The 56,885-nt window shown below is 65.7% G+C and carries 50 protein-coding genes and 1 pseudogene (1 of these 51 running past the window's edge); 21 read left to right on the top strand and 30 right to left on the bottom strand.

The window, feature by feature from the left end; all coding sequences use genetic code 11:
* Both CI15_RS14955 and CI15_RS14950 read left to right on the top strand, forming a co-directional pair.
* On the top strand, window positions 1-1,223 hold the 3' portion of the coding sequence (locus CI15_RS14955) for an MFS transporter (protein ID WP_062129068.1). The gene continues 94 nt to the left of window position 1, outside the view; only the last 1,223 of its 1,317 coding nucleotides appear in the window; the start codon falls outside the window, past its left edge; its stop codon occupies window positions 1,221-1,223.
* 107 nt (window positions 1,224-1,330) lie between these two features.
* Entirely contained in the window at window positions 1,331-2,416 is a 1,086-nt protein-coding gene (locus CI15_RS14950; RefSeq protein WP_062129066.1) for a porin, read from the top strand.
* A gap of 24 nt (window positions 2,417-2,440) precedes the next feature.
* Here CI15_RS14950 and CI15_RS14945 read toward each other — a convergent pair whose 3' ends face one another.
* The 4 genes from CI15_RS14945 to argG all read right to left on the bottom strand — a co-directional run bounded on the left by CI15_RS14945 (window position 2,441) and on the right by argG (window position 8,518).
* Window positions 2,441-4,108, bottom strand: a complete 1,668-nt coding sequence (locus CI15_RS14945; RefSeq protein WP_241495843.1) for an FAD-binding oxidoreductase — start codon at window positions 4,106-4,108, stop codon at window positions 2,441-2,443.
* Between the two features lie 189 nt (window positions 4,109-4,297).
* Complete coding sequence (locus CI15_RS14940; RefSeq protein ID WP_062129062.1) at window positions 4,298-5,833, bottom strand: MltF family protein; 1,536 nt, start codon at window positions 5,831-5,833, stop codon at window positions 4,298-4,300.
* 137 nt (window positions 5,834-5,970) lie between these two features.
* A complete protein-coding gene (locus CI15_RS14935; protein WP_241495842.1) occupies window positions 5,971-7,005 on the bottom strand; it encodes a diguanylate cyclase in 1,035 nt (344 codons plus the stop codon).
* A 178-nt stretch (window positions 7,006-7,183) separates the two neighbouring features.
* The gene (gene argG / locus CI15_RS14930; RefSeq protein ID WP_062129058.1) at window positions 7,184-8,518 is read right to left on the bottom strand and encodes an argininosuccinate synthase; all 1,335 of its coding nucleotides are present in this window, start codon (window positions 8,516-8,518) and stop codon (window positions 7,184-7,186) included.
* Window positions 8,519-8,819: 301 nt separating this feature from the next.
* Here argG and CI15_RS14925 point away from each other — a divergent pair, with 301 nt between their 5' ends.
* Complete coding sequence (locus CI15_RS14925; protein WP_062129057.1) at window positions 8,820-10,037, top strand: amidohydrolase family protein; 1,218 nt, start codon at window positions 8,820-8,822, stop codon at window positions 10,035-10,037.
* 130 nt (window positions 10,038-10,167) lie between these two features.
* A complete protein-coding gene (locus tag CI15_RS14920; protein WP_062129354.1) occupies window positions 10,168-11,082 on the top strand; it encodes a LysR family transcriptional regulator in 915 nt (304 codons plus the stop codon).
* A gap of 7 nt (window positions 11,083-11,089) precedes the next feature.
* Here the strand turns inward: CI15_RS14920 and phnX are convergent, their stop codons facing one another.
* The gene (gene phnX / locus CI15_RS14915; RefSeq protein WP_062129054.1) at window positions 11,090-11,893 is read right to left on the bottom strand and encodes a phosphonoacetaldehyde hydrolase; all 804 of its coding nucleotides are present in this window, start codon (window positions 11,891-11,893) and stop codon (window positions 11,090-11,092) included.
* 57 nt (window positions 11,894-11,950) lie between these two features.
* Window positions 11,951-13,204 carry a 2-aminoethylphosphonate--pyruvate transaminase gene (locus CI15_RS14910; RefSeq protein ID WP_062129052.1) on the bottom strand — a complete coding sequence of 418 codons (1,254 nt, stop codon included), beginning with the start codon at window positions 13,202-13,204 and terminating at the stop codon, window positions 11,951-11,953.
* 118 nt (window positions 13,205-13,322) lie between these two features.
* Between CI15_RS14910 and CI15_RS14905 the strand changes: the two genes are divergently transcribed.
* Window positions 13,323-14,222, top strand: a complete 900-nt coding sequence (locus CI15_RS14905; protein ID WP_062129050.1) for a LysR substrate-binding domain-containing protein — start codon at window positions 13,323-13,325, stop codon at window positions 14,220-14,222.
* A gap of 121 nt (window positions 14,223-14,343) precedes the next feature.
* Here CI15_RS14905 and CI15_RS14900 read toward each other — a convergent pair whose 3' ends face one another.
* Both CI15_RS14900 and CI15_RS14895 read right to left on the bottom strand, forming a co-directional pair.
* Complete coding sequence (locus CI15_RS14900) at window positions 14,344-15,090, bottom strand: glucose 1-dehydrogenase (RefSeq protein WP_062129048.1); 747 nt, start codon at window positions 15,088-15,090, stop codon at window positions 14,344-14,346.
* 470 nt (window positions 15,091-15,560) lie between these two features.
* Complete coding sequence (locus CI15_RS14895) at window positions 15,561-16,337, bottom strand: sulfite exporter TauE/SafE family protein (RefSeq protein ID WP_241495841.1); 777 nt, start codon at window positions 16,335-16,337, stop codon at window positions 15,561-15,563.
* Window positions 16,338-16,488: 151 nt separating this feature from the next.
* On the opposite strand from CI15_RS14895, the gene CI15_RS14890 reads away from it, so the two are divergent.
* The gene (locus tag CI15_RS14890) at window positions 16,489-17,373 is read left to right on the top strand and encodes a LysR family transcriptional regulator (protein ID WP_062129044.1); all 885 of its coding nucleotides are present in this window, start codon (window positions 16,489-16,491) and stop codon (window positions 17,371-17,373) included.
* 106 nt (window positions 17,374-17,479) lie between these two features.
* A complete protein-coding gene (locus CI15_RS14885) occupies window positions 17,480-18,367 on the top strand; it encodes a LysR family transcriptional regulator (protein WP_062129043.1) in 888 nt (295 codons plus the stop codon).
* A 111-nt stretch (window positions 18,368-18,478) separates the two neighbouring features.
* Here CI15_RS14885 and CI15_RS14880 read toward each other — a convergent pair whose 3' ends face one another.
* The 3 genes from CI15_RS14880 to CI15_RS14870 all read right to left on the bottom strand — a co-directional run bounded on the left by CI15_RS14880 (window position 18,479) and on the right by CI15_RS14870 (window position 20,388).
* Entirely contained in the window at window positions 18,479-18,850 is a 372-nt protein-coding gene (locus tag CI15_RS14880; protein WP_062129353.1) for a copper resistance CopC family protein, read from the bottom strand.
* An 11-nt stretch (window positions 18,851-18,861) separates the two neighbouring features.
* Complete coding sequence (locus tag CI15_RS14875; RefSeq protein WP_153041112.1) at window positions 18,862-19,794, bottom strand: hypothetical protein; 933 nt, start codon at window positions 19,792-19,794, stop codon at window positions 18,862-18,864.
* Between the two features lie 108 nt (window positions 19,795-19,902).
* Window positions 19,903-20,388, bottom strand: coding sequence for a DUF2946 domain-containing protein (locus CI15_RS14870; protein WP_062129041.1), 486 nt, complete (start codon window positions 20,386-20,388; stop codon window positions 19,903-19,905).
* A 208-nt stretch (window positions 20,389-20,596) separates the two neighbouring features.
* Between CI15_RS14870 and CI15_RS14865 the strand changes: the two genes are divergently transcribed.
* Window positions 20,597-21,946, top strand: a complete 1,350-nt coding sequence (locus CI15_RS14865) for a TAXI family TRAP transporter solute-binding subunit (protein ID WP_062129039.1) — start codon at window positions 20,597-20,599, stop codon at window positions 21,944-21,946.
* Between the two features lie 27 nt (window positions 21,947-21,973).
* Here the strand turns inward: CI15_RS14865 and CI15_RS14860 are convergent, their stop codons facing one another.
* The 3 genes from CI15_RS14860 to CI15_RS14850 form a co-directional block, all read right to left on the bottom strand.
* On the bottom strand, window positions 21,974-22,873 hold the full coding sequence (locus CI15_RS14860) for a ProQ/FinO family protein (RefSeq protein ID WP_062129037.1): 900 nt from the start codon (window positions 22,871-22,873) through the stop codon (window positions 21,974-21,976).
* Window positions 22,874-22,964: 91 nt separating this feature from the next.
* Entirely contained in the window at window positions 22,965-24,329 is a 1,365-nt protein-coding gene (locus tag CI15_RS14855; RefSeq protein ID WP_062129035.1) for an ATP-binding protein, read from the bottom strand.
* Entirely contained in the window at window positions 24,326-24,988 is a 663-nt protein-coding gene (locus CI15_RS14850; protein WP_062129033.1) for a response regulator, read from the bottom strand. Before CI15_RS14850 ends, CI15_RS14855 begins: the two co-directional genes overlap by 4 nt.
* 219 nt (window positions 24,989-25,207) lie before the next feature.
* Between CI15_RS14850 and CI15_RS14845 the strand changes: the two genes are divergently transcribed.
* Genes CI15_RS14845 through CI15_RS14835 form a run of 3 tightly spaced genes read left to right on the top strand, consistent with a single transcriptional unit; the run spans window position 25,208 to window position 30,790 of the window.
* Window positions 25,208-26,620, top strand: coding sequence for a TolC family protein (locus CI15_RS14845; protein WP_062129031.1), 1,413 nt, complete (start codon window positions 25,208-25,210; stop codon window positions 26,618-26,620).
* Window positions 26,610-27,734: an efflux RND transporter periplasmic adaptor subunit gene (locus CI15_RS14840; RefSeq protein WP_062129029.1), complete on the top strand. Its 1,125-nt coding sequence runs from the start codon at window positions 26,610-26,612 to the stop codon at window positions 27,732-27,734. Before CI15_RS14845 ends, CI15_RS14840 begins: the two co-directional genes overlap by 11 nt.
* Complete coding sequence (locus CI15_RS14835; RefSeq protein WP_062129027.1) at window positions 27,731-30,790, top strand: efflux RND transporter permease subunit; 3,060 nt, start codon at window positions 27,731-27,733, stop codon at window positions 30,788-30,790. The genes CI15_RS14840 and CI15_RS14835 overlap by 4 nt, the downstream gene beginning before the upstream one ends.
* 55 nt (window positions 30,791-30,845) lie before the next feature.
* On the opposite strand, the gene hpnK is transcribed toward CI15_RS14835, so the two are convergent.
* From hpnK to CI15_RS14820, 3 genes are read right to left on the bottom strand one after another with little or no spacing between them, the layout of a single operon-like run.
* Entirely contained in the window at window positions 30,846-31,676 is an 831-nt protein-coding gene (gene hpnK, locus CI15_RS14830; protein ID WP_153041123.1) for a hopanoid biosynthesis-associated protein HpnK, read from the bottom strand.
* On the bottom strand, window positions 31,676-32,944 hold the full coding sequence (gene hpnI, locus CI15_RS14825; protein ID WP_062129023.1) for a bacteriohopanetetrol glucosamine biosynthesis glycosyltransferase HpnI: 1,269 nt from the start codon (window positions 32,942-32,944) through the stop codon (window positions 31,676-31,678). Before hpnI (CI15_RS14825) ends, hpnK begins: the two co-directional genes overlap by 1 nt.
* A 19-nt stretch (window positions 32,945-32,963) precedes the next feature.
* Entirely contained in the window at window positions 32,964-33,311 is a 348-nt protein-coding gene (locus tag CI15_RS14820) for a hypothetical protein (protein ID WP_062129021.1), read from the bottom strand.
* Window positions 33,312-33,704: 393 nt separating this feature from the next.
* On the opposite strand from CI15_RS14820, the gene CI15_RS14810 reads away from it, so the two are divergent.
* Together CI15_RS14810 and CI15_RS14805 are read left to right on the top strand one after the other, a co-directional pair.
* Window positions 33,705-34,364, top strand: coding sequence for a response regulator (locus tag CI15_RS14810; RefSeq protein WP_062129017.1), 660 nt, complete (start codon window positions 33,705-33,707; stop codon window positions 34,362-34,364).
* Window positions 34,361-35,770, top strand: a complete 1,410-nt coding sequence (locus tag CI15_RS14805) for an ATP-binding protein (protein ID WP_062129015.1) — start codon at window positions 34,361-34,363, stop codon at window positions 35,768-35,770. Before CI15_RS14810 ends, CI15_RS14805 begins: the two co-directional genes overlap by 4 nt.
* 85 nt (window positions 35,771-35,855) lie before the next feature.
* Here CI15_RS14805 and CI15_RS14800 read toward each other — a convergent pair whose 3' ends face one another.
* The 5 genes from CI15_RS14800 to CI15_RS14780 all read right to left on the bottom strand — a co-directional run bounded on the left by CI15_RS14800 (window position 35,856) and on the right by CI15_RS14780 (window position 40,717).
* On the bottom strand, window positions 35,856-36,917 hold the full coding sequence (locus CI15_RS14800) for a lysylphosphatidylglycerol synthase domain-containing protein (protein ID WP_062129013.1): 1,062 nt from the start codon (window positions 36,915-36,917) through the stop codon (window positions 35,856-35,858).
* 187 nt (window positions 36,918-37,104) lie between these two features.
* Window positions 37,105-38,265, bottom strand: a complete 1,161-nt coding sequence (gene hpnI / locus CI15_RS14795) for a bacteriohopanetetrol glucosamine biosynthesis glycosyltransferase HpnI (protein ID WP_062129011.1) — start codon at window positions 38,263-38,265, stop codon at window positions 37,105-37,107.
* Window positions 38,262-39,683, bottom strand: coding sequence for a hopanoid biosynthesis associated radical SAM protein HpnJ (hpnJ, locus tag CI15_RS14790; RefSeq protein WP_062129009.1), 1,422 nt, complete (start codon window positions 39,681-39,683; stop codon window positions 38,262-38,264). The genes hpnI (CI15_RS14795) and hpnJ overlap by 4 nt, the downstream gene beginning before the upstream one ends.
* Before the next feature lie 380 nt (window positions 39,684-40,063).
* Entirely contained in the window at window positions 40,064-40,474 is a 411-nt protein-coding gene (locus CI15_RS14785) for a hypothetical protein (protein ID WP_062129008.1), read from the bottom strand.
* Window positions 40,475-40,513: 39 nt separating this feature from the next.
* Window positions 40,514-40,717: a cold-shock protein gene (locus CI15_RS14780; RefSeq protein ID WP_007181784.1), complete on the bottom strand. Its 204-nt coding sequence runs from the start codon at window positions 40,715-40,717 to the stop codon at window positions 40,514-40,516.
* A 317-nt stretch (window positions 40,718-41,034) separates the two neighbouring features.
* Between CI15_RS14780 and CI15_RS14775 the strand changes: the two genes are divergently transcribed.
* Window positions 41,035-42,480, top strand: coding sequence for an NAD-dependent succinate-semialdehyde dehydrogenase (locus CI15_RS14775; RefSeq protein ID WP_062129006.1), 1,446 nt, complete (start codon window positions 41,035-41,037; stop codon window positions 42,478-42,480).
* 112 nt (window positions 42,481-42,592) lie between these two features.
* Window positions 42,593-43,213 carry a GNAT family N-acetyltransferase gene (locus CI15_RS14770; protein ID WP_062129004.1) on the top strand — a complete coding sequence of 207 codons (621 nt, stop codon included), beginning with the start codon at window positions 42,593-42,595 and terminating at the stop codon, window positions 43,211-43,213.
* Window positions 43,214-43,244: 31 nt separating this feature from the next.
* Here CI15_RS14770 and kdgT read toward each other — a convergent pair whose 3' ends face one another.
* Window positions 43,245-44,267 carry a 2-keto-3-deoxygluconate transporter gene (gene kdgT, locus CI15_RS14765; protein ID WP_062128999.1) on the bottom strand — a complete coding sequence of 341 codons (1,023 nt, stop codon included), beginning with the start codon at window positions 44,265-44,267 and terminating at the stop codon, window positions 43,245-43,247.
* Window positions 44,268-44,560: 293 nt separating this feature from the next.
* Between kdgT and kduI the strand changes: the two genes are divergently transcribed.
* The 5 genes from kduI (at window position 44,561) to CI15_RS14740 (ending at window position 48,591) form a co-directional block, all read left to right on the top strand.
* On the top strand, window positions 44,561-45,406 hold the full coding sequence (gene kduI / locus CI15_RS14760; protein WP_062128997.1) for a 5-dehydro-4-deoxy-D-glucuronate isomerase: 846 nt from the start codon (window positions 44,561-44,563) through the stop codon (window positions 45,404-45,406).
* Between the two features lie 6 nt (window positions 45,407-45,412).
* Window positions 45,413-46,183, top strand: coding sequence for a 2-dehydro-3-deoxy-D-gluconate 5-dehydrogenase KduD (kduD, locus tag CI15_RS14755; protein ID WP_062128995.1), 771 nt, complete (start codon window positions 45,413-45,415; stop codon window positions 46,181-46,183).
* Between the two features lie 101 nt (window positions 46,184-46,284).
* Window positions 46,285-47,199 (top strand): DNA-binding transcriptional regulator KdgR, encoded by a 915-nt coding sequence (gene kdgR / locus CI15_RS14750; protein WP_082814215.1) that lies wholly within the window; start codon window positions 46,285-46,287, stop codon window positions 47,197-47,199.
* A gap of 684 nt (window positions 47,200-47,883) precedes the next feature.
* Window positions 47,884-48,267: a hypothetical protein gene (locus tag CI15_RS14745; RefSeq protein WP_062128993.1), complete on the top strand. Its 384-nt coding sequence runs from the start codon at window positions 47,884-47,886 to the stop codon at window positions 48,265-48,267.
* A 75-nt stretch (window positions 48,268-48,342) separates the two neighbouring features.
* Entirely contained in the window at window positions 48,343-48,591 is a 249-nt protein-coding gene (locus CI15_RS14740) for a hypothetical protein (protein ID WP_062128991.1), read from the top strand.
* Window positions 48,592-48,654: 63 nt separating this feature from the next.
* On the opposite strand, the gene CI15_RS14735 is transcribed toward CI15_RS14740, so the two are convergent.
* From CI15_RS14735 to CI15_RS14715, 5 genes are all read right to left on the bottom strand, one after another.
* Window positions 48,655-50,037 (bottom strand): MFS transporter, encoded by a 1,383-nt coding sequence (locus CI15_RS14735; RefSeq protein ID WP_062128989.1) that lies wholly within the window; start codon window positions 50,035-50,037, stop codon window positions 48,655-48,657.
* Between the two features lie 77 nt (window positions 50,038-50,114).
* A complete protein-coding gene (locus CI15_RS14730) occupies window positions 50,115-50,894 on the bottom strand; it encodes an SDR family NAD(P)-dependent oxidoreductase (RefSeq protein ID WP_062128987.1) in 780 nt (259 codons plus the stop codon).
* A gap of 25 nt (window positions 50,895-50,919) precedes the next feature.
* The gene (locus CI15_RS14725; protein ID WP_062128985.1) at window positions 50,920-51,258 is read right to left on the bottom strand and encodes an NIPSNAP family protein; all 339 of its coding nucleotides are present in this window, start codon (window positions 51,256-51,258) and stop codon (window positions 50,920-50,922) included.
* Window positions 51,255-53,042: an FAD-dependent oxidoreductase gene (locus CI15_RS14720; RefSeq protein WP_062128982.1), complete on the bottom strand. Its 1,788-nt coding sequence runs from the start codon at window positions 53,040-53,042 to the stop codon at window positions 51,255-51,257. The genes CI15_RS14725 and CI15_RS14720 overlap by 4 nt, the downstream gene beginning before the upstream one ends.
* A gap of 10 nt (window positions 53,043-53,052) precedes the next feature.
* Window positions 53,053-53,925, bottom strand: coding sequence for an SDR family NAD(P)-dependent oxidoreductase (locus tag CI15_RS14715; RefSeq protein ID WP_062128981.1), 873 nt, complete (start codon window positions 53,923-53,925; stop codon window positions 53,053-53,055).
* A gap of 179 nt (window positions 53,926-54,104) precedes the next feature.
* Between CI15_RS14715 and CI15_RS14710 the strand changes: the two genes are divergently transcribed.
* The gene (locus CI15_RS14710; protein WP_062128979.1) at window positions 54,105-54,995 is read left to right on the top strand and encodes a helix-turn-helix domain-containing protein; all 891 of its coding nucleotides are present in this window, start codon (window positions 54,105-54,107) and stop codon (window positions 54,993-54,995) included.
* A 34-nt stretch (window positions 54,996-55,029) separates the two neighbouring features.
* On the opposite strand, the gene CI15_RS14705 is transcribed toward CI15_RS14710, so the two are convergent.
* On the bottom strand, window positions 55,030-56,220 hold the full coding sequence (locus tag CI15_RS14705) for a 4-hydroxybenzoate 3-monooxygenase (protein ID WP_062128977.1): 1,191 nt from the start codon (window positions 56,218-56,220) through the stop codon (window positions 55,030-55,032).
* Window positions 56,221-56,475: 255 nt separating this feature from the next.
* Window positions 56,476-56,847: pseudogene (locus CI15_RS14700) on the bottom strand (threonine ammonia-lyase, biosynthetic); the annotation flags it as partial.
* Window positions 56,848-56,885: the final 38 nt, after the last annotated feature.

The following is a 56,885-nucleotide window of genomic DNA, read 5'->3' as shown; positions in this document are numbered from 1 at the left end:
CCGTCGCCGGCAATGCGCTCGAATTCTATGACTTCGTCATCTACGCTTTTTTCGCCGTGTATATCGGCCGCGCGTTCTTTCCTGCGGGCGGAGAGTTCGGCAGCCTGCTGGCATCGATGGCCACGTTCGGCGTCGGCTTTCTGATGCGTCCGCTGGGCGCTGTCCTGATCGGCCGCTTCGCGGATCGGGCGGGACGCAAGCCCGCGATGATCCTCACGGTCGTGCTGATCACGATCGGCACCCTGGGTCTCGCCGCGACTCCGGCCTACTCGATCATCGGTGCAGCCGCGCCGGTCATCGTCGTGATCTGCCGCCTCGTGCAGGGTTTCGCGCTCGGCGGTGAGGTCGGCCCGTCGACCGCGTTGCTCGTCGAAGCTGCGCCCGCTCATCGCAGGGGTCTCTACACGAGCTGGCAGCTGGCGAGCCAGGGGATCGCCGTGACTGTCGGCGGCACGATCGGCGTCACCGTTTCGCTGCTGCTCACCACGTCACAGCTCGCGAGCTGGGGATGGCGGATTCCGTTCCTGTTCAGCCTGTTGCTCGTTCCTGTGGCGACCTACATTCGCCGCAATATTCCGGAAACGCTCGATGAGACGCGTGAGCCAGAGGCCGAGCGAAACGACGGCAGCCGCCTGTCCGGCAACCTGCGCTATGTCGTGCTCGGCACAGTGGTTCTGCTGGCCGGTGCCGTTTCGTCGCAGGTCGGCAACTACATGACGACCTTCGCGATTCAGGTCTTGAAGTTGCCCCCCACGCTGGCGCAGATGAGCGTGCTGATCGGTGGCGCGCTGACCTTCGTGTTCGGGCTGGTCGGCGGGGTCATTTGCGATGCATGGGGGCGCAAGGTCGCGATGATCGTGCCGCGAGTCGCGCTGGCCGTGCTGATCGTGCCGATGTTCTGGTGGCTCAGCACGGCGCCCAGCGCGGCAAGCCTGCTGGCCGCAACGGCCGTGCTCGCCTCGCTGACCGCGGCGAGTGCCGCCGCGGGGCTGGTCGCCATCCCGGAACTGATGCCCGCGCGCTTCCGCAGTACCGGCATCGCCATCACGTATGGCGTGGGAACAGCGATCTTCGGCGGTACTACCCAGCTTGCCGTCACGTGGATCATCGCCGTGACCCATAGCGCCCTCGCCCCCGCTTATTACGTGGTGGCCACCAGCGTGATCAGCCTCGTCGCCATGAGCCTGCTGCCGGAAACGCGGAACCGCGATATCGACGCCTGACCCGCCGGCCGCACAGACATCCCAACCCCACGAGGAAAACCAGCGGGCCGATCGCCCGCCGGGGGAAGCTGTTTTTTTGAATTCTCGAACGTTGCCAGGAAAATAAAATGAAGAGACACCACATCGCCGCCATGTTGATGCTGCAGTCCATCGGCGTCGGCGCCTACGCCCAATCGTCAGTCACGATCTACGGTAGCGTCGACAACGGCATCAGCTACATCAATAACGTCGGCGGGCACTCGGTGGTCAAGATGCAGGACGGCATCAACAAGGCCAATGCGCTTGGTTTCACCGGCACCGAAGATCTTGGCGGCGGCTGGCGTTCGGTCTTCAAACTCGAGAACGGCTTCTCGCTGAACACGGGCGCCATGAGTCAAGGCCTGATCTTCGGCAAGCAGGCCTACGTCGGCCTCGGCAAGTCGAGCGTCGGCGATGTGTTGCTCGGTCGTCAGTATGACTACACGCTGCAATTGGAACGGTACATGGCACCGTTCCTCAATACCGGCATCATGCTGTTCCAGAACGCGGACCTCGACCGCACCTCGGGTGAGCGCCTGAATAACGCTGTGCAATTCAACAGCGCGAGTTTCGGCGGATTGACGTTCGGCACGATGTATTCGTTTGGTCAGAACGCGGGAACGTCGTCGACCAATATCGGGCGGGCGTATAGCGGCAATGTTCAATATAGCTACGGACCGTTTTCGGGGGCGATCGTGCTGACCGACATCAACAAGGCACCGGTGTACGCAGGCCTCACGGGTGCGCCCGATCTGTTGGGCCAGCGGCTCACGCCCGCGACGGTGCTGGTGGTCGACAATCAGCGCATTCTCGGTGCCGCGGGCATGTACGCGTTCGGCAACTGGCGCGCGTCGGCAATCTATACGAACACCCAGCTGAAGCTGAACGGCCATTCGGCCACCGACCAGGTCGTGCACGTCGGCGGCGACTATCGGCCGATCCCCGATGTCGCGCTTTCCGCCAAGGTGTCTTACGACAAGCTGGAGGATTCGCACTGGTATTCGCTGAACCTGGCTGCCGACCATCTGTTGTCGAAGCGGACCGATGTCTATCTCGAACTCGCTGGACAGAAAGCGGGCGGAGCAACGGGCACGGTCGCATCGATTGCCACGATGGGGCCATCGTCGACCGATAAACAGTTCGTGACCCGGGTTGGGCTGCGGCACTACTTCTGATGTTCTCGAACCGGCGGCGGGACCTCATGGGTTCCGCAAGCCGGCATCGGCCAGGCGGGTGAAGCCGTCGTCGCTCCAGTCTTCCGAGCCGACACCGTGGCGCACGAAGAAAACACCCTGCGGGTCGTAACGCTGTTTGATCGACAGCAAACGCGCATAGTTGGCACCCCAATACGCGGCTTGCCAGTCGTTCTTAAAATAGCTGCTCTCAGCGACGTAGGCACCGTCTGCCGGGGCAATCTTCCTCAGTTCGTTCATCGCCAGACCGATCAGCGTGGCGTCGCGTTTTGCCTTCACAACGTCCGGCTCGTGGCCCCTCAGTCCGTCGAATGCCGGCGGCCCTTCGCTCGCGACAATCGCCAACGCGAAGGACTCCGCCACGACCGGATTGACGGGCGTTTGCAAGCCGGCGGCGATCACTTCGGCAGGGGCGCCGGCGAGCCCTTTCTGGAAATGCAGTTCGACGAGCCAATGGCGGGTCGCGCCCATCAGCGCATCGACGAGTTCGGGTTGGCGCGGCTTCGCCAGCAATGATGCGGGCAACCACAGCGACTCGAAGCCGTGGATGACATGACCGGCCTCGGCAAGATTGGCCGCCCAGAAGAAATTGGCATCGGGCGCACCGGGTCGATCGTCGAACAGGACCGACCCGGGCACGTACCGCGCGAGCGCCCTGCCGTCCCAACGCATCCTCCCCGGACCGGCGATGATCGACGGTGCCGCCGTCAAGATCATGTCGTCCTGCAATGCCACCCAGTCCCAGAACGGCTTCCAGAGCGTTGCGACCGCGTCTCTCGTGAGTCCCTGAAAGCTCATGGCGATGCGCACGCGATTGTCGGGCAGCAGCGTCACGAGTTCACCCCAGTGTCGATTGCATAGGCCTTCAGCGTAAAAGCCGACGAAACGGCCCAGCAACCGCTTGTAGGCGAGCGCCGAGCGCGCTTCGATCGTGGCGAATACAAGGCCAAACACAGCGGGTAGTTCGTGCGTACGCAAAGTCAGACGGCTGACCACGCCGAAGGTGCCTGCGCCCCCGCCTTTCAAGGCCCAGAAAAGATCGGGTTCATTGCGGGCGTTGACAACCCTGATCACGCCGTCCGCCGTGACCACCTCCGCTTCGAGCAGTGAAGCCGATGCAATGCCGAATTGTTTGGAGTGCGTTCCATAACCTCCGCCTTGAATCAGTCCGGCGACGCCGACTGTTCCGCAACCGCCGCCTTGCACATATCGGCCCGCACCTCCGGTAACGGCTTCGTAGGTATGCATCCAGATCGCGCCTGCCCCCACGCTGACTGCGGGTGCGGGTGCAACGACACCCTCGCAGCCGCTCGGAACGAATGCGTCATGATTCGTGATGTCGTTCATGGCGCGCGTCCAGATCATCAGGGAATCCGGTGCGTTCGAGGTGCCGAGATAGGAATGCCCTCCGCCGCGTATGACGAGGCGAAGATTGCGTTCGCGAGCGAAGTTGACGGCCGCGGCGACATGCTCGACCTTTCTCGCGGCAACGACGTAGGCGCTGGGTTCGGCTTTCCAGGCGCCCACCCACTCGCAGGTTTGGGTCAGAACGGGACTGTCGCCGATGAAGTACGGATTCTTGAGCTCACGAAAGAGCGCGAGGCAGCTGGCGTCGTCGGAAGAATCGCGACAGACGGTCAGCGGTGACTCCGGTCTGATCAGATAGCCGTTCACCTCGTCTTGCAGTCGCGCCCAGTCCGAAGGCGACGGCCATCCCGGTTCGCCCGGTCGAACTCGTCGCGGGAGCTCGGCGGCGTGAGCGGCATTGAGTCGAGCCAATGGCCAAAAAGAGGAAAACAGCGGGGCAGCCGTAAGCCACCTCATCAGATCACGGCGCTTCACGATGCAGCTGCCCCCTTTCCCTCACCCGCCACCCTGCTTGCGCATTTGCCCGATAGCGCGATCGCGTGCGGCCTCGGCATCCTGTACGAGCCGGTAGGCGACGTAATACTTGAAGATATTGCGCACATAGGTCGTCGTCTCGATGCCAATTTTCTCGGCGACGACAATCTCGACATTGTTGAACCACTTGTCCGGATCGAGGCCGCGCGCCACCGCTTCCTTGCGCATTTTGGCAATGTTCGCAGGCCCTGCGTTGTAGCTTGCGAACGCGAACAGCGAACGGTCCCTGTCCGAGAAGTGGGCGTCGGTAAAGTAACGGGACATCAGGCGATCGAGATATTTCGCTGCCGCGTGGATGTTCGCATCGGTCACCCGGATGTCGCCAACCGCGAGTTCTTTCCCTGTGGCGGGCATGAGCTGCATGATCCCGATTGCGCCAACGTGACTACGCGCATTCTGGTTGAGTTGCGATTCCTGATATCCCTGAGCCGCCAGCAAAAGTGGATCGAATCGGTACGTCGCGCCGTATTTCTTGAACAGGGCGATCGTCTCATTGAACCGCTTCAGGTCGTTTGCCTCCGTATTGTCGGAGATCTGTTTGATGCGCTTCATTTCCTGCTGGAGACGGACTTCCGCGACGCTCTGCTTCTTCACATAGTTCAGGTAGAAGTCGTCGATCGCGGCCTGGAGCTTCGGGCTCTTCACCCGGATCGCCCAGCCGACGTAACCTGCGTCGCGCACCGCAATGTCGTCGTGCACGACGATTTTGGGCAGTATGGGGGCCCATACTTTCGCCTTCCAGTCGTCTACGACGAGGATCTGTACCAGTCCGGCATTGAGCATCTCCATGGCGTCCTCGTCTTCGAGGGCGTCGGGCAGCAGCACGAGCTTCACCGGGGCTTTGCCTTCCTTGCTGAACCGCGCGTTCAGCGCGTTCAGGCTCTCGTAATAGCTGCTGCTGGGTCGTACGTGAACCGTCTTTCCGCTGAGATCGTCGAGCTTCGCGAGGACTGGCGACTTCGGCCCGGTGACGACCACTTCGCGCACGGGTGTGCGGTCATGCGGCGCAACGAAATCGACCTGCTTCAGGCGGGACTCCGTGGCCGTCAGATTGCCCGCGGCGATGTCGCCCTTGCCTGCTATCAGTCTCGGGAGCAATTGGTCGCGGGTTGTCGGAATAATGACCACGGTGAGCGGACGATTGCCGAGCGTCGATTGATATTTCTTGTTGACGTAGCGCTCGAAGTCCCGCACGAGTCCGGCGGTCAGCCCCCGCTCGTGACCCTGGTCATTCACATAGAGTGTCCGGCTATAGGGAACCAGCACGCGGATCAGGCGCCGGTCGAGCATCGCGTCGAAATCGCCGGTCCACGGTTTATTGGTGAGATCGATATGGCGCGCTGCGGGAGCCGACGCCGGGGCGGATGGGGTTGCCGCAGGGGGCAATGAGGCGACTGGCTGCGCAGCAGGAGCTGGGGCGGCGAGACACGTCGCAGGGCCGACCGTCATGCCTGAGCAGAACGCCGCGATGACCAGCAACGTTTGAATGATGCGCATGGTAAAGAGTCCTGCTGCTGCACCCGGTGAGTGCGTCGACATTCCCTACGCGCTTCGATATTGCCACGATCACAACGGTTGAAAATGGGACGATGGTCCTATAGGCCAAGGCGCAACCAGCGCCGCACCAACGCCCGCTACGCCAGCGTGACGCGATTGCGCCCATTGTGCTTCGAGCGATACAACGCACGGTCCGCGCTCAGGAAACCATCGCGATGCGCGGGCCGCGACAGCTCGCTGATCCGTGTCAGCGACGCGCCGACGCTGACCGTCACCACCCCCAGCGGCGACGCGCGATGCTCGATCGCGAGGTCCGCCACGCCCTGGCGCAGCGTTTCGAGCGTGTCTTCGAGCGTCGAGGCCTGCGCCTCGAGCACCAGCAGCCCGAACTCCTCGCCGCCCATGCGCCCGACCACGATGCGCTCGCTGTCGGCGGCGGCGGTCTGCATCACGGAGGCGACGAGACGCAGACAATGATCGCCGGCCTGATGACCGTAGGTGTCGTTGTACTGCTTGAACCAGTCGACGTCGACGACCACCGAGCCCATCACGTCGCCGTCGCGCGCCTCCTTCCAGCGACGCGCGATGGTTTCGAGCAGAAAGCGCCGGTTGTAGAGCTGCGTGAGCGGATCGATCGCGGTGGCCGTGCGCATCTTCAGATCGTTTTCGATCATCGCGCGCAGGTGGTAGAACACGCCGCGCTGGCCCGCGTCGAGCCGGCCCGGCGCCGGGTCCATCGCACACAGCGCGCCGACGATCTCGCCGTTCGGCGCGCGCAGCGCGATCGCCGCGTAAAAGCGTACGAACGGATGACGCTTGACCAGCATGCATTCGCCGAAGCGGCTGTCGTTATGCGCATCCTCGATCACGAACAGATCGGCGTCGCGCACCGCATAGTCGGCGAGCGAGCGCGCACGCGTGACGAGCGGCATCGCCATGCCGACCTCGGCGCGGTAGTGCTGATGCTCTTCGTCGAGCAGCACGATCGCCGTGATCGCCGCGCCGGTCACGCTCTTCAGAATCTCCGCCGCGTGCGTGAAGCACTCGCGCATCACCTGGTCGTCGTGCAACAGCCACTCGATCACCGACGACTCCACCTCGGGTTCGCCGCTGACGGGCGTGTCGACGGGCATCCGGCTGGCGAGGCGATCGTTACTGTAAGCGAGTTGCACGGCGGGGTTCCAGGATGGGATTAGCTCATGTCAACGGCATAGGCGAGCGAAACTTGAGCGCAAAATGTGGGATCGCGTGACGGTGCCGGAGCGCATCCGGCGGCCCAAAGAAAATGGGCCGGCTCTCGCGAGCCGGCCCATCGATCGATGCGAGGTTTGGGTCGACAGACCCGCAGCCTTACTCCTTATCGCCCTTCAGCTGCGGCAGCGCGGCCGTGTCGTTCGACGACAGCAGACCCACCTGCGAGTAGATGCGCAGCTTGTCGCGCGTGTCGGTGATGTCGAGGTTGCGCATCGTCAGCTGACCGATACGGTCGCGCGGCGAGAACGTCGAGGCGACCTTCTCCATCGACAGACGCTCGGGCTGATACGTGAGGTTCGGCGACTTCGTGCTGAGGATCGAGTAGTCGTTGCCGCGGCGCAGCTCGACGCTCACTTCGCCGGTGATCGCGCGCGCGACCCAGCGCTGCGCGGTTTCACGCAGCATGATGGCCTGCGGATCGAACCAGCGGCCCTGGTACAGCAGACGACCGAGGCGGCGGCCGTTCTCGCGGAACTGCTCGATCGTGTCTTCGTTGTGGATGCCGGTGACGAGACGCTCGTAAGCGATATTGAGCAGCGCGAGGCCCGGGGCTTCGTAGATGCCGCGGCTCTTCGCCTCGATGATGCGGTTCTCGATCTGGTCGCTCATGCCGAGACCGTGACGCCCGCCGATACGGTTCGCTTCGAGCAGCAGCTCGACCGCGTTCGGGAACGTCTTGCCGTTCAGCGCGACCGGCTGGCCTTCCTCGAAGCGGATCGTGACTTCTTCCTTCGCGATTTGCACGTCGTCGCGCCAGAACGCGACGCCCATGATCGGGTTCACGATCCGGATGCCCGACTCCAGGCTTTCGAGATCTTTCGCTTCGTGGGTCGCGCCGAGCAGGTTCGAGTCGGTCGAATACGCCTTTTCAGCCGACATCTTGTAGTCGAAGCCCGACTGGCGCATGAACTCCGACATTTCCGAGCGGCCGCCGAGTTCGTCGATGAACAGCTGGTCGAGCCACGGCTTGTAGATCTTCAGGTCCGGATTGACGAGCAGACCGTAGCGGTAGAAGCGCTCGATGTCGTTGCCCTTGTACGTGCTGCCGTCGCCCCAGATGTTGACGCCGTCTTCCTTCATCGCGGCGACGAGCATCGTGCCCGTCACGGCGCGGCCGATCGGCGTCGTGTTGAAGTAGGTGACGCCCGCCGTCGAGATATGGAACGCACCGCACTGCAGCGCCGCGATGCCTTCGGCGACCAGTTGCGCGCGGCAGTCGATCAGGCGCGCGCCTTCGGCGCCGTATTGCGTGGCGCGACGCGGAATCGAATCGTAATCGTCTTCGTCGGGCTGACCGAGGTTGGCCGTGTAGGCGTACGGCACGGCGCCCTTCTTGCGCATCCAGTGCAGCGCGGCGCTGGTGTCGAGGCCACCGGAAAACGCGATACCGACCTTCTGGCCGATCGGAAGACTTTCAAGAATTGTGCTCATAAGCAGTAGCGTTAAACTCGACGTACGGGGAGATTTGAGGGTAACAGCAGAGTATCGGGCAAGCCTGGCGATTAGGCAAGTTACGCGGGAGTATACCGTGAACCGCCGTCCGGCCTTGGATTTTGCGGGCGGGCGCGGCCTTGCTCCGCGAGTGCCGTGCGTCTGATTCCCGGATTAATTCGCGCGCTATTTGCCGGAACGGGGACGGATTTATTATCGTCTACGCGTAACATCGCGCGTTGCCCGAGTGCCGCGCCGGTGACACAGTTCACCATCCCGTTCACCTCCTCGCCTGCCGCCCATGACCACGACCGCCCCGCTCCGCACTACCCACGCCTCACAGATCACCAACGTGCGCCTGGCCGATGGCACTCGCGTCGACGTATCGATCGCTGACGGTCGGATCGCCGCGCTCGGCGCCAATCTGCCGCGCGAGCCCGGTGTGCCGGTCGAAGACGGCGGCGACGCGCTGCTCTTGCCCGGTTTCGTCGAAGGGCATACGCATCTGGACAAGACGAACTGGGGGCTGCGCTGGTATCGCAACGAGGGGGGGCCGAAGCTGACCGACCGCATCGAAAACGAACGGCGCTGGCGCGCCGAAAGCGGCCACGACGCGGGCGCGCAATCGCTCGCGCTCGCGCGCGCGTTTCTGGCGGCGGGCACGACGCGCTTGCGCACGCACGTCGATATCGACACCGATGCAGGCCTGCGCCATCTCGATGGCGTGCTAGCCACGCGCGAGACGCTGCGCGGCGTGCTGGACCTGCAGATCGTCGCGTTTCCGCAATCGGGGCTGCTCGGCCGGCCGGGCACCGACACGCTGCTCGATCGCGCGCTGGCCGCGGGCGCCGACGTGCTCGGGGCGCTGGATCCCGCGCTGATCGACGGCGATCCGGTGAAGTCGCTCGATCTGACCTTCGCCCTTGCCGAGCGTCACCGCAAGCCGATCGACATCCATCTGCACGAGCCCGGCGAAATCGGTGCGTTCACGCTCGGATTGCTGCTCGATCGCGTCGCGGCGCACGGCATGCAGGGGCAAGTGGTGGTCAGTCACGCTTTCTGTCTCGGCGCACTGCCCGAGCGCGAACGCGATGCGCTGCTCGCGCGTCTCGCGGAGCTGCGCGTCGCGCTGCTGACCACCGCGCCGCCGTCGGTGCCGGTGCCGTCGCTCACCGCGTGTCGCGCGCACGGCGTCACGCTGTTCGGCGGCAACGACGGGATTCGCGACACGTGGACGCCCTACGGCTCGCCCGACATGCTGGAACGCGCAATGCTGATCGCGATGCGCTACGGCCTGCGCCGCGACGACGATCTCGCGCTCGCCTTCGATTGCGTGAGCGGCGTCGCCGCGCGCGCCTGCGGCTTCGACGCCTACGGCTTGCAGCCGGGCGCGCGCGCCGATCTCGTGCTGGTCGACGCCGACACGCTCGCGCAGGCGCTCGTCGCGCGGCCGGCGCGCAAGCTGGTGATCGCGAATGGCCGCGTCGTCGCACGCGACGGTGCGCTGCTCGCGGGGTAGCTCAGGATGCCATCAGGAACGCGTTCAGCCGTGCCGTGGCCAGCGCTCGGGTGAAGCCGGCGCGACGCGACGCGCGCGCAACGTGCGGGGCCACGTCGGACGCAACAACCAAGCTGTTTTTCGCACTCAGATGATCAATCTTTTTCAGGCCATGCAGGCCTTCGTCAAGGTCGCCGATGTCGGCAGCTTCGCGCAGGCCGCCGCGCAATTGAACGTGTCGACCTCGGTCGTCACGCGGCATGTGTCGAGCCTCGAACAGCATCTCGGCATTCGCCTGTTTCAGCGCACCACGCGCAAGGTCGTGCTGACCGAAGCGGGCGCGCAATACGCGGACGGTTGCCGCATGCTGCTCGCCGAGCTGGAGGAAGTGGAGTCGCGCGCGACGACCGCGTCGCGCGAAGTGGCGGGCGATCTGCGCGTCGTCGCGCTCGGCAGTTTTTCGCTGTTTCGGCTGACGCCACTGTTCGCCGAATATCACACGCGCTTTCCGCAGGTGAACCTGCGCGTCACGCTGACGGAAAAACGCGTCGATCTGCTCGAAGGCGGCTTCGATGTCGGCATCGTGACCGAGCATATGATCCGCTCGGAGTCGCTGGTGGTGCGGCGTCTGATCAACTCGCACGCGGTGCCGGTGGCGGCGGCCGCGTATCTCGCGCAGGCGGGTCGTCCGCAAACGCCCGCCGATCTGACGGCGCATCGGCTGATTGCCGCGCCGTTCGATACGACCGGCCCGATGTGGATCTTCCACAAAGGCGACGCCGACAGCGCGAGCGAGGACGGCGCCGAGAGCATCGCGATCGATGCATCGTTCACGGTCAACAGCATGATCATGCAGAAGCAGGCCGCGCTCGGTGCAATGGGCATCGCGCTGCTGCCGCTCGAAATGGTCGAGGACGAATTGCGCGCCGGCACGCTGGTGCGCGTGCTCGACGGCTACTCGGTGCTCAATGGCGACGTAGCGGTATCGCTGGTGTATCCGAGCCGCGAGTTCGTGCCACGCAAGGTGCGCGAGTTCATCGATCTCGCAGTCGGTTTCTTCAAGTGATGCCGCGTCAGGGCCGCTCGCCGCGCGCGAGCCGTGCGTCGATGTCGTAGACGACCGGCATCAGATCCGCGACGCTATCGATCACGTAATGCGCGCCCGCCGCCTTCAGCCTCGCCGTCGCGACCTCGCGACGCGCGGCGAATTCGTCGGCCGGCAACGCTTTCACCTCGGCCTCGCTCAGGCCGAACGCGTTGCCGCTCACCGCGACGCCCACCGTCCACGTGCCACCGTTGATGCCCTCTTCGATGCCGACCTCGGTGTCGTCGACCTTGATCGCGTCTTTCGCGCGCCACACGCCGAGCTGCGGCAGCGTCCGGTAGATCATGTAGGGCGACGGCCGCCCTTCCGGCGTGTCGCCCGTGCACACGATACTGTCGGGCGAAAAGCCCTGTGCGGCCGCGCCCGGCACGATCTGGTCGATGATCTCGCGGGTATAGCCGGTCGTCGTACCGATGCGGATGTCGTCCTGACGTAACGCGCTGGCGACTTCGGCGACGCCCGGGATCACCGCGCTATAGCTCGCCGCGACCGCGATGTTCTTCGGCACGAACACGTCGTACACGGCGTCGATATCGGCGTCGGTCGGCGCGTGGCCATGGCGCTCGGCCCACGCCCGCGCGACGCGCGGCAGCGCCATCAGCGCCGCGATATGCGGACGCTTGGCCATGCCCATCGGGCCACGCGCCTCGTCGATCGTGATCGGCACGCCGAACTGCTCGAAGGTCTCGACGAACGCGCCCATCGGTGCGCGTGAACCGTAGTCGACCACCGTGCCGGCCCAATCGAAAATCACTGCCTTCACGTGTTTCATCTGCTTCAATCCTGTGGAATTCGAATCTGTTGGGTCTGGTGCCGCGGCTCAGGCGGCTCAGGCGGCTTCGGCGAGCGCTTTGCGTTCGTCGAGCGCGGCGGCCGGCGGCGCCGCGTGGGTGACGCCCATCGTGCGCAACGCTTGCTCGCAGGCCTCGACGACGCGGCGCATCACGTGCTCGTCGACCTGACCAATGCAGCCGATGCGGAAACTGTCGACCACCGTCAGCTTGCCCGGATAGATGACGAAGCCCTGCTCCTTCATCAGTTCATAGAAGCGCGCGAACTCGAACGACGGATGCGCCGGCGAGAAAAACGTCACGATGATCGGCGAGCGCCAGTGCGCGCCCAGCAATGGCTCGAAGCCGAGTGCCTGCATGCCGGCCACCAGCACGTCGCGATTGTTCGCATAACGTGCAAGCCGGGCCGGTTGGCCGCCTTCGAGCTTGAACAGGCGCAGCGCCTCGATGAACGCGGCCACCGTATGCGTGGGCGGCGTGAAGCGCCACTGGCCCGTGCGATTCATCACGTCCCATTGATCGTACAGGTCGAGCGCGAGCGAATGGCTGCGGCCCTTCGCTTCGGCGAGCGCGCTCTTGCGCGCGATCACGAAACCGAAACCGGGCACGCCCTCGATGCATTTGTTCGCCGACGACACGAACGCCTCGCACTCGATCTGCCGGACGTCGAGCGGCACTGCGCCGAACGCGCTCATCGAATCGATCAGCAGCTTGCGACCGTGCTTCGCGACCGCGGCGGCGATTTCCTCGAGCGGATTGAGGATGCCCGAGCTCGTTTCGCAATGGATCGCGACCACGTGCGTGATCGACGCATCGGCGGCGAGCAGGCGCTCCACTTCGACGCCGCGCGGCGGCAGGTAGTCGCCCTTGTCGAGCAGCGTGCAGGCGCGGCCGAGGTAGCTGAGCGTCGTCGCGGCACGCTTGCCGTATGCGCCGTTGGCGAGCACGAGCGCGTGGCCGTCGCGCGGAATCAGGCTGCCGAGCATCGCTTCGACGCAGTAGCTGCCGCTGCCCTGCAGCGGCACGCAGTCATACTCGCCGGTGGTGTCGCCGGCGATGTCGAGCAGGCTCGCGCGCATCTCGGCGGTCATCGCGCGGAAGTCGCCGTCCCACGAGCCCCAGTCGCGCAGCATCGCCTGCTTGGTCGACAGGGCCGTGGTCAGCGGGCCAGGTGTCAGCAGATAAGGCTCGCCGCCAGCCGGCGCGGCGCAGGGTGTCGTGCAGCGGGTGTCCGATGTTGCCGCGGCTGTTACGGCCGATGCCGCCGCCGAACCGCCGATCGCGCTTTGCATGTCTGGAACTCCGATATCGCTATGTCGATACCTGACACGTTACAGAAAGGCTGTCTATCGGTAAAATCGATATAATCGATGACCCTATCGGAAAAACTTATTTACCAACGAGGCACACGTGCAATACGCGCAATTGCGGGCGTTTCATGCGGTCGCTGAATATGGCGGCTTTTCGAAAGCGGCGCAGGCGTTGTCGCTGACGCAGCCGGCGGTGTCGGATCATGTACGGCGGCTCGAACAGGACTACGGCGTCAAGCTGTTCGAGCGCGGGCCGCGCGGCGTCGCGACGACCGAGCTCGGCCTGCGCCTGTTCAGCGTGACGCGGCATATGCTCAGCTGCGAGCGCGAGGCGCGTCAGCTGCTCGAATCGGCGGGCGGGCTGGAGTCGGGTTCGCTATCGCTCGCGGCCGATGCGCCCGATCTCGCCGTCGCGCTGATCGGCGCGTTTCGCCAGCGGCATCCAGGCATCGTGGTCACGCTGTCGATCGCCAATGCGGCCGAGTGCATGCAGCGCGTGCTGTCGAGCGCGGTCGACGCGGCCATCACCGCCGCGCCGCAGGTGCATAGCCGCTTGCAGTCGCGCGTGCTGCGGCGGGATCCGCTGGTCGCGATGGTGCCGACCAGCTACCCGGCCGCGAAGAAGCGCCGGCTCAGCTACACGGAGCTCGTCAAGCAGCCGATGATTTTCCGCGAGCCGCAGTCGGTCACCCAACAACTGCTCGAAATCGAGCTCGTGCGCGAGTCGTTGCAGGTCGAGCCGGTCATGTACGTGGATGGCCGCGAGGCGCTCGAGGAAGCGGTCGCGCAAGGGATGGGGGTCGGCGTGATCGCGCGGGCGGAGTTCAAGGAATCGCGGCGCGCGAAGATGGTCCCGCTCGTCGATTGCCGGGTGCAGATGATCGAATCGTTGACGCGGCTCGCCGAGCGGCCGGGTTCGAATCTGCTGGATGCGTTTTTTGCGGTGGAGTTGCCCGGGGCGGAAACCGGGGCGGCGCGCGACGGCGAGCAGCGCGCGTAGCTTCCGCCACGTCGCTGCGCCGTCGGTGTTTGGCGCGGCCGTGGTGCAACCGGCCGCGCCGCCTGCTAGCGCGCTCGCGCTGTTACGCGGGTTGCCGCATGCATTGGCAACCCTGTCGAACTCAACGCGAACCGCCGCTCGCGATCAGGCTTTCGCCCGTCAACCAGCGCGCATCGTCCGAGGCGAGGAACGTGACGACGTCCGCGATATCGTCAGGTTGGCCGATACGGCCGAGCGGCGTCGTGCTGACCGCCCACGTTTCGAAATCCGAGCCGATCACACCGGCGGTGTGAGTGCCCTCGGTCTCGACCATCCCCGGATTCACCGAATTCACGCGGATCTTGCGCGGACCGAGTTCCTTCGCGAGCACGCCGGTGATCGCATCGACCGCGCCTTTGGTCGCCGTGTAGACCGCGGTGGTCGGCGGCGTGATGCGGCTCGCGACCGAGCTGATGTTGACGATGCTGCCACCCTCGCCCAGATGCCTGGCCGCCGCCTGCGTCACGAGCAGCAGCCCGAGCACGTTGACATCGAAGTGCTTATGGAAATGCGCTTCGGTGATCTCGTCGAGCGCCGCGAATTCATAGACACCCGAGTTGTTGACCAGTACGTCCAGCCGGCCATAGGTCTCGATCGCCGTATCGATGATGCCCTTCGCGTCCGCGGCCTTCGAGACGTCGCCGCCGACCGCGACGGCCTTGCCGCCGGCCGCAGTGATATCGGCGACCACCTTGTCGGCGCCGGCACGGCTCGACGCATAGTTCACCACGACCGACGCGCCTTGCGCCGCCAATCCCTTCGCAATCGCCGCACCGATGCCTTTCGATGCGCCCGTTACAACCGCTACCTTGCCTGTGAGCTTGCTCATGATCGTGTCCTTGAAAGAGTTCGCGCCGGCATGCCTCGCGAGAAGTCGCGCGGTCCATGCTGCTGAAGCTGGAACTGCAGTGGCGCTGTCACTGGACGTTAATTTAGGCATCACGAGAGGCCGGATAAAGCGGCTCGAGACGAATTGATACGCCGCTTCCGACGAACAATCGGTTCGCAGCGGATTCGGACGGTCCGTTTACGGGATGCTTACGAGATTGGATTCGGCTTGGGTCCCACCGCCGCTTTTCAGGTCGGGTGGTGTCGATCTGCTTCGGCGCGCGCTTTAACAAATGAAACGCGGGTCTGACCTCAAGGCCCCCCCGCGTTCAACGCTAGCGCCATTCACTGCTTTCGCAGCAGCGCGATCTGCGCGGCCACGCTCGCGAGCACCGCGAGCGCGCCGACCGTGTCGAGAATAATGGGCCACACGATCTCCCTCCTTTGGTCTGCACCGCCATCATGTCTTCGTTAAACGAACGCACGCGCCATTAATTCCAAACCGAGTCCGAGCAGACAGATGAAGAACCAGCGACGAAAACTCGCCGCACTGATACGTCCGCGCACACGCTGACCGAGCCACATGCCGGCGAGCGCGGGCAGCACGGCGGCGAACGACTCGCGCAGACCATCGAGCGCGAACGCATGCGCGCCGGCGAGGCCGATCGCGAGCGCGATCGTCGATACCGTGAACGACAGCCCGAGCGCCTGAACCAGGTCCTCCTTTGTCAACTCGAGCCCCTGCAGATACGGGACTGCCGGCACGACGAACACGCCGGTGACGCCCGTGACGAGGCCGGTCACGGTGCCGATCGCCGGCGACAGCCAGCGCTCGTGCCGCACGGGCACCGGCAGGCGCCACGCGCGCAGCCCGGCCGCCGCATACAGCGTGAGCGCGGCGCCGAGACCCGCGACCGCCCAGACGCCGCCCCCTGCAATGAACGGCGCGGCAACGAGCGTGCCGCCGACGATGCCCGCCAGCATCGGCCACAAGCGCACGACGAGCGCGCGCACACCGGACCCCGCGAATAGCTGCCACACGTTGGTGACGAACGACGGCAACAGCAGCAGCGCGGCCGCCTGCGCGGGCAGCATCAGCGTGCCGAGCACCGCCATCGCGACGGTCGGCAGGCCCATGCCGGTCACGCCCTTGACGAAGCCGGCCACGGCGAACGTGGCGGCCACCACGCCAATGTGCGCAAGCAAGGGCGCCGGAAGCGAAAGCGGCATGGAAAACGAAGAGATCATCGGGACGGCATCCGTTGAAACGATGCCGGCGATTCTGCTGCGCCGCCCCGCGCTTCACAATGCGTAAGATGCGTAGCGTGACTTAGCTTCGGCCTAAGGCACAATGTCCGATCAACGTGCCCTTGGCGATCCGCCCCGCCTGCGAACCCTCATGCGCTTCGACCTCATCGATCTACGCCTCTTTCTGCATATTCTCGACACCGGCAGCATCACGCACGGCGCCGCGCGCGCGAACATGTCGCTACCGTCGGCGAGCGCGCGACTGCGCGGCATGGAGGAAGCGTTGGGCATGCCGCTCCTCGAACGCGGCCGGCGCGGCGTCGAGTCGACCCCGACCGGCGACACGCTCGCGCACCATGCGCGGCTCGTGCTCGGCCAGATCGACAGGATGCAGGACGAACTCGGCGAGCTTCAGCAGGGCCGCAAGGCCTGCATCCGTTTATGGACCAACACCGCGGCGCTCACCGAGTTCCTGCCGACGGCGATCGGCGCGTTTCTGCGCGATCACCCGAACGTGCAGGTGGATCTGAAGGAACGCCAGAGCAGCGAGACGGTCAAGGCGGTGCTCACCGGCGCGGCGGATATCGGCATCGTCTCCGATGCGCTCGACCATGGCGCGTTGCAGACGCTGCCGTTCGCAATCGACAAGCTCGTGCTCGTCACGAGTCGCGACGATGCGCTCGGCGCGCGCCGGCGCGTCGCGCTCGCCGAAGTCACGCAGCGCGAATTCATCGGCCTCGCCGCGGACAGCGCGCTGCAAACCTATCTCGGCGAGCGCGCGCTGCTCGCCGGCCAGCCGCTGAGCTTCCGCGCGAACGTACGTAGCTTCGACGGCATCTGCCGCATGGTCGAACAGGGCGCGGGCATCGGCATCGTGCCGGCCACCGCGGCGAAGCGCTATCGCGGCACGCCGGGCCTGCGCACGGTCGAGCTGAGCGACCCGTGGGCCACGCGGCGCCTGCTCATCTGCATGCGCGAGCTGAATGCGCTACCGCGCGCGGAGAAGGCGCTCGTGCGCCATCTGGCGGCCATTTGACAGCGCTGTTGCTATCATTCGTTGCCCTCGCCGAGCGCCGCAGGGGGAGCACCGTACCGGACCGACGCAACACCGATTGCCGACGCATCACACCTCAGGGGCCTGCATGGAATTTCGCCAACTTCGCTACTTCATCGCGGTCGCCGAGGAGATGAACATCACGCGGGCGGCCAACCGTCTGCACATGACGCAGCCGCCGCTGTCGCGGCAGATCCAGCAGATCGAGGAAAGCGTCGGCCTGCCGCTGTTCGAGCGCGGCTCGCGGCCGTTGCGGCTCACCGAAGCCGGCCGCATTTTCTACACGCAGGCGAAACGTCTGATCGATGAAGCCGACGAGCTCGCGCCGCTCACGCGGCGGCTCGCGCAACTCGCGGAGCGCATCGTGATCGGCTTCGTGCCGTCGACGCTGTATGGCGCGCTGCCCGCCGTGATTCGCGCGTTTCGCGAGGCCGCTCCGCATATCGAGCTCTCGCTGATCGAGATGTTCACGATCGAGCAACTGGCCGCGCTGAAGGGCGGCCGCATCGACGTCGGCTTCGGCAGACTGCGCTTCGACGATGCGCAGCTTGCGCGCGAAGTGCTGGTCGAGGAACGGATGATCGCGGCTTTGCCGCAGGACCATCCGCTCGCGCGGCAAAAGAAGCCGCTCACGCTCGCGGCGCTCGCCGAGGAAACGCTGATCGTCTATCCGAGCACGCCGCGGCCGAGCTATGCGGACCAGCAGATCTCGGCGATGCACGATCAGGCGCTGGAGCCGAAGGCGATCCACGAAGTGCGGGAGTTGCAGACCGCACTGGGTCTGGTCGCCGCGCAGGTCGGCGTCTGTCTCGTGCCGGAGAGCGTCGAAGGCTTGCGCGCGCATGGCGTCGCGTACCGGCCGATTCCGTCGGCCAACGCGGCCTCGCCGATCATCATGAGCCGGCGCTTGCAGGACGAATCGCCCGCGACCACGCTGATGTGCTCGCTCGCACGGCAGTTGTTCAAGCGGGTCTGAGCGGCGTTGGCGTGGCGCTGGCGTGGCGCTGGCGTGGTGTTCCGGCGAGCCTGGCGACACGCCGCGTCACCGATCCGCGCACGAACCGGCGACGCCGCATCTGCCTCTCCCCTACTTCACATCGAAGCCATAATCCCCATGCGTTCGATGCCCGTCCGACGCCACCGCCACCCAATGCACCACGTAATGCCCGGCCGCGAGCGTCGGCAGCGGCACCGTCATCACCGCGGGCTCACGCGCATCGACCGAGGACTTCTGCGTGCTGACCTGCTTGCCGCTCGCATCGCTGACGGTGAGCGAGCTGAACGCCGGTTCGAGCGGCCCGTCGAACGTCACCTTGACCTGCGTGGGCGCGCTCACCGAAGTGCCCGCGCCCGGCTCCTGCTTCTGCGGAAACACATGCGCGAGGGCCGCGCTCGCGAGCGTGAGGCCGGCGAGGAACGCCGCCGCGCGCATCGCGTGAGTTCTGAAGATCGTGTTCATCGTCATGGTCCTTACTGGAACAGCGGCTTGCCGAGCGTGGTGGGCGCGATGTCATCGAAGAACAGATGCGCCTGCACCAGGATGCCGACGTGCGAGCCGCTCGCGCGGTTGATCGGAATCTGCGCCTCGACGCCGAACTGTCCGTAGCGATTCATCCAGATGAAGCCCGGATTGACCGTGCCGGTCGTCTGCCCCTGACTGCGCGACAGCGGAATCTCGACGAGCGGAATCAGGCTCGCGATCGGCTGCGGCAGACCCGCGTCGTGCACGTGCTGCTGCAGATACGGCAGGCTGTACTGCACGGTGAAGCCGTAGTTGAACGCGTTCGGCTGACCCGCGCCGGTGCTGAGCGCGGGGCCCGCTTCCGCCGTGATCGCGATCGGCCGCAGATACGCGAGCGAATCGGGCAGGTCGCCCATGCCCTTGCCGACGAAGACGGTCGGCGAGATCGTCGAGAAGTTGTCGGCGATCGCGCGGCTGCCGGTGCCGCCGAGCTCCGCGTTGACGCCGATCGACGTCATCAGCTCGTGCGGTTCGTTCACGTACAGCAGGTACTTGAGGCCGACGCCGAAGTTGTCGAAGCCGGCCGCGCGCGGGTTGTTCTGCATCACGTACCCGCCGTCGATCGATACCGCGAGGCGCGGCGTGATCAGCTTGTCGTACTCGAAGCTGAAGGTGTTGATGCTCTGGTCGCCGTTGTCGCCGGGCACGCGCTGATGGCCGTACTCGAAGTTGGCTTCGTCGCCGACGCCGGGGTCATCGACGGCGAGCGTCGACGGAAATACGCGGTCGCCCGCGATCGCGTGGGCCTGCGCGATGGACGGCGCGGCGCATAGGCCTGCCAGGCCGCATGCGGCATAGGCGCTGTAGGCGACATAAGTGGCGGCCGCGACGAGCGGCGCCGCGCGCGGGGGACGGCCGCCGCGCGTTGCTGGTGTGTGCATGAGTGCATCCTGTCTGATCGGTCGTGACGAGGCCGGCGCGCGCCGTCGAATGGACACGCGCAGGCATGCGCGATGCGGCTCGGCGCATCGCGTCGCAGGTGATGCGGATCAGGAAGCGAAAGGCGGGGCGCGCGGCTGCGCGAAGGTGAGCGGTTCGACGCGGCGCACGCTGTCGAAACGCGTCGCGGCGACGTGCTGGCGCGCGCGGACCGCGGCGACGAACAGCATGCCGACGCTCGGCATCACCGGCAGATGCGCGAGCAGGCTGCAATAGCCGCAGGCATCGCCGGACATCTGGGCGTGCTTTTCGGCGGCATTGCCGGCGGGGTTGGCGGCGGCGTCGGACGGGGCTGGCGCGTCGGCGGCGGCCTGGGTGGGATCGGGCCCGTCGTCCTGCACCTGCATGTCCTGCATCGGCATGCCCGGCATTGACGCCATGTCGCCCATCGACGCCATCTCGCAATGCTCGCCCATCATCGCATCGGCGTGACGATGGGCGGCGAGCGTCTGCGAGATGCTCGGCGCGAGCGTCGTCATCAGGATCGCGAGCAATCCAAGCCAACTGCCGATCTTCCGATGCCAACGATTGAACATGTGCCCTACGCCACGCAGCGCGATTATTGTCCACAACTGCCAGACTGCGATTTGCGGCAAATTATGCCACGCACTTCGTTTTTTTCGGCTGCGGGCGGCGTGCTTCAATGTCCCGCGGCGCGCCCGGTCAATAGAGCAAACTGCCAACGGCAAAGCCGCCCCGCGCGGGCGACAATGCCTGATCCCGGCTTTTCGGCACGGAGTCTTCATGAAAGCGCAGCGTCCGCGTCCTCCGCACTTTCCCGGCGAACCCACGCGCGCCGAATGGCGCGATCACCTGCTGCCCTACTTCATCACGGCGCTGCTGGTGGCGTTCGCGATCGTGCTGATCGTCTGGATCGCCAATCCGGCGCCACCGCGCACGATCACGATCAGCGCCGGGCCGCCCGACAGCACATTTGCCATCACCGCGAATCAGTACCGCAAGATCCTCGCGCGCAACGGCATCCGCCTGAACGTGCTCGAATCCGATGGCTCCGTGCAGAACCTGCAGCGGCTGCTGGATCCGAAGCAGCACGTCGATATCGCGCTCGTGCAAGGCGGCGTGGGCGAAGGGATGGACACCTCGTCGCTGGTGTCGCTCGGCAGCGTGTCCTATGTGCCGGTCATCGTGTTCTATCGCGGCTCGGGGCTCACGGAATTGGGCCAGCTCGAAGGCAAGCGGATCGCGATCGGTCGCGAAGGCAGCGGCACGCGGCTGCTCGCGCTGCAATTACTCCAGGCCAACGGCATCGAGCCCGGCGGCGCCACCACGCTGATGCCGAGCGACGGCCTGCAGGCCGCCACGCAACTGGTGTCCGGCGAGGTCGACGCGGCGATCCTGAGCGGCGACTCGGCGACGCGCGGCCTGATGCTGCGGCTGTTGCGCGTGCCCGGTATTTCGGTGATGAATTTCGACGAGGCGAGCGCCTATACACGGGTCTTTCCGTTTCTCGACCAGATCGACCTGCCGCCTGGCGTGCTCGATCTGAAGCGCCGCATTCCGCCCGAGACCGTCCACCTGATCAGCCCGATGGTCGAGATCGTCGCGCGCAGTTCGCTGCATCCCGCGATCTCGGATCTGCTGATCGAGGCGGCGCAGGAAGTGCACGGCGCCGCGGGCCTGTTGCAGCGTGCCGGCCAGTTTCCGAGCCCGGTCGAGCACGAGTACCCGATCAGCGAGGACGCGCAGCGCTATTACCGGACCGGCAAAGGCTTTCTGTATCGGACGCTGCCGTTCTGGCTCGCGAGCATCGGCGATCGCACGCTGGTCTTGCTGTTGCCGGTCGCCGTGCTGTTGGTGCCCGCCATGCGGATCATTCCGGCGCTGTACCGGTGGCGGGTGCGCTCGCGCATCTATCGGTATTACGGTTTGCTGATCGCGATCGAACGGCACGCGCTCGCCGGCGCGACCGACGAAGAACGCACCCGGCTGCTAGGGCAGCTCGACGAGATCGAGGCGGCGCTGAACCACCTGCGCATGCCGCTCGCCTACGCGGATGCGTTTTATGTGCTGCGCGAGCATGTGGGATTCGTGCGCAGCCGGCTGACGGCTGCGCGGCCCGTCATGGCCTCGTGATCGAGGCCATGACGGGTGAGGCCTGGGTCAGGCCTGGGAGGGGGTGGAGGCGGGAGTGGTGGCCTGCGCGGGGGCCTGCGCGGGAGCATCCGCGTTTTCAGCATTATTCGCCGCTGCGGATTCCGGTGCGGATTCCGGCGCCACGGCCGCGGCAGCGGTGTCCGCTTGCGGGGCCGCCGGTTCGAGCCCCGCGGATGCTGCTTCCGCTTGCGGCTTGTCAGCGGCCGCGCCCTCGCCTGCATCGGCCGGCGCATTCGCGCCCGCCGTCGCTTCGGCGGCCTTCTGCGCGCCCTTCGCCGCGCGATGCGCGAGCAGGCGCTGCGCGCCCGCGGCTTCCTGCGCGGTGACCTTGCCGGCTTCGACGCCCGCCAGATCGACGCGCGCCGCGCCTTCGACGAGGCTCTTCCAGTAGCGCCCGCCGCGGCACCAGGTCTTGATCGCGTCGCGCAACTCGGCTTCGGTGAGCGACAGCTCCTTCGCATGCACGACGAGGTCTTCGAAAATGCCGATCTTCAGCGGCAGCTTCGGCGCCGGATTCTTCGGGAAAGCGACCGGGAAATGCTTTTGCAGACGGCCGATCGAGCGCACCACCGGGTCGACCGGCTTCGCGTCCACCGCCGGCTTCGCGCTCGCCGCACCAGCGGGCGCCGCGTGACGCGGGGGCTGCGGGCGGCCCGGCCGCTTGCCCGGCTTGCCGTCCGGGCGAGCACCGGCCTTCGCGGCCGGGTTCGCAGCGGGCCGGCCACCGGGCCTCGTGCCCGGGTTGGCGCCGCGTTCGGGGTGCGAGCCTGGATGTGAAGCGGGCTTGCCAGCGGACTTCGAAGCAGGCCGTGCGGCCGATTTGCGATCGGGCTTGCCGGCGGACTCGGCGGCGGCGCGCGCCGCGGCCAGTTGCTTCTTCAGTTCAGCGAGTTGTTCGAAACCCATAGTGCACAACCAATCGGTCGATCTTGAAAAGTGAGATTGTAGCAGCGTGCGCCCACGTGCTTGTGACAACCCGAGCGGGGAGTGACGAATGTCAATGCGCGGCCGCGACGGGCGTGTCAGCATCGTGTGCGCGCAGCCCCGTGACCGATACCCGCAAACCGGGCCCGCCGACGTTATTGCGCAGCGACAGGCCAAGCTGATGCCGCTCGGCGATGCGCGCGACGATCGCGAGTCCGAGCCCGCTGCCCTCGCCCCTCGAGTCCTCGCCGCGGTAGAAGCGGTCGAACACGCGTTCGAGTTCCGCCTCCGGAATCCCCGAGCCGCTATCGACGACCTCGAAGCCGACCCGCTCGCCCGTGCGTCGCAGCACCACATCGACGCGGCCACCCGGCGGCGTATGACGAATCGCATTGTTGATCAGGTTTCCTAATAGCACGCTGATGCTGTGCGGCTCGGCGAGCACCGTATAGGTGTCGTTCGGCGTACGCGCGTGTTCGCACTCGAGGCCGAGATCGATCTCGTGCAGCTCCGCGAGCAGGGAACAATCGCTGACCGCCTGCTCGCCGATACGGCGCAGGCTGACCGGCACCGTCGAGGTAACCGGCTGCGCGTCTTCGCGCGCGAGCGTCAGCAGTTGCTGCACGAGGTGGATGATCCGGTTCACGCGATGCTCGACGCGCTCGAGCGTCTGCCCGTCGCCCTTGAGCGAGCCATCGCGCGAGGCCGCCTGCAGTTGCAGCTTCAGCGCCGCGAGCGGCGAGCGCAGCTCGTGCGCGGCATCGGCGATAAACGTGCGCTGCGCCTGCGACGCCGTATGCAGCCGTTGCAGCAGATCGTTCAGCGCTTCGACGAGTGGCCGGATCTCGACGGGCACGTTGCCGTCGAGCCGCAGCGGTTCGAGCGAATCGATCGAACGCGTCGCGAGCGCGCGCGACAAGCCGCCGATCGGCGCGAGCCCGCGCGCGACCACCAGCAGCACGAGCCCGATCGTCACCGGCAGCAGTACGCCGAGCGGCCACAGCGTGTGCAGCGCGAGCTGCAACGCGAGGTCTTCGCGCACCGAAACCGGCTGGGCGACCTGCACGTAGCGGTCTTTCTGCGCGATGCCGAAGGTGCGCCAGTGATTGTCGCCGCGCGGCACCGTGTTGAAGCCCGGCAGCAGACGCTCGAACACCGGCGCCTGCGCCGAGTGATAGACGAGCACCCCGCTGCTGTTCCAGATCTCGATCACGATGCGGTCGTCGGCGAGCGCACCGAGGTCGGGGTCATGCCGCTCGCCGCTGCTTGTGCCGCTCAGCGTCGACGGCAATGACAGCGCGACCGCACGCAACTCGTAGTCGAACAGCTCACTCGCCTCGCGTCGCGCGGTATGAAAGATCGCGAATCCCGCAACCCCCGACGCCGCCAGCATGCCGAAGATCAGCCAGCCGAGCAGCCAGCGGCGAATCGACGTCATCCGCACCTCTTCAGCCGATAGCCGACGCCGCGCACGGTCACGACCTGGTCCGCGCCGATCTTGCGGCGCAGACTGTGCACATGCACTTCGATCGTGTTGCTGCCCACTTCCTCGCCCCAGCCGTACAGCTTTTCTTCGAGCTCGGCCTTCGTGAACACGCGCGTCGGCTCCTCGATCAGCGCCTGCAGCAACGCGAATTCGCGCGGCACCAGCGGCAGCGGCTCGCCGTCCTTGGTGACTTCGTGCGCGGCGGGGTCGAGCGTCAGTTCGCCGTGGCTGTAGACCGGCTGCTTCTGGCCGGTGCGCCGGCGCAGCAGCGCGCGAATCCGCGCCGCCAGCTCGTCGAGATCGAACGGCTTGATCAGGTAGTCGTCGGCGCCGGCGTCGAGACCGCGGATGCGTTCGTCGACCGCGTCGCGCGCGGTCAGGATGATCACCGGCGCCGCGCCGCCGTTGCGGCGATACGCGTTCAGTACGTCGATGCCGTCCTTTTTCGGCAGGCCGAGGTCGAGCAGCACGAGGTCGTACACGCCGTTATCGAGCGACAGTTCCGCCGCGCGGCCGTCCTCGGCCCAGTCGATCGCGTAGCCGGCGCGGCGCATCGCGCCCAACACCGATTCCGCGATCATGTCGTCGTCTTCGACCAGTAGCAGGCGCATGGCCTCTGCCCTCCTTCTTGCGGTTTGGCCGCCGCATTATCGGCCTCGGCGGCTTAACGAATCCTTACGGGTGACGGATCACGTGCCGATTTCGCTTAGCAGGTGCCGCGAGGTTGCACGTTAAGCCTGTCTTAAGCGGGCACTTCGCAAAATCGGCTCCCGTTGCGAGACCTCGTTCGCGAGGCACGCGTCCCTTCATCCGATTCGCAGGAGCCGGATTTGCCTGTTTTCAATGCCGCTGCGGCGCTGCGTCGGCGCGCCCTCGTGCCGTTGTGCGCGCTCCTCTTCGGCGGCTGCGCGGCTTACCACCGCGAGCCGCTCGCCCCGCAGGACACCTCGACGTCCGCGCGTTCGCTCGAACGCATCCGCATCGATCCCGCCAGCATGCCGCTGCCCGAGTTGGTCGCGCATCGCTTCGATCCCGCCGACGGGCTCGACATCGATGAAGTCGCCATGCTCGCGGTCGCCAACAATCCCGATCTCAGGCTGGCCCGCGACGATCTCGGCATCGCCCGCGCGCAGGCTTATTCGGCGGGTCTGTTGCCCGATCCGCAGCTGAGCGTGTCGAGCGATTATCCGGGCGCGGCCGGCACCACCCGCGCGTTCAATTATGGCCTGAGCATCGACGTGATGGCGATCGTGCTGCGCAGCGCGAACCAGAAGTCCGCCGATGCGACGGTCGCGAAGACCGATCTCGGGCTGCTGTGGCAGGAATGGCAGGTCGTCGCGCAAGCGCGGCAACTGTTCGTGAAGACCGGCTTCCAACAGCGCACGCTGCCGCTGCTGCAGCAACAACGCGAGCTCGCGCGCACGCGCTACGAGCGCATGGCCGCGGCGCGCGCCAACGGCAATCTGACCGACGACACGCTCGCCGCCGCGCTCCTCGCCTATAGCGACGCGCGCAAGCAATACGCCGACGCCGAGCGCGCGGCCGCGCAAACGCATCACGATCTGAATGCCTTGCTAGGCCTCGCACCCGAGGTGCAATTGCGATTGCAGGCGGGCAGCGACGATGACCTCGTGCCGCTCTCCGACACCACGCTCGACGCGGCGCTCGCCGATCTCGCCCGCCGCCGCCCCGACCTGATCGCGCTACAGGCCGGTTACGAAGCGCAGGAGCAGAAATATCGCGCGGCGATTCTGAGCCAGTTCCCGAGCCTTTCGGTCGGTTTCGTGCGCGCGCGCGACACCTCGAACATCTACACGAGCGGCTTTCAGATCAACCTGAGCCTGCCGATCTTCAACCGCAACCAGGGCAATGTCGCAATCGAAAAAGCGACCCGTCAGCGGCTGCGCGACGAATACCAGACGCGCCTGAACGCGGCGTATGCGGAAGTTGCGCGACTACGCGAGGACAGCGCGATTCTCGCGCGCCAGTTGCAGCAGACCGAAGCGGCGCTGCCGGAGGTCGAACGGGGCGCGCGCGAAGCCGCGGCGGCCTACGCCGACCACAACCTCGTGCTTGGCGCATACACCGACGCGCAAAGCGCTGCACTCGCGAAACGCATCGACGTCGCGACGCTGCGCGAAGCGCTCGACGAACAACGTGTCGGCTTGCAGGCGCTGCTCGGCAGCGCGATCCCCGACGCTTTCCCTTCCGCCCAGACTTTCATCGACTCTCATGCGAAATAGCCTGTTTTCATCGCGACCCGCGTGGCCGCGTGTTGTGGCCGTCGCCGCGCCGCTGGTTGGCGCGGTCCTGTTGTATGCATCGGTCCAGCCGGTCCACGCGGACGATCATGCCGCCTCCGAAGCGCAACCCTCGGTCGCGGTGCAGACCGTGCGCGTGCAGCGCGCCGCGATCGCGCAGCCGGTGCGCGGCTTCGGGATCGTCGCGGCCACCGCGTCGAACCTGACGACGATCAATCTGCCCTATGTCGCGCGTATCGTGCAGCTGCGCGTGCAGGCGGGCCAGACGGTCAAACGCGGCACGCCGCTGCTGGTCGTGCAGGCCGATCCCGCTGCCGTGCTTGCCGCCGCGCAAGCGAGAAGCGCGCTGACGCTCGCGCAAGGCGAACTCGCGCGGACCCGCTCGCTGTACGACCAGGGACTCGCGACGCAATCGCAGCTGGCCAGCGCGAGCAAGGCCGTCGACGATGCGCGCGACGCGCTCGCCGCGCAGAATCAGACCGGCATCGCGAGCGGCAACAAGGTCGTGACCGCGCCCTTCGATGGCGTGGTGCTGCAGATATCGGCGGCGCAAGGCGACCAGTTGCAGGCCGGCGCGGCGATCCTGCAACTCGCGAGCGGCGCGAGCACCGACGCGCGCTCCAACGTGACGCTCGGCGTCGAGCCCACCGACGCCGCGGCGATTCATCCCGGCGATGCGCTGACCCTGCACGGCCTGTCCGCGGCACTCGCGAAGACGGCGGTCGAAGGCCGCGTGGTGCTGGTCGGCGCCGCCATCGATCAGCAATCCCAACTCGTCAACATCGGCGCGACGGTCCCGCTCGCGCAAACGCCGTTCATCCCCGGCACGCGCGTCGCCGCCGACATCGCGACGCGCACCGGCACGCACTGGATCGTGCCGCGCGCGGCCGTGCTGCGGGATGGCCAGAGCGCGTACGTGTTCCAGATCACGCCGCAAAACAGGGCGCGCCGCGTCGCCGTCACGATCGCGGTCGAGAACGGCGAGCGCTACGGCGTCGACGGTCCGCTCGATCCCGCGCTCGGCGTCGTGACGAGCGGCAACTACGAGCTGAAAGACGGCATGGCGGTACGCGCCGCAGGAGATCGCGCGCGATGAATTTCGGTCAATGGATGCAGACGCATCGTCGCTCGCTGCTGTTCGTGATCGCCTTGCTCGCGATCGCCGGCGCGCTGAGCGCGTTCCGTCTGCCGATCTCGCTGTTTCCGAACGTCGCGTTTCCGCGCGCGGTCGTCTCGCTCGACGCGGGCGACCGCCCCGCCGAACAGATGACGACGCTCGTCACGATGCCGGTCGAAGAAGCACTGCGCCGCGTGCCGAACGTACGCGAAGTCGAATCGACGACGAGCCGCGGCGCCGCGGAGATCTCGCTGAACTTCGACTGGGGCACCGACATGGCCCAGGCGACGTTGCAGGCGCAATCGGCGATCAGCGAAATTCTCGCGACGCTGCCTGCCGGCACGACGATGCAGGTGCGGCGCATGGACCCGACCGTGTTTCCGGTGCTCGCGTATAGCCTCACGTCGACGCGGCAGTCGCTCTCCGCGCTGCGCGATCTCGCGCAGTTCCAGATGCGGCCGCTACTGTCGTCGGTGGAAGGCGTGGCGCGCGTCGAGGTGACCGGCGGCGCGCAGGACGAGTTCGAAGTCGCGGTCGACCCGGTTCGCCTCGCCGCCTACAAGCTATCGCTTTCGGACATCTCGAAGGCAATCGGCGCGAGCAACGTGCTGATGGCGAACGGCCGCATCGAGGATCACGACAAGCTGTACCTCGTCGTCACCAACTCGACGATCACCGAGCTCGACGAACTGCGCAACGTGGTCGTGTCCGCCAACGGCAACGCGAACGGCGCGCAGATCCGCCTCGGCGACGTCGCGACGGTGAGCCAGGGCGTCGTGCCGCAGTGGATGCGTGTCACCGCCGATGGTCAGGATGCCGTCCTGCTGAACGTGTACCAGCAGCCCGGCGCGAACAGCGTCGCGATGGCGCGCGCGATCCGCGCGAGGCTCGCCGCGTTCGAGCCGCAGATGCCCGCGGGCGTGCATCTGTCGAACTGGTACGACCAGAGCGAACTGGTGATCGCGTCGGCCACCAGCGTGCGCGACGCGATCATGATCGGCGTGGTGCTCGCGGCCTTGACGTTGTTCGTGTTCCTGCGCAACCGGAAGATCACCGCGATCGCCGTCGCGCTGGTGCCAGTCGTGATGGCCGCGACGATCCTGCTGCTCGACGTGTTCGGCATGGGCTTCAACATCATGACGCTGGGCGGCATGGCCGCCGCGGTCGGCCTCGTCATCGACGACGCGATCGTCATGATCGAGCACATCGTGCGACGCATGCGCGAGGCCGGCGCACGCGCGTTCCACGGCCGCGTGATGGCGGCGGCTCTCGAATTCACGCGGCCGCTCGCAGGGTCCTCGGCGGCGACGCTGATCATCTTCGTGCCGCTCGCGTTTCTGTCGGGCGTGACGGGGGCCTTTTTCAAGGCGCTGTCGCTGACGATGGCGAGTGCGCTGTTCATCTCGTTCCTCGTGACGTGGCTCGCGGTGCCGATCCTGTGCGACCACTGGTTGAAACCCAAGGACGCCGACGAGCACGAGGAAACGCGCTTCGCGGCCTGGCTGAACCGGCGCTATGCGGGCACGGTCGGCCGGGTGATCGCGCGGCCGCCGCTCGTGCTGCTGGGGGTCGTGCCGTTGATCGTGGTCGGGGCGTTCGCGTTCACGCGCGTCGGCAGCGGCTTCATGCCGAGCATGGACGAAGGTGGCTTCGTGCTCGACTATCACACGCAGCCCGGCACCTCGATCACCGAAACGGACCGGCTCATGAAGCAGATCGAGCAGATCGTGCGCGCGAATCCGAATGTTGCCACCTACTCGCGCCGCACCGGCGCGGGACTCGGCGGCGATCTGAACGAACCCAACAAGGGCGACTTCTTCGTGCGGCTGAAGTCCGGCAAGCGCGAGCCGATCGACACCGTGATGGAAGAGATCCGCTCGCAGATCGACGCGCAGGTGCCGGGCGTCAGCATCGAACTCGCGCAGCTGATGGAAGACCTGATCGGCGATCTGACCGCGGTGCCGCAGCCCGTCCAGATCAAGATCTTCTCCGACGATCCGGCCACGCTCGACACGACCGCGCGCAAGGTCGCGGCGCGCATCGGCCAGATCCAGGGCATCGTCGACGTGAACGACGGCATCAACCCGGCCGGCGACGCCATCGAGCTGCACATCCTGCCCGCCGCTGCCGCGGCCGAAGGCATGGACCCGCAAGCGATCGCGCAGGCCGTCACCGACCTGCTCGAAGGCAATGTCGCGACGCAGTTCCAGAGCGGCCCGAAAACGGTTGGTGTCCGCGTGCGCGTGAACGGCGCGCGCCAGCTCACCGATACGCAACTTGGGCAGTTACAGATACGCGCGCCGGACGGACATCTGTTCGCGCTGAAGCGTGTCGCCGATCGCGTGAGCGTGACCGGTCAGCCCGAGATCAGCCGTTCGAACCTGAAGCGGATGGTTGCGGTCACCGCGCGCATCGACGGGCGCGATCTCGGCTCGACGATCGCCGACGTGCAGAAGGCCCTGGGCGACGCGAACCTGCTGCCCTCGGGCGTCTATTACGAGCTCGGCGGTCTGTACCAGCAACAGCAGATCGCCTTCAAGGGTCTGCTGACCGTATTCGGCGCCGCGATCGCGCTCGTGTTCGGCCTGCTGCTGTTTCTCTACGAACGCCTGCGCGTCGCGCTCGCGGTGCTGGCGATGCCGCTGCTTGCGGCCGGCGCGGTGTTCATCGGGCTGTGGATCACCGGCATCGAGCTGAACATCTCCGCGATGATGGGCATGACGATGATCGTCGGTATCGTGACCGAGGTGGCGATCTTCTATGTGTCGGAATTGCAGGCGCTGGTGCGCGACGACGAGATGCCGTTCGACGACGCGTTACAGGCTGCCGGCCGCAACCGCCTGCGGCCGATCGCGATGACGACGATCGCCGCGATCCTCGCGCTGTTGCCGCTCGCGTTCGCGCTGGGGCAAGGCTCGGCGATGCAGCAACCGCTCGCGATCGCGATCATCTCGGGCCTGATCGTGCAGTTGCCGCTCGTGCTGTTGCTGTTGCCGGCGTTGCTGAAGCTGTTGATGAAAAAGCAGCCCGTGTGAGCGTGCCCTTCGCATCGCAACTTTCGCGAATCACCGCTCGCGGGGCACGCTTGCGCTACGCCAGCACATCCGCGAACCCGCCGACCCGCGCGCCGAGCGCGCGGATCGCGGCGGCCACCCTGGGCGACAGCAGCGCCTGCAACTCGTCGGCATGCCGGTAGTCGTGCATGCCGTCGCTCAAGGCGTCGCCGGCCAGCGCCGGATGACAATAGATTTCGCCGACGCCGTGCGGCAGATCCGCGAGCGCGGCGAGCCACGTCGCCTCGTCCATGCGCCCGCTCGCCGCGATGCCGACCACATAGTCGTTGTGCGCGATGCCCGCGCGCTCGAGCCGCGTCTTCACGTGCGCGATCCACGGCCGCAACCACAGCGGCGCGTTGGCTTCGAACGGCAGCCGCATCGCCTTCATGCCGTAATCGCGGCCGATCTCGAGGATCAGGCCGAGCACGGTCGGATGCAGATGAAAATGCTTGTGGGTGTTCACGTGGTCGAGCGTGAGGCCCGTCGCGGCGAACGCTTCGAACTGCGCGCGAATTTCGTGGGCGAGTTGCCGGCGCACGTGCGGCAGAAAGAAGAAGCGCACGCCGTCGCGCACCATGTTGCTGCCGAAGCGGCCATTCTCGTCGAGAAGCGCGGCGATCTGTTCACGCGGCGCGAGCGCGGCGCCATCGGCCAGCACCAGATGCAGCCCCACGCGCAGTTCCGGCAGCGCACGCGCGCGCGCGACGGCGTCTTTCGCGGCCGGCGCGCCGACCATCAGACTCGCGGCGCGCAGCACGCCGCTGCGATGCGCGCGCTCGACCGCGAAATTGACGCGCTGATGCAGGCCGAAATCGTCGGCGGTGATGATCAGCCCGCGTGAGTGGGCAAGCTTAGCGTTCTGCATCACGTCAGGCTGTCCAGTTGCCCGCTGCGCTCGGCCGCCGGCCGGCCGACCTGCATGCGCGCGCCGCGCCATACGACGTGCGAACCGAATGCGCTGACGAGCCACTGAAGCGCGAGCAACGTATCGCGCAGCGGCACGAGCGGCAGATCGCGCCAGAAGGTGCGCGAGCGCCGCGCGGCGCGCAGATGCAGCAGCAGGCGCGCGCCAACGCATAGCGCGGTGGCCGACGCGCCCGCGATCACCGCCGCGAGCGGTGCGTGAGCGCTGCGCGTCGCGAGCGACACGGTCAGCCAGCCGCTCGTCAACAGCCACGGCGTCGGGAAAGTGATCAGCAGCGACACGAAACCCGGCGGATTGACCGAACGGATCGTTCGCAGCCAGCGCGTTTCGCGCTGCCACAGCGCGGCGAAAGTCGGCTCGATCACGTCGGTGGCGACCATCACGCGCGAGAGCACCGTTTGCAGACCAAGTTCGCGCACGTGTTCGGCGAGCCAGTAGTCGTCGGCGAGGCAGTTCTTCAGCGCGTCGAAGCCGCCGATGCGCTCGAGCGTCTCGCGCCGCAACGCGAGCGTCGCGCCGAAGCCGAAGCGGCGCGAGCCCATCGCGTGCGCAACCCGCACCGAGGGTGCGAACCATTCGTTGATGAACAGCGCACCGACGCGCGGCCAGAAACCGCCGACACCGCGCGCGACGTACAGGCACGTGACCACGCCGACGCCCGGGTCCGCGAGCGGCGCGGCGACGCTGTCGAGATAATCGGCGTCGACCGCGATGTCGCTGTCGGCGATCACGATCACCTCGTGACGCGCGCGCGCGGCCATGTTGATCAGGTTGCTGACTTTCAGATTGCTGCCGTGCACCCGCGTGTCGATCGCGAGCTCGATGTCGCGCGTCGGATAGGCGGCCTGCAACCGGCGTACCACCGCAATGGCGGGATCGTGCGGCGACGAGACGCCCAGTACCAGCTGAAAATGCTGATGGCGCTGCTCGCAGAAGGTACGCAGATTTTCGTAGAGGCGCGGCTCGGCGCCGCACAGCGGCTTCAGCACGCTGACACCGACCTGCGCGAACGGATCGGCCGAAGCATCGAGCGCCCCCCAAAGCGACCGGCGATGCGGGTGATTGACGGTCCTGCCGCCATGATGATTCGATTTGTGCCGCGCGGTGAAAAACGGCATGGCGAGCGCGGCGGCTACCGTGTAGATCGAAGCGCTAATGCAGCCGGCTAACAGAAGCCATTGGCAGACAATCAACGCGTGCGCCGTCATTGTGTGCCGTCCGTGTCCGTCAGTGCTCGGCGAGCACGAACGGTTGCCCCGTCAGCCGGAGATGGAGCACGACGAGCCAGCGGCGCGGACAATTCGACGCGATCGCGGCTGGCCAATCACTCGCGCCGCGAATCGCATAGTCGCGCCGCACCGCCACCTCGTAGGCGACCTCGGCAAATTCGCGCGCGATCACCACCCCGCCGACGATCACCGCAAGCGCGAATAGCCTGAACGATGTCGAAGCGAAAAAAGCGTCGGAAAACGGCAGCACCGGCAGCGCAATACAGAGCAACACTTCGGCCCCCGCGGCCGTCAGAGACGCGACCAGCAAATGGGCTCGCAGCATGTCGATGGTGACTGGCTTCATAACGTGCCTCGTGCATGGCCTTGCGGCCTGACCGGATGCTTGGCGAACGGCGGGACTCGTCGACGCCGTTGATCGACGTCATCGACGTCATCGACGAGCATAAAGAATGCCTCGCGCATCACTCCATCGAAGTCCTTACGATCAGGTTGCGATGGTCTGACAGCGGCATGGTCTCGCGCATGCATCACGATCTGCGACGACCATTTTATAGCGCGTCGATGGTATCGATTCAAGCTGAAGGAAACCTTAAGCACGCACATGGCATGGAGCGGCTAACGAACGGCGTGGTTACACTTCGGAACGCGCCAGATTGTTCGTGCTTTTACACCAATGTCGCTTGCATAAAAACGCCGGACGTTATGCAATAACACCCCACCATAGAATATTTTCCACATGCGTTTACTCCTCGTAGAAGACGACGAGCTCATCGGCTGCGGTGTCGAAGCGGGCCTGCGCCAGGCCGGCTTCACCGTCGACTGGGCACGCGACGGCCACAAGGCCGAACTTGCGCTCGACACGACTCAATATGCATTGGTGGTACTCGACCTCGGGCTGCCGCGCGTGAGCGGCATGGAGTTGCTCAAACGCCTGCGCGACGCCGGTAATGACGTGCCGGTGCTGGTGCTGACCGCGAAAGGCACGGTCGTGGATCGCGTCGGCGGTCTCGCGGCGGGCGCCGACGATTACCTCGGCAAGCCGTTCGATCTGACCGAGCTCGTCGCGCGGTGCCACGCGCTGCTGCGCCGCGCACAAGGTCGCAGTATCGATCTGATTCGTTACCAGAATCTGACAGTGAATCCGGCCGCGCAAACGGTGCAGGTCGACACGACGCGCGTGCCGCTCACGTCGCGCGAATGGGCGATTCTGCTGCAACTGCTGACCAATCTCGGCATTCCGCAGTCGCGCTCGCGGCTCGAAGAGAGCCTGTACGGCTGGCAGGAAGAAATCGAAAGCAATGCGATCGAGGTGCACGTGTCGAACCTGCGCAAGAAGCTCGGCGCAAGCCTGATCAAGACCGTGCGCAACATCGGCTACGTGATGGAGAAGGAATGATCGGGCCGTCGATTCGACGACGCCTCGTGCTGCTCGTGCTCGCGAGCATCGTGATCGTCTGGGGCATCGCGCTCGTGACGAGCTACCGGCAGGCGACGCGCGAAGTCGCCGAGTGGGAAGAAGCGCGCCTCGCCGAACTCGCGCAGATTCTCGCGCTGCTCGATCCGGTCAACCTCACCACGCTCGCGAACGCGCGCATCGACGTGCGCGAAGAAGAGAGAGGCGGCGAGCCCGGTGCGAGCGACCTCGACGACGACGACACGCTGCCGCGCGACGCGCTGTTTCAGGTACGCGGGATCGACGGCGAAATTCTGGCGGGCAGCCCCGAATTGCGGGCGCTCGCTGCATGGGATCTACCGTTTCCGCCTGCGAGCGGTGCGCACGACGTCACGCTCGGCGGTCAGCTCTATCACTCGTTCACGTTACGCGAAACCCTGCTCGGCCACAGCGTGCGGGTGTTCGAGCTCGCCAACACGCGCAGCGACCTCGTGAGCGGTGTCGCGAGCCGCATCGCGCGGCCCACGCTGATCGGGCTGCCGGTGCTCGCGCTGCTCGTGTGGTTCAGCATCGGCTGGAGTCTCGCGCCGCTCAGGGAGTTGTCGGCGGTGCTCCGTTCGCGCGACATCAACCGCATGGAGCCGGTCGGCATCGGTCGCACGCCGCTCGAGGTGCGCCCGCTCGTCGATGCGATCAACCAGGTGCTCGCGCGTCTGCACCATGCGCTCGAACTCGAGCGCGCCTTCACCGCCGACGCCGCGCACGAACTGAAGACGCCGCTCGCCGCGATCAAGGTGCAGGCGCAGGTCGCGCTCGCCGAGCCAGACATCGCGTTGCAGCGGCTCGCGATGGAGCGCGTCGTGCAAGGCGTCGATCGCAGCGCGCGGCTCGCCGAGCAGTTGCTGCTGCTCGCGCGGCTCGACGTGCAGGAGAAGCTGCCGACCGAACCGCTGAAGCCGGCGGTGATCGCCAAAGACACGCTGCTCGCGAACCGACGCAATGCGCAGCAGAAGCACATCAACGTGATGCTGGTTGGCGACATGCTCGCCGAGATCGAAGCGGAGCCGGTGCTGATCGGCATCCTGCTCGACAATCTGCTCGATAACGCGATCAAGTACGGACGCATGGGCGGTCTCGTCGAAGTCGCGGTGCGTCAGGACGACGAGCATGTACAGGTGAGCGTGCGCGACGACGGCCCCGGTGTCGCGCCCGACGATCTCGAGCGGCTCACCCACCGCTTTTTCCGCGCGACCGGCAATCAGGCGACCGGTAGCGGGCTGGGTCTGTCGATCGTTGCGCGGATCGCCGAGCATTTCGGCGCGAGCCTGCAGTTGGGCGCCGGGATCGGCGAGCGTGGGCTGGCGGTCCGGGTATCGTTTCCGGCCAATCGCGCGGCCGCGACACGCTGAATGCGTTTAGGGCGCGCCTCGATTACGTGGCGCGCATAAGTCATTCAGTGGCAAGGGGCAAGCGGAAAACCGGCGCGCCGACCACTCAGCGCTGCTCGCGGCGCTGGTGCGCCTCACCGAGGCTCGAACGCTGCCCAGCCAGTCCGGCGCGCGCGCCGTGCGGCGCGGCCTGCGAACGGGTGCCGCCGGAGGCCTCGAAGAACTGCCACGCGATCAGACCCGGCACGAACACCAGCACATCGCGAATGCGCCGCGAGGCCGCAAGCGCGAGACTGGTGGCAGGGTCGAGCCCCAGTGCGCCGCCGATCAACACGAAAGCCCCCTCCTGCACGCCGAGGCCGCCCGGCACGAAGAACGCGGCGCTGCTGATCGCCTGGATCAGCGATTCGATCACCACCGCTTCGACCAGCGTCACGCGCGCGCCGAGGAAATAGAGCGCGAGCCAGATCTGGAGCGAAGTCGCGAGGCACTGCAGCGGCTGCCAGAAGAACAGATAGCGCAGCACGACCGCGCGGCGGCGCCAGATCAGCTTGATCGATTGATCGATCTGCGCGGACTGGCCGACCAGCGTGGTGAGCTTGCCGCTCGTCATATGATTGAGCGCGCTCGTGATGCGCTGGAACGGATTCGCGTGCTGCACGAGGCCGAACAACAGCAGCACCGGCGTCAACGCGAGCACGCCCCACGCGAGCTGTCCGGCGAGCCGCAGCGCGCCCGATTGCGCATTGGCGAACAGAAAACCGATGCCGACCATCGTGAACATGAGCTGGCTGATCAAGGTCAGCTGCATGTCGACGATCGTGCTGGCGACTGCTGTCGATGACCTGACGCCCCAGCGCCTGAACATGCGGAACGATACGAGTTCGCCGCCGATCCGCGCGACCGGCAGCATGCTGTTGACCGATTCGCGCACCCACACGAGGTGCATCATCCTCGCGAAGCTCGGGCGGTTCGCGCCGCGAATCAGCGAGCGCCAGTCGCAGGCGTTGGCGATTATGGTCAGCACGTGCGCCAGCGCGGCCACCACGAGACCGCCGCCAGCCACGCGCAACGCGCTGAGCACGGCGCGCGGATCCTCGCGCCAGACGAGCCACAGAGAAACGAGCAAACCCGCGAGCGCAGCCGCGCGGCCCAGATGCTTCATCATGCCGGCACCTCGCACGCGAACTCGATACACATGCGGTGCCGCACGGCGCGTGCCACCGGCTGTGTCAGCGTGCGCGTCGCTGCCCGTTGCGCCTCGGCGTTCGCATTCGCTTTCGCCTGCGGGGCGCTCCTGGTTCGCCCACTCAACACTTCTTCGATCATTGCCTACCCAATCTGCCGTTCGTTCGTCATTCGTCCTGCGCCGCCGACAACAGCCCGTCGCCGTCGACCTTGAAGCTGAAGCCCCGCCAGATCACCCGCGACGAGCGGAAGCTCGCGACGAAAATCGCAAACGATACGATATCCCATAACGGCAGCAGCCACAGATCGCGGCACCGCTGGCGCAGCGCCCGATCCGCGCGCCACTTCAACCCAAGACGCGCGACGATCGCCACCGCCGCGAGCAGCCATGCCCACAGCGCGCCGCCCGAGCACGCCAGCGCGAGCAGCGCGAACGCGAACGGATGCACGAGCGCCGTGCCGAGGTGCCCAAGCGGATCGATGCGGCGAATCGTGCGGCTCCAGCGCAGCTCGTGCGTCACGAGTTGCGTCGCGCTCGCTTCGACACACGCATGCGCAATCGCGAACGGCGGAATCACGACCTGCTCCCCCGCCGCGCGCACCGCCGCGCCGATCTCGTAGTCCTCGGCCAGATGCCGCACGAACGGCTTGAAGCCGCCGATCCGCTCATAGGTGTCGCGGCGCATCGCGATGGTCTGGCCGAAGCACGGCCGCGCGAGCCCGAGCGCGAGTCCGGTGACGACGCCTGGCAGGAACTGATAGTTGGTGGCGATCGCCGACAGCCGCGGCCAGAAACCCGGATCGGGCTGACCGCGATACGCGCAGGTGACGAGCCCGACGCCCGGCTTCTCCAGTTCGCCGACCACGTTGCGCAGATAGTCGGGGCCGACACACACGTCGCTGTCGGCGAACACGAGCACGTCGTGGCGCGCCTGCGGCAGCATGTTGAGGATATTGCTGATCTTGCGGTTCGGGCCGTACAGACGCGCGTCGGCGACCACGGTGATGTCCGCCTGCGGATGCAGACGCCGCAATTCGTCGACGGTTTGCAGCGCGGTGTCGGCCGAGTCATGCACGCCGAACAGGAATTGCACGGGCCCGGGATAGTCCTGGGCGCAGAAGCTCGACAGATTGTCGAGCAACGCCCACTCGTTGCCATGCAGTGGTTTGATAACCGTAATGGGTGGAAAGCTGGAGGGAACGGCCACCGTCCCCGCGAAGAAACGCCCGATCAGCGCGCTCGCGAGCACGGTATAGCCGATGCCGACAACGGTCGCCGCCGCGCACGCATACGCGAGCGTGACGGCGACGAGGTGTACGGCGCTCACGCCTCGTGCGCGCGCAGGAAGCGGAAAAACTCGACGCCTTCGCGCAGGCGCCGTTTCATCATGTCCCAGCTCGTCAGCATTTCGCGCAGGATCTCCCAGATCTTCGACGGCCGGAAATAAAAGCGTTTATAGAAGTTTTCGAGCTGGTGATACATCTCGTCGCGCGACAGATGTGGGTAGTCGATCGTCGCCAGCTGCACGCCTGACTTGCTCACGAGATTGATGACCTTGTTCTCCTCGAGCCAGCCGTTCTCGACCGCCTGGTTGTAGAGCCTCGTACCCGGATACGGCGCGGCGAGCGACACCTGGATCGTCAGCGGGTTGATTTCCTTCGCGTACTCGATGGTCTTCTGGATCGTTTCCGGCGTTTCGCCCGGCAAGCCGATAATGAACGTGCCGTGCACCTTGATACCGAGTGTGCGGCAGTCCTGCGCAAAGCGCCTCGCGATGTCCGTACGCAGGCCTTTCTTGACGTTCAGCAGGATCTGGTCGTCGCCGGATTCGTAGCCGACCAGCAGCAGGCGCAGGCCGTTTTCCTTCATGATCTTCAGCGTCGAGTAAGGCACGTTCGCCTTCGCGTTGCAGGACCACGTGACACCCAGCTTGCCCATGCCTCGCGCGATTTCTTCCGCGCGCGGCTTGAAGTCGGTGAACGTGTCGTCGTCGAACATGATCTCCTTGACTTCAGGCATGTTGTCGCGAATCCACTTGACTTCCTCGAGGACGTTCTCGACCGAACGCACCCGATAGCGATGGCCGCCGACGGTATGCGGCCACAGGCAGAACGTGCACTTCGAGCGGCAGCCGCGGCCCGTGTAGAGCGAGATGTACGGATGCTTCAGGTAGCCGTTGAAGTAGTTCTTGATCGTCAGATCGCGCTTGTAGACCGGCGCGACGAACGGCAACTCGTCCATGTTCTCGAGGATCGGGCGCGCTTCGTTGTGCTCGATCGAGCCGTCGGGGGCGCGATAGCTCAAACCAAGGATCTGCGCGAGCGGCTTACCCTCGGCAATTTCCTTGCAGGTGTAATCGAATTCCTCGCGGCACACGAAGTCGATGGCCTCGGTGGCGATCAGCGAGTTATGCGGATCGACCGCGACCTTCGCGCCGACCATGCCGACCAGCACCGAGGGCTTGCGCTCCTTGAGCATCTCGGCGAAATGGGCGTCGGTCGGAAAAGACGGCGTGCTGGTGTGAATCACCACCAGCTCGTATTGCGTGGCGATGTCGAGTGCGGCTTCGACTGACACGCCATCTGCGGTGGCGTCGAGCACGCGGCTGTCGGGCACGAGTGCGGCGGGTTGCGCGAGCCACGTCGGATACCAGAACGAGCGGACTTCACGCTTGGCCTGATAGCGCGAACCCGCGCCACCATCGAAGCCGTCGAACGACGGCGCCTGCAAGAACAGGGTTTTCATGGATGCTCCAGCAAGCCTTTATAGGCGCTTTCGGTTTTCAGTAGGGAAGCTATCTGATCCATTGCCCGAATGCAGGTCGAGAAAGCCTGCGCTCGACTTGCACGTAGCGGTGGCCGCGGTCCGGAAAGGCCACGGGCAGTGGCGCAAATAGTACGGAGCAAAGCTGAAGGAAACCTGAAGAATAATACTGCGTTCAGAGCGCGCGCGGCATGCTCTGATGGCACGATTTGTTGCGGTCGACCCGATCGCGAAGCCGTGACGCATCGATGTCGTATTGGTGTGGTATCGGATAAGCCGTGGCGTGGCGTGCTGGCGAGCCCAATTCAGGACGCCCATTCAGGCCCGATCCGCGCGCACGCACGCGCAGTCTTACGGGATCCTTATCGCGCGATATGCCTCGCCCACTCGAGCCAGCCGAGATTGAGGGCCGCGTTTACCACTACGCCAAGCGCCGACGCGAGCGCGGCGATCATGGTCCAGAAGGCCGAGCGGCGGGCCGAGCGCGCCGACGTATGGGCGGCCGTCGCTGCATCGCGCGACGCGCTCGCCGCCGCCTGCGCGATGTGCGACGACGCCTCCATGCGCGCCAACGACCGCAGCGCAAAGCCGCGCTCGTCGTCGTGCGTGGCCGCCGCCGCGTCGTGCTCCGTTTCGGCGCGCTGCGTCGCTTCGAACAGATAGCGATGACAGAACGGTGTCAGCGGATCGTCGGGAAAGCGCCCGGCGAACTGTTTCGCATAGGGGGCGCCGCCATTGCGCTCGATCTCCGCGTAGGCGGCGTCCTTATCCATCGGAAACCTCGCACGCGGTTGCGCGCCGCGCCGGGGGCCTCACACCGGTTTGATGTCGGCCGCCTGTTTGCCTTTCGGCCCCTGCTTGATTTCGAAGCTGACTTTCTGGTTTTCCTGCAACGACTTGAAGCCCTCGGATCGAATCTCCGAAAAATGGGCGAACAGGTCTTCGCCGCCGTCATCGGGGGTGATGAAGCCGAAGCCCTTAGCGTCGTTGAACCATTTCACTGTTCCGGTAGGCATGTCGATGTCCTCGTGATGCGCTGAAGTAGCGGTGACTGAATAATGCGCCTGATCGTGCAGGTTTGTCGCGTGGCACAAACCCGGCACCCTGGGCCGACCCGCGGCGTCGGCCCAATGCCAAACGCTCAGCAAACGGCGTGCCGTGGCCGCGCGGGTGCGGCCCGCGGCCGGCGCCCCGGCGCCCCGGCGCCCGGTGCGATTGCGCGCAATCAGATAAGATAATTGGTATCGGCAATTCATTCATGGCCGCGCAGGTCTGTCGCCTCGTGCCGCACGACCGCGCGGCCAGTTGTTTTTCCCTCTCACAGGAACCCAGCATGGCCATCTCGAGCTATACCGATACCCGTCTTCTAATCAACGGCGAATGGTGCGACGCCGCCAGCGGCAAGACCCTCGACGTGATCAACCCCGCCACCGGCCAGGCCATCGGCAAGGTTGCGCATGCCGGCATCGCCGATCTGGACCGCGCGCTCGAAGCCGCCCAGCGCGGCTTCGAAGCCTGGCGCAAGCTGCCCGCCAACGAGCGCGCGACCATCATGCGCAAAGCCGCTGCCCTCGTGCGCGAGCGCGCCTCTGACATCGGCCGCCTGATGACCCAGGAACAAGGCAAGCCGTTCGCCGAAGCGCGCGTCGAAGTGCTGGCGGCCGCGGACATCATCGAATGGTTCGCGGACGAAGGCCGCCGTGTGTACGGCCGGATCGTGCCGTCGCGCAACCTCGCCCAGCAGTCGCAGGTGCTGAAGGAGCCGATCGGCCCGGTCGCGGCGTTCACGCCGTGGAACTTCCCGGTCAACCAGGTCGTGCGCAAGCTGTCGGCCGCGCTCGCCTGCGGCTGCTCGTTCCTCGTGAAGGCGCCGGAAGAAACCCCGGCATCGCCGGCGGCCCTGCTGCAGGCGTTCGTCGAAGCCGGCGTGCCCGCCGGCACGGTCGGCCTCGTGTTCGGCGATCCGGCTGAAATTTCGAGCTACCTGATCCCGCATCCGGTGATCCGCAAGGTCACGTTCACCGGCTCGACGCCGGTCGGCAAGCAGCTCGCCGCCCTCGCCGGCTCGCACATGAAGCGCGCCACGATGGAACTGGGCGGCCACGCGCCGGTGATCGTCGCGGAAGACGCCGACGTCGCGCTCGCCGTCAAGGCAGCCGGTGCCGCGAAGTTCCGCAACGCGGGCCAGGTCTGCATCTCGCCGACGCGTTTCCTCGTGCACAACAGCATCCGCGAAGAGTTCGCCGCGGCGCTCGTCAAGCACGCCGAAAGCCTGAAGCTCGGCGATGGTCTCGCCGAAGGCACGACGCTCGGGCCGCTCGCCAACGCGCGTCGTCTGAGCGCGATGGCCAAGGTCGTCGAAGACGCCCGCAAGACCGGCGCGAAGGTCGCGACGGGCGGCGAGCGCGTCGGCTCGGAAGGCAACTTCTTCGCCGCAACCGTGCTGACCGACGTGCCGCTCGAAGCCGACGTGTTCAACAACGAGCCGTTCGGCCCGATCGCCGCGATCCGCGGCTTCGACAAGCTCGAAGAAGCGATCACCGAAGCGAACCGTCTGCCGTTCGGCCTCGCCGGCTACGCTTATACGAAGTCGTTCGCCAACGTGCATCTGCTGTCGCAGCGCATGGAAGTCGGCATGCTGTGGATCAACCAGCCGGCCACGCCGACGCCGGAAATGCCGTTCGGCGGCGTGAAGGATTCCGGCTACGGTTCGGAAGGCGGCCCGGAGGCAATGGAAGCCTACCTCGTCACCAAGGCAGTCACGGTGATGGCGGTTTAATCAGGCGCTTCAGGAACGGCGTGGCGGCTTGGCCGCTCGCGTCGTTCCGCTCCACGGATCGAACGATCTGCCAGGTCCACGAGTTTGCCGCTCGCGGACCTTTTTTATTGCCATGAACGATATCTCTTCCGAATCGATGCAACCCACCTTGAGCGGCTCGATCGTCGAGTTGCGGCCGCTGCGCGAGGACCACGCGCAGGCGCTCGTCGAGGCCGCCGCCGACGGGCAGTTGTGGGACATGAAGCTGACCGTCGTGCCGGGCGCGGCGACGATCGACGCCTATATTGCCAGGGCGCTCGCCGGTCGCGCGGCCGGCACCGTGATGCCATTCGTGATCGTGCGGCGCGCCGCGGACGACAAGGATGCCGGCGCTGGCCGGATCGTCGGCAGCACGCGGTTCTGGAAGATCGATCGCGCGAATCGCAAGCTCGAAATCGGCCACACGTGGTTGAGCGCCTCGGCGCAGCGCTCGGCCGTGAACACCGAGGCGAAGTATCTGCTGCTGTGCCACGCGTTCGACGTCATGCACTGCGTGCGCGTGCAGTTCACGACCGACGAACTCAACGAGAAATCGCGCGCGGCGATCCTGCGCATCGGCGCGAAACAGGAAGGCATCGTGCGGCACGAGCGGATCATGCCGGACGGACGCAAGCGCAACTCGGTGCGCTTTAGCATCATCGACGACGAATGGCCGGCGATGAAGGCGATGCTCGAAGCGAAGCTGGCGCGCTGAGCGGCGCGCCAACGCCCTACTGCTTTCTCATTCAGACGTGCGCGTCGCGCTGCTCATTGAGCGGCGCCCCCTGCGTCGCCGTCGCGAACTCGCCGCGCAGCGCGTCGCGAGCATGATGCCGGCGCACCCACACGGCGGTCAGAATCGGCACCAGAATCGCGGTCACGAGGCAGGCGGTGGCAACCATCGCGGTCGCCGCCGGCACCAGCGGCTTGAAGCTCGGAATCATGTCGGCGATGATCGCCGGATTCGCGACCGCCGCCCCCGCCGTCGACGACGCCGCGAGCCCCGCCGCGCCATTGCCGCCGGCGATCCAGCGGTCCGCGAGGATCAGCGGAACACCGGTCACGACGATCACGCCCAGCCCCAGCACGATACCCGGCAAGCCGCTCGTGACGATCACGTTCAGATCGATGCCGTTGCCGAGCGCAAAACCGAAAAACGGAATCAGCGGATGCACGCAGCGGCCGAACAGCTCGCGCAACTCGCTATCGAAATTGCCGAGCGCGAAGCCGATCAGGAACGGCAGCACCGCGCCGACGAACAGGCGCGGCTCGAAGAACGCGACGCCCGTCGCGCCGAGAATGAGCATGCTGATCAGCGGCCCCGATTCGACCGACATCAGCACGAACGCGCCGGCCTCTTCCTTGGTGCCGTACTGTTGCATCACGGCCGCGTAGAGACCGCCGTTGGTCATGTCCATCGACGTCGTGATCGCGAGGACCGACAGCCCCGCGAAGAGCCCGGTCTTGATGCCGTCGATCGGAATGAAGCGTGCCGCGATCAGCGTGACGATCCACGCGACCAGCATCTTGGTGGCGAGCAGTGTGCCGGACTTGCGCAGCACGGTGCCGGTCGCGCGCAGATCGATCGTCGCGCCCATGCAGAAGAACCACACCGCGAGGATCGGCACGGTGCCGGTAATCAGGCCGTTGGTGAACGAGCCGAAGTATTTGCCCGCGCCCGGCGCGAACGTATGCACACAGGCGCCAAGCAATAGCGGCACCAGCATCAGACCGCCAGGAATGCGGTCGATGGCCTTCTTGATTTTCATGCCTCCTCCATGGACGGTGACGTCCCGTTGACGGGCGCTTGACCCGCGGTGATGTCCCGTTCTGCGCCGGGCTCTCCCTGTCCGGCGCAATATAGCACTCTGAAAGGAACGCTGTTCCGTCTTATGCTGCGAAACCTGACTATCGTTTACCCGGCCGTTCGCGCTACGCGTTGCAGCCGTGGGTCGAACGTCGCAACATTTTCGGACCAGTGTTCCGAAATTGCGATTCTGCGTTACAGTTTCGGGCACAAGGCGCGCCAGCGCCCGCCCGTATGCCGACAGGAGAGCGATCAATGGACGTGAGACAGGCCATCAACAGCGAATACGCGAAGACGCTCGACACCACCGGATTGCGCCGGGAGTTTCTGGTCGAGCACATCTTCGAGCGCGATGCGCTCAAGCTCACGTACAGCCATATCGACCGGATCATCGTCGGCGGGGTGTGGCCGGTCGAGCGCGCCGTCGAAGTGCCGGGCTCGCTCGGCCAGGCGATCGGCGTCGACTATCTGCTCGAGCGGCGCGAGCTCGGCGCGATCAACATCGGCGGCGACGGCTGGGTCGACGTCGACGGCACGGGTTACACGGTGCGCCGCGACGAGGCGATCTATATCGGCAAGGGCGCGCGCTCGGTCACGTTCGGCAGTGCCGACGCCACCAACGTCGCTCACGCGGCGAAGTTCTATCTGAACTGCGCGCCCGCGCACACGACCTACCCGACCCGCACGATCTCGCTCGCGCAGGCCTCGCCCGAAACGCTCGGTGATCCGGCCACGAGCAACCGTCGCACCATCTACAAGTTCATCGTGCCCGACGTGCTGCCGACCTGCCAGTTGTCGATGGGCATGACGAAGCTCGAACCGGGCAGCCTGTGGAACACGATGCCGTGCCACACGCACGAGCGCCGCATGGAGGTGTATTTCTACTTCAACGTCGCCGACGATGCCGCGGTCTTCCACATGATGGGCGAGCCGCACGAAACGCGGCATATCGTCGTGCGCAACGAGCAGGCGGTGATCTCACCGAGCTGGTCGATCCATTCGGGCGTCGGCACGCGCGCGTACACGTTCATCTGGGGCATGGTCGGCGAGAACCAGGTGTTCGGCGATATGGATCATCTCGCGGTCCGGGAGCTGCGCTGAGCGAACATGAGTGCGAACCCAGTGAACACTTTCGATCTGACCGGTAAGGTCGCCATCGTGACCGGCAGCAACACCGGCCTCGGCGCCGGCATGGCGGTCGCGCTTGCCGCGGCCGGGTGCGATATCGTCGGCGTGAGTCGAGCGGACGCGGGCACGACCGCCGCGCGTGTCGAAGCGCTCGGGCGCCGCTTCGCGGATGTGCGCGCGGATCTCGCATCGATCGCGCCGGTCGAGGACATCGTGCGCGCCGCGCTCGAACCGTTCGGCCGCCTCGACGTACTCGTCAACAACGCGGGCATCATCCGCCGCGAAGACGCGCTCGAGTTCGGCGAGGACGCCTGGGACGCCGTGATGGACGTGAACCTGAAGAGCCTGTTCTTTCTGTCGCAGGCGGCGGCGCGCCAGTTCGTGCGGCAGCAAAGCGGCGGCAAGATCATCAACGTCGCGTCGATGCTGTCGTTCCAGGGCGGCATTCGCGTCGCCTCGTACACGGCCTCGAAAAGCGGCGTGCTCGGTCTCACCCGGCTGCTCGCGAATGAATGGGCCGCGCACCGCATCAACGTGAACGCGATCGCGCCCGGCTATATGGCAACCGCGAACACCGCCGCATTGCGCGACGACGCGCAGCGCAATGTTGAGATTCTCGGCCGCATTCCAGCCGGCCGCTGGGGCGTGCCCGACGATCTCGCCGGGCCGGTGGTTTTTCTCGCGTCGTCGGCCTCGGACTACGTGCATGGGCATACACTGGCGGTGGATGGCGGCTGGCTTGCGCGCTAGGTTCGGTAGAAGCTGGGCATCGCCGCGCGCAACGCGCTAAGCTCTCGCGCCGGCGCGCATCGGCTGGATGCAGCGGCGGCACGGGTTCGCACAGACAGGGAATGACGGACATGGCGGCAACGGGAACACTTAAGAACATGGCGCACGATGACGCGCGAGGCAAGGCACCAGGCAAGACGCGCAAGGAGTCCGCCGACACGACCTCGCCCGATGCGGACGGCGCTGAGCGCGGCGAATCGGCGTCGTCGATCGGCCGCGTGTTCGCGATTCTCGGCGCGATCGGCGATACCGGACAGATCGGCATCAGCGAGCTGTCGCAGCGGCTCGGCATGTCGAAGACGACCGTGCATCGCGTCATTCAAACACTGAAGGCGCTCGGCTACGTCACGCAGGAAGTCGAAACCGAACGCTACCGCCTCACGATCCGCCTGTTCGAACTCGGCGCGAAAGCGCTCGAAAGTGTCGACCTCGTACGCGAAGCCGACGTCGACATGCGCCGCATCGGCCAGATGACGCGCGAAGCGGTTCACCTCGGCGCGTTCGACGACGACGCGATCATCTATATCCACAAGATCGACGCTGACTACGGGCTGCGCATGCAGTCGCGAATCGGCCGTCGCAATCCGCTCCATAGCACCGCGATCGGCAAGGTACTACTCGCGTGGATGGAGCCGGCCGACGCGCGTGACGTGCTCTCGCACATCGAATTCCGTCGCTCGACGCAAAAAACCTTGACCTGCAAGGAAGCGGTGCTGAGCATCCTGCCGCGCGTGCGCGAGCAGGGTTACGGCGAGGACAACGAGGAGCAGGAAGAAGGCCTGCAATGCATCGCGGTGCCGGTGTTCGATCGCTTCGGCCGCGTGATCGCCGGTCTGTCGATTTCGTTTCCGACGATGCGCTGCGGCGCCGACACGAAGCAGCATTACGTCGCGCTGCTCAAAGAGGCGGGGCTCGCGATTTCGACCCGGCTTGGCTACCGCGAAGCAACCGCGCCGGAGCCCGCGCCCGCGCAGTAAGTGGTGCGCGCGCAATGCGCTTTACCTACCTGATCGAAGCTTAAGAGAAGCTGATGACGCTACTGCTGTAGCGTCTTTCCATCATGCTCGCGCGAGCGCATCACGTGCCTCATCGCTCAGTCTGCAACCGAATGTATCTGTGCGGCATACCCAAGGCGAAATTCGATTCGCTGCTTTTTTGAGCAATCGATGCGCCGAACCTACGCTTTGCATCGACGCATCGCTCGCCTTTGAAGGTGTTTTTTTTCATAGCGCGTTCAAGGGTTTGCCCTCGCACACGACACTCGCCCGGCATTTCGACTCGCAACACCCGGCGCCCCTCCTCTTCCTCCGACGCGCTCGCATCCATGTATCGACGCGAGTTCCAATCGACACGTCCTGTTACACACAAACACACCGGTAATCGCGCTGGTCAGTAGAGTTCGGTTCAAACGAAAGCGGTTCACATGAACGCTTCGCACGACAGGCACTCGCATCAGAGATTCCAGGGAGCAACACCATGAAAAAAATTCTCGCACTAGTCATTCTTGCCGCCACGCTCGGCGGCGCGTTGAGCGGTTGCATCGTCGTCCCGGACGATCATCCGCATCACGACCATTACTACGAACGTTATTGAACGGGTCATAGCGAGCGATAAGCGCACGGCTCTTCATTCCACTACAGACATCCACACAGAGAACAATCATGAGTCATTCACGCAACCGCTGGCTATCGTCGACGCTGATCGCGGGTCTCGCGATCGGCGCATCATCGGCCGCTTTCGCGCACGTCGATGTCGGCGTGAACATCGGCCTGCCGGGCATTGCGGTCGCGCCCGCCGTGGTCGAGGCTCCGCCGCCCGTCTACGTGCAGCCCGCACCCGTGTATGCGCCGCCGCCCGCGGTCGTGGTCGCGCCGGGCTGGTACGGCGAGCGCTACTACGATGGTCACCGCTATTGGGAACGTCGCGAGTGGGAACGTCATCACGACGATTGGCGCGAGGCGCGTGAAGGGCGCGGCCCGCACGGCGACTGGCACGACAATGGCTGGCACGGTCATGGGCATGACGATCACGGGCATGACCATTGATCGACCCCAGGTGGCGTCGTCGACGCCACCGTGTCGCGCAGGCAATCGCGCCACCCCTTCGACAGGAGCGACGACGTGCTACGCAATGATCCGAGACGAGTAACGGCGCAAGTCGACGGCGCGCAGATCTGCGCCGAATACAGCGAGCTGACCGGCCAGTTGTGCCTGCGCCAGGACGGCACGCTGCTGCGTGAATGGTTTCCCCCGCATTCGTGGATGGCGATCGCGTCGGTGGCCGGCGCGCGCCATTGGGGCACCCGGCCATCCGACGACGAATTGCTCGCGCTGCTGCACAACGAAATGACGTTGCTTCGGACGTCGTGAGTCGTCGTGAGTCGTCGCGCGTTTTCACCGCGCGCCGGCGCATCCGGATGTAGCGTTGAGCGCTCATTCGATCGCGACGGCGCCGACCTTTTCATCGGCTGATGTTTGCTCGAGCGGTGCGCGCCGCATCGTCAGCACCACGCCGCCCGCCGCGATCACAGCTGGCACCGCGAGCAGGCTGAACACCGCGCCGAACTGCCAGCCGAGCCCCATCAACGCGGCGCCGACGAGCGCGCCCGCCACGCCGCCGATGCGGCCGATCCCCAGCATCCACGCAACGCCTGTCGCGCGCGCCCGGGTCGGGTAGAAGCTCGCCGCGAGCGGCGACATCGAGGTGACCGCGCTGGTCGCAACCGTGCCGGTGAGGAAAATCAGCGTGCCGAGCCAGACCTGATGGCCGACGCCCTGCCCCACGAGCAACACGAGCGCGCCGACCGCCATGTACGTGAACGCGATTACGCGATGTCCGGCGAAGCGATCCATCACCCAGCCGACGCACAGATTCCCGAGGATGCCGCCGAGCGGAAACAGCGAGGTCATCAACGCGGCTTTTTCGCCCGAGAAACCGGTGTCCTTGAACAGCGTTGGCAACCAGTTGGTCAACAGGTAATAAATCAGCAGTCCCATGAAATAGGCGAGCCACAGCATCAGCGTGCCGAAGCGGTAACGCGCCGACAGCACGATCGCAAGCGCCGACTGCGCGCGGCTGTCACCCGTATCGCGGCGCACGTCGACCGCGAAAAAGCGGCAGCCCTCGAAGCGCTCGGCGGGCGCGATGCGTTGCAGAATCCGCGCGATCCGTTGATCGGCCCGCTTGCGCACCGCGAGAAATTGCGCCGATTCCGGCAGCAGAAGGATCAGCAGCGCGGTCAACACGAGCGGACCGGCACCGCCCGCCACCAGCACGCTCGGCCAGCCGAAATGCGGAATCAGCCACGCGGACGCGAGGCCGCCGATCGCGAGACCGCCTGAGAAGCCGCAGAACATCGCATTGACCGCGACCGCGCGAATTCGGGCGGGCGCGTACTCGGACATCAACGTGACCGCGTTGGGCATCGCCGCGCCGAGACCGAGGCCGGTGAAAAAGCGCAGCAAGGTCAGCGATTCGATCGAGGTGGCACGCGCTGCCGCGAGGCTCCACAGTCCGAAAAAGAACACCGACAGCACCAGCACCGTCTTGCGGCCGAGCCGGTCCGCGCACGGTCCCGCGGCGAGCGCGCCGATGCCGAGTCCCACCAGCGCCGCGCTCATGACCGGGCCGAGCGCGCTGCGCGCGATCCCCCACTGCTGCACGAGCGACGGCGCGATGAAGCCGACCGCGGCGGTGTCGAAACCATCGGCCGCGACGACGAGGAAGCACAGCACGAGAATCGTCCATTGAAAGGGCGAAAAGCGCTGCCCGTCGATAAAGGCCTGCACATCGATATTGCGTTCGGAGCGGCTCATGGGCGGGCTCCTTTCAGCTGGTTCATTGCGATGTCTCCTTGAAGTGACGAGGGGTTTTTTCTTCTTGTTCGAATTGCTCAGTCCATGCGTGCCTGGTCGTCGGCCGCGCCATAGGCGTGCCAGCCGCCATCGACGCTCAGCACCGTGCCGGTGATATAGCTCGCCGCGTCGGAGGCGAGAAAGCCGATCGCGTTGGCGATTTCTTCGGGACGCGCGAGGCGTCCCATCGGCGTGCGCTTCTCGATCGACCGCACGTTCATCTGGCCATTGCGTTTGAGCGTTTCGACGAGTTCGGTCGCCACATAGCCGGGCGCGACTGCGTTCACGCGAATGCCGTCGCGTGCCCATTCGCAGGCGAGTGAACGCGTCATCGCGGCGATCCCGGCCTTGGCCGCGCCGTACGCATTGCGCGCCGGAATACCGGCAAGTCCCGCGATCGATCCGAGGTTGACGATCGCGCCACTGCGCTGCACGAGCATCACGCGGCCCGCTTCGCGACACGCGACGAAGGTCCCGCGCAGATGTATGCCGAGCAGCCGGTCGAAAGCGTCGACGTTCTGCTCGACGGTCGGGTGCGGCTGATCGCTATTGCCCGCGTTGTTGACGAGCACGTCCACTCGCCCATAGCGCTCGACGCATGCGTCGATCAACGCGCGAACGTCGGCTTCGACGGCGACGTCCGCGCCCACGCCAAGATGCGCCGGGCCCAACTCGTGGGCGCGCTCGCACGAGCGCTGAGCGTTCAGATCGGCGATGACCACGCAGTAGCCGTCGCGCGCGAAACGCTGCGCGCAAGCCCAGCCGATGCCGTTCGCGCCACCCGTGACGATGGCCACGCGTGCTGCCGGTTCGTTCATCTCTGTCTCCCCCTCGAAGCCGCGGCTAGCGCAGCCTCGCCAGCGTGCTGAACTCGACGCGCCTGATGATGCGGCTCTCCTGTGCGACGATCAGATGCGCGGACGCCTGCAGATAGGCGGGCCACTCCGGATCGGCATCGCGCGCGGTGCGGCGCTGATCGTAATCGGCGATGCTCTCGTAGCCCCACAGATGCACGACCTGGTTCAGCGCGCCGATATCGCTCATATAGAAGCCGACGGGCGCGCCCAGGTATTTGAGCTGAATCGGCATCGCGAGCCGGTCGAAGACGTCGATGAATTCCGCCATGCCGCGCGGACGGATCGTGTAGATGCGATGATCGACGAAAGGTTTGCCCTGACTCATGTTCCCGTCCTCAATACGGTTGCGGATGCGCGGGTGTCCGCGTCGTTCGGGTTGGTTGCGCTCTGTGTGCTCTTCACGTCGACGCCCGCGAGATGGCGCCCGGTGATATAGCCGAACGTCATGATCGGCCCGAGCGTGATACCCGCGCCCGGATAGTTGCCGCCCATCACGCTCGCGCGATCGTTGCCGACCGCGTACAGGCCCGCGATCGGCGCGCCTTTCGCATCGAGCACTTCGCCGCTGACGTTCGTCGTGATGCCGTCGAAGGTGCCGAGATCGCCCATCACCACCTTGAGCGCGTAGTACGGACCGTCGCCGATCGGCGCGACGCACGGATTCGGCTTGTGCTCCGGGTCCGCGAGATAGCGGTTGAACGACGTCGTGCCGCGGCCGAACTCGCGATCTTCGCCGCGCAGCGCGTCCGCGTTGTAGCGCTCGACGGTCGCTTCGAGCGCCGCGCCGTCGAGACCCGCGTTGCGCGCGAGTTCCGCGAGCGTGCGGCCCGTGCTCAGATAGCCGTTGCGCAGCAGCGGACCGAGCGGCACGGGCGCCGGCTTCGCATAACCGAGCCCGTATTTGCGGATCGTCGCGTGATCGCAGATCAGCCACATCGCGGTTTCGCGTTCGCTCGCGCAGGCCTCGATCATCGCGGCGCCCACGTCGTGATACGAGTTCGCTTCGTTGGTGAAGCGCTTGCCCGCGCGCGTCACGCCGAGCACGCCAGGCTTGTAGCGATCCACCAGATGCGGAAACACGCCGACGCTGCCGTCGCGCATCGGCACGCGCGACACCGGCATCCATGCGGCCGGCTGCGGATAGCGGATCGCCACCTGCGCGCCGAGACGTTCGGCCATGCCGACGCCGTCGCCGGTATTGCCGCGCGGCACCGGCGACACGTGTTCGCCGCCACGTCGCAGATGCGGATACGCGCGAGCGATCCGCGCGACGTCATGCGAGAAGCCGCCGCACGCGAGCACCACGCCACGTCGCGCGACGATGCGCATTTCGCCTTGCGGTCCCGCGACGAGTGCGCCGCTCACGCTGCCGTTCGCCACGGTCAGCTCGCGAGCGGCCGTGTTCGTATGGATCGGAATGCCCAGATTGAGCGCGGACTTCGCGAGCCGCGCGGCGAGCGCGTTGCCGCTCGTGATCTGCACGCCGCGCCGGTACAGCGCGAGATCCTTCAGATGGCTCGCGAGCCGTCTGGCGACATATAGCGCGGACGTGAGCGAGCGCGTCGCATTGAAGAAGTGCTTGAGGTCCGCGTTCGACGAGTTGAACATCATGCCGATGAACGTGATCGTCTTCAGCGGCGCACGCAATCGCGTCATGTCCTTGCCGAGCGCGCGCGCATCGAACGGCGCGGCCACCACCGAGCGGCCAACGTCGACGCCACCGCCGACGTCCGGGTGATAGTCCGGATACAAGGTCGGCACGAATTTGACGGTGGTCTCGCGTTCGAAGAAGTCGAGCATTTCCGGGCCCGTGTCGAGGAACGCGTCGACGGCGGCGGCATCGAAGAACGCGCCGGTTTCGTTGCGCATATAGGTCAGCGCCGCTTCGCGCGTATCGCTGACGCCATGGCTCTTCGCGTGGCGGTTGCCCGGAATCCACAGCACACCGCCCGAAAACGCAGTCGTGCCGCCGAAAAACGCTTCCTTCTCGATGACGACGACATCGAGGCCGTGCTTGCGCGCGGTGATCGCAGTCGACAGACCGCCCGCGCCCGAACCGATGACGAGCACGTCACACGTGAGTGTCGTGCCGCGTGTTGCATGAGTCATGATGGCCTCCTTAAGTGCGGTCCTGGCGGCTCGCTTGCGCAGCCTGGTTGGCTTCGAAGCCGGGACGCGGCACGAGGTCCATCAGCATGCTTTCGAGACCGCCGTCGACCACGACTTCCGCGCCGTTAACATACGCGGCACGTTCGCTCGCGAGAAACGCGACGACGTCGGCGATATCGTTTGGCTCGCCGATCCGGCGGCTAGCCGTCATCGCACTGCGCCGACGTTCGATATCACCGTGCTCGTAGAACGCCGCGGACAGCGGCGTGCGGATCATGCCGGGACAAACGGTATTGCTGCGAATGCCGCGCGCACCCCACTCCGCCGCGATCTGCTTCGACAGCATCGTCACGCCGGCCTTGCCCGCGCTATAGGCGCCGCTATAGGTTTGCGGATGATGCGCGGCCACCGAAGCGACATGCACGATCGACCCCGCGCCGCGCTTTAACATGCCCTGACCGAATTGCTGCGAGCACAGCATGTAGCCGGTCAGATTCACGCGCAGCATCGCGTTCCATGCATCGAGCCCAATCTCCTCGATGCCGCCCGGGCGCAACAGGCCCGCGTTGTTGACCAGCACATCGGCGACACCCAGGCGCGCTTCGACCTCACCCACCGCGCCGCGCACGCTATCGATGTCACCGATATCGCAGGCGAGCGCCAGCGCCTCGATACCGCTCGCATTCAGCGTTTGAGCGACGTCACGGCACTTGCCCTCATCGCGATCGAGTAACGCGACGCGTGCGCCGGTGGCGCCTAACACCTGAGCGATCGCACTGCCGATGCCGCCCGCCGCGCCGCTCACCACGCAGACGCGGCCTTCGAGTCCGAGCCAGTGTTGCGTGTGGCCGCGTGCGTCGCGTCGATCTCGTTGCTGATTCATTTGCTTAGTCCTCCGAATCCCGATGTTCACAATCGCGGCGAATTCCGTTTAGCTGGCTTCATCCAGTTGTGTTATTCGACCGCGTCTTCGATGGAAAAAAGTATAGCCACGCGGTTCGATTGGAAATTGGACAAAGGCAGCGCATCGCAGGACAATTCGAACATAGGAGACAAAACCGCATGAGGAATATCCCTAACTACGATTTGTATGGAGAGTCCGCGCGGCCGCCGTGGTACGACGCGTTCAATTTCGAATGGATCGTCGAGCGCAGCCGTCCGAACCACTGGCAGATCGCCGCCCACCGGCACGATGCGTTGTTGCAGATTCTCTATATCCGCAGCGGTTCGGGCCACGTGCTGATCGAAAGCGAAAAGCTCACGATCGAAGCGCCATGCCTGATCCTGTTGCCAGCGCAAACGGTGCACGGTTTCGTGTTTTCGCCGGAGATCGACGGGCTCGTGATTACCGCGGCGCAGCGCGCGCTGGAGTCGATTTCGAAAGCGGTGTCGCCGGGCCTCGTGCCGGTGCTGCAAAGGCCCGCGCTGATTCCCGTGAGGCCCGCCATCGGCGAGCGCACGTTGATGCCGTTGTTCGGTTTGCTGGAGCAGGAATTTCGCGGCAGCGCGCGCGGCCATATCGCTGCGGGCATGTCGCTAATGATTGCACTTTTTGTGCAAGTCGCGCGTTTGACCGATGCCGCATCGAGCGCGAGCGCGACCGTCAATGACCGGCGCGCCGCGCAGATCAAACGGCTACGCGAGTTGATCGCCGCGCACGTGCGTGAGCATCAGCCGATCGATTATTACGCGGAAAAGCTTGGGGTAACCGCGGCGCAATTGGGCCGCATCTGTCGTGAGGAGCTCGGCCATTCACCGCTGTCGCTCGTCAACGACCAGTTGATACGCGAGGCGCAGCGCGATCTCGTGTACTCGGGCTCGAGCATCAAACAGATCGCGCATGCGCTCGGTTTTGAAGATGCGGCCTATTTCAGCCGCTATTTCCGCAAGCAGACCGGCGTCACACCCAAGGAATTTCAGGCGGCCGCGCATCGGGACCTGTCGATCAATTAGCGATCCTGATCCTGTCGCGCGGCTACCGTCTCAACTACAGATGCGCCTGCATCTGCGCGCCGGCGATGCCGACGTAGTTCTCCGCCAGCACCGTCGCGGCCGTGCGCGACGTCGTCACGTACTCGAGCTCGGCCACCTGCAGTTGCTGCTCGAACGCCGAAGCGCCCTCGACGCGATGCATCATGCTGGTCATCCAGTACGAGAAGTGCTCCGCGCGCCAGATGCGCTTGAGCGCGGTTTCGCTGTAACGGTCGAGCAGATCGGTGCGGTTTTCCTTGTAGAACGCATCGAGCGCCTTGCTCAGCACGTTCACGTCGGCAACTGCGAGGTTCATGCCCTTCGCGCCGGTCGGCGGCACGATATGCGCGGCGTCGCCAGCGAGGAAGAGCCGGCCGTGCTGCATCGTCGTCGACACGAAGCTGCGCATACCGACGATGTTCTTCTGGAAGATCTTGCCGTCGATGATCTTGTGACCTTCGTCCGAATCCGCGCGTGCATGCAGCTCGGCCCAGATGCGATCGTCGGACCAGTTCTCGACCGAGTCCTTCGGATCGCACTGGAAATACATGCGCTGCACGTTCGGCGAGCGCGTGCTGATCAGCGCGAAGCCGCGCTCGTGGCGCGCATAGATCAACTCGTCCGACGAGGGCGGGCCTTCGCACAGAATGCCGAACCAGCCAAACGGATAGACGCGCTCGAAATCCTTGCGCAGCGCCTGCGGAATCGCCTGACGCGACACGCCTTGTGAGCCGTCGCAGCCGATCACGAAGTCGCATTGCAACTCGTGCTCCGCGCCTTCGTGGCGATAGCGGATCGAGGGCTTGTCGGTATCGATGCCGTGCACCGACGTGTCCGACACGCCGAAGCGCAGCTCGGCGCTGGCGGCGACGCGCGCCGCGACGAGATCCTTGATCACTTCGTGCTGGGCATAAACCGTGATTGCGTGACCGGTGAGGGCCGTCAGATCGATACGACGGCGCTTGCCTTCGAACGCGAGTTCGAAACCATGATGCAACGCGCCTTCGGCTTTCATGCGTTCGCCGACACCGGTTTGGGTCAGCAGGTCCATCGTGCCCTGCTCGAGCACGCCGGCGCGAATCGTCGATTCGATCTGATCGCGCGTGCGCGTTTCGAGCACGACCGAGTCGATACCGCGCAGATGAAGCAGATGGGAAAGAAGCAGGCCGGCGGGCCCGGCACCAATGATGCCGACTTGAGTGCGCATAGATGTCTCCTGAATGCGGCGATGAAATTTGCGCCCAGTGTGACGATCGCTGCACCTATCCCGCAACGCGATATGGCGCATAGGCCGTATCGCGCTACGCGATAGAGGGTCCGAGGCGAGAACAAATGCTCAGTGGCTTTGCTGGCCGAGAACGCTTGGCTGACGGGGCTCTCCGAGGATTAGGACGATCGAGCCCATTGCTAGACCGATGTGGCGCGTCCTCAGGTAAACCCCAATCCGCTGAACGAGGTTCAACTAGCCAAGGAACAACTGGTAGACAGGATTCTTCGTTTCTTCCCAGCACGGATAGCCGAGCGTTTCGATAAAGCGCTCGAAGGCCGCATGGTCGCTCTCCGGCACCTGAATGCCGACCAGGATCGAACTGTAGTCCGCGCCCTGGTTGCGATAGTGGAACAGACTGATGTTCCAGTTCGGCGCCATCGACGACAGGAATTTCATCAGCGCGCCCGGGCGCTCCGGAAACTCGAAGCGGAACAGACGCTCATCGTGCGCGAGCGGCGAGCGGCCGCCGACCATGTAGCGGATGTGCTGCTTCGAGAGTTCGTCGAAGGTCAGATCGACCATGCGTAAACCGTGCACTTCGTAAGCGCCCGCGATCTGCACCGAATCCTCGGCACTGCGGATTTGCCTCTCCTACCAACTTT

Origin of the sequence: Paraburkholderia monticola, from assembly GCF_001580545.1 — a bacterium.
GTDB lineage: Bacteria > Pseudomonadota > Gammaproteobacteria > Burkholderiales > Burkholderiaceae > Paraburkholderia > Paraburkholderia monticola.
Note: the sequence above shows the minus strand (reverse complement) of the source record. Positions and strands in the feature narration are given on the sequence as shown.

What these genes read in the sequence shown, in the direction of transcription:
- CI15_RS14950 (WP_062129066.1), top strand. Translation starts at nt 1,331, where the DNA reads ATGAAGAGACACCACATCGCCGCCATGTTGATGCTGCAGTCCATCGGC.
- CI15_RS14940 (WP_062129062.1), bottom strand. Translation starts at nt 5,833, where the DNA reads ATGCGCATCATTCAAACGTTGCTGGTCATCGCGGCGTTCTGCTCAGGC.
- argG (WP_062129058.1), bottom strand. Translation starts at nt 8,518, where the DNA reads ATGAGCACAATTCTTGAAAGTCTTCCGATCGGCCAGAAGGTCGGTATC.
- CI15_RS14925 (WP_062129057.1), top strand. Translation starts at nt 8,820, where the DNA reads ATGACCACGACCGCCCCGCTCCGCACTACCCACGCCTCACAGATCACC.
- CI15_RS14920 (WP_062129354.1), top strand. Translation starts at nt 10,168, where the DNA reads ATGATCAATCTTTTTCAGGCCATGCAGGCCTTCGTCAAGGTCGCCGAT.
- phnX (WP_062129054.1), bottom strand. Translation starts at nt 11,893, where the DNA reads ATGAAACACGTGAAGGCAGTGATTTTCGATTGGGCCGGCACGGTGGTC.
- CI15_RS14910 (WP_062129052.1), bottom strand. Translation starts at nt 13,204, where the DNA reads ATGCAAAGCGCGATCGGCGGTTCGGCGGCGGCATCGGCCGTAACAGCC.
- CI15_RS14900 (WP_062129048.1), bottom strand. Translation starts at nt 15,090, where the DNA reads ATGAGCAAGCTCACAGGCAAGGTAGCGGTTGTAACGGGCGCATCGAAA.
- CI15_RS14895 (WP_241495841.1), bottom strand. Translation starts at nt 16,337, where the DNA reads ATGATCTCTTCGTTTTCCATGCCGCTTTCGCTTCCGGCGCCCTTGCTT.
- CI15_RS14890 (WP_062129044.1), top strand. Translation starts at nt 16,489, where the DNA reads ATGCGCTTCGACCTCATCGATCTACGCCTCTTTCTGCATATTCTCGAC.
- CI15_RS14885 (WP_062129043.1), top strand. Translation starts at nt 17,480, where the DNA reads ATGGAATTTCGCCAACTTCGCTACTTCATCGCGGTCGCCGAGGAGATG.
- CI15_RS14880 (WP_062129353.1), bottom strand. Translation starts at nt 18,850, where the DNA reads ATGAACACGATCTTCAGAACTCACGCGATGCGCGCGGCGGCGTTCCTC.
- CI15_RS14875 (WP_153041112.1), bottom strand. Translation starts at nt 19,794, where the DNA reads ATGCACACACCAGCAACGCGCGGCGGCCGTCCCCCGCGCGCGGCGCCG.
- CI15_RS14870 (WP_062129041.1), bottom strand. Translation starts at nt 20,388, where the DNA reads ATGTTCAATCGTTGGCATCGGAAGATCGGCAGTTGGCTTGGATTGCTC.
- CI15_RS14865 (WP_062129039.1), top strand. Translation starts at nt 20,597, where the DNA reads ATGAAAGCGCAGCGTCCGCGTCCTCCGCACTTTCCCGGCGAACCCACG.
- CI15_RS14860 (WP_062129037.1), bottom strand. Translation starts at nt 22,873, where the DNA reads ATGGGTTTCGAACAACTCGCTGAACTGAAGAAGCAACTGGCCGCGGCG.
- CI15_RS14855 (WP_062129035.1), bottom strand. Translation starts at nt 24,329, where the DNA reads ATGACGTCGATTCGCCGCTGGCTGCTCGGCTGGCTGATCTTCGGCATG.
- CI15_RS14850 (WP_062129033.1), bottom strand. Translation starts at nt 24,988, where the DNA reads ATGCGCCTGCTACTGGTCGAAGACGACGACATGATCGCGGAATCGGTG.
- CI15_RS14840 (WP_062129029.1), top strand. Translation starts at nt 26,610, where the DNA reads ATGCGAAATAGCCTGTTTTCATCGCGACCCGCGTGGCCGCGTGTTGTG.
- CI15_RS14835 (WP_062129027.1), top strand. Translation starts at nt 27,731, where the DNA reads ATGAATTTCGGTCAATGGATGCAGACGCATCGTCGCTCGCTGCTGTTC.
- hpnK (WP_153041123.1), bottom strand. Translation starts at nt 31,676, where the DNA reads ATGCAGAACGCTAAGCTTGCCCACTCACGCGGGCTGATCATCACCGCC.
- hpnI (WP_062129023.1), bottom strand. Translation starts at nt 32,944, where the DNA reads ATGACGGCGCACGCGTTGATTGTCTGCCAATGGCTTCTGTTAGCCGGC.
- CI15_RS14820 (WP_062129021.1), bottom strand. Translation starts at nt 33,311, where the DNA reads ATGAAGCCAGTCACCATCGACATGCTGCGAGCCCATTTGCTGGTCGCG.
- CI15_RS14810 (WP_062129017.1), top strand. Translation starts at nt 33,705, where the DNA reads ATGCGTTTACTCCTCGTAGAAGACGACGAGCTCATCGGCTGCGGTGTC.
- CI15_RS14805 (WP_062129015.1), top strand. Translation starts at nt 34,361, where the DNA reads ATGATCGGGCCGTCGATTCGACGACGCCTCGTGCTGCTCGTGCTCGCG.
- CI15_RS14800 (WP_062129013.1), bottom strand. Translation starts at nt 36,917, where the DNA reads ATGATGAAGCATCTGGGCCGCGCGGCTGCGCTCGCGGGTTTGCTCGTT.
- hpnJ (WP_062129009.1), bottom strand. Translation starts at nt 39,683, where the DNA reads ATGAAAACCCTGTTCTTGCAGGCGCCGTCGTTCGACGGCTTCGATGGT.
- CI15_RS14785 (WP_062129008.1), bottom strand. Translation starts at nt 40,474, where the DNA reads ATGGATAAGGACGCCGCCTACGCGGAGATCGAGCGCAATGGCGGCGCC.
- CI15_RS14780 (WP_007181784.1), bottom strand. Translation starts at nt 40,717, where the DNA reads ATGCCTACCGGAACAGTGAAATGGTTCAACGACGCTAAGGGCTTCGGC.
- CI15_RS14775 (WP_062129006.1), top strand. Translation starts at nt 41,035, where the DNA reads ATGGCCATCTCGAGCTATACCGATACCCGTCTTCTAATCAACGGCGAA.
- CI15_RS14770 (WP_062129004.1), top strand. Translation starts at nt 42,593, where the DNA reads ATGAACGATATCTCTTCCGAATCGATGCAACCCACCTTGAGCGGCTCG.
- kdgT (WP_062128999.1), bottom strand. Translation starts at nt 44,267, where the DNA reads ATGAAAATCAAGAAGGCCATCGACCGCATTCCTGGCGGTCTGATGCTG.
- kduI (WP_062128997.1), top strand. Translation starts at nt 44,561, where the DNA reads ATGGACGTGAGACAGGCCATCAACAGCGAATACGCGAAGACGCTCGAC.
- kduD (WP_062128995.1), top strand. Translation starts at nt 45,413, where the DNA reads ATGAGTGCGAACCCAGTGAACACTTTCGATCTGACCGGTAAGGTCGCC.
- kdgR (WP_082814215.1), top strand. Translation starts at nt 46,285, where the DNA reads ATGACGGACATGGCGGCAACGGGAACACTTAAGAACATGGCGCACGAT.
- CI15_RS14745 (WP_062128993.1), top strand. Translation starts at nt 47,884, where the DNA reads ATGAGTCATTCACGCAACCGCTGGCTATCGTCGACGCTGATCGCGGGT.
- CI15_RS14735 (WP_062128989.1), bottom strand. Translation starts at nt 50,037, where the DNA reads ATGAGCCGCTCCGAACGCAATATCGATGTGCAGGCCTTTATCGACGGG.
- CI15_RS14730 (WP_062128987.1), bottom strand. Translation starts at nt 50,894, where the DNA reads ATGAACGAACCGGCAGCACGCGTGGCCATCGTCACGGGTGGCGCGAAC.
- CI15_RS14725 (WP_062128985.1), bottom strand. Translation starts at nt 51,258, where the DNA reads ATGAGTCAGGGCAAACCTTTCGTCGATCATCGCATCTACACGATCCGT.
- CI15_RS14720 (WP_062128982.1), bottom strand. Translation starts at nt 53,042, where the DNA reads ATGACTCATGCAACACGCGGCACGACACTCACGTGTGACGTGCTCGTC.
- CI15_RS14715 (WP_062128981.1), bottom strand. Translation starts at nt 53,925, where the DNA reads ATGAATCAGCAACGAGATCGACGCGACGCACGCGGCCACACGCAACAC.
- CI15_RS14710 (WP_062128979.1), top strand. Translation starts at nt 54,105, where the DNA reads ATGAGGAATATCCCTAACTACGATTTGTATGGAGAGTCCGCGCGGCCG.
- CI15_RS14705 (WP_062128977.1), bottom strand. Translation starts at nt 56,220, where the DNA reads ATGCGCACTCAAGTCGGCATCATTGGTGCCGGGCCCGCCGGCCTGCTT.